Below are 44,986 nucleotides of genomic sequence, written 5' to 3'. Positions count from 1 at the left end.
ATCAGGTCAGAAAATGCTATACTAGCCATGGACGGAACTCCTTCGGATGGTGGGTAAGCACTTCCATCGTGGGACTTCCGTCCTTGTTTGTCAAGCAATGCTTTCATCATAACTCACATCAAGCGTATAGATAGCATTTTCTTAGGGTCATTTGTTCTGAAAAGATTTCCGTTAAAGTAGATTTTTTGATTCTCAAAGTCTTCATGATCAATAAACCCAATCTCTTCGGATTGAGAAAATATTTCATCTGTTATTAAATTTGTTGTTTGATATGTATCGCTTATATATTCTTTTAATAAATTACCTTGATAAGGATACTGAGATGTTCTTTCTGCTATGTCTATTGCAATAAATTCTTCTTTTTGAGGATTTGAAGAAATAAATATATCATGAGTATGTTGCAAGACTGCTGATGTTGTTAAACCAAGTGTTTCTATATCACCAGTATTACTAATACTTATTAATCTTTGACTTTCCAGTTTATTTAATAGAGTGGGTAATTCCAATACTGCACTAATACCTGCACTGCGTGCTAAAGTATCTACTTTTTCCTTCGAAAGTGTGCTTTGGCTTTCTGATTCACATAAAGTAGATAAGAGTAATCCAGCCTTTCCTGCCAATGCTATGGAATCAAAAGATGTAACATTCGATATCTGCTGAAGTTTCGAAGAATGATGGACTAACCATGCACCAACAGTTTTCTTAGGCAAACTCTTCATATTAACCTCTCTTACTGCACAAACAGTAATGTTATTTGATATAGAATCAGCGATATATCATTCTATAGATTAGGATGTAAAGAGGATATAGTAATTGTTAGGCTAAAAATTTACCTTATTCTAGCAGAAAAAAGTTAAAAACCAATAGGTAATTTTATTAACTACCTTGCCTGATACCAGCAGCACCCGACCAAGCTATGGCTGGGCTTGGGCCTCGGTTGCCATGCTCTTGCTCGTGTTGGGCGTAATTGTGCGCCGTAAGTAAGATCAAAAGGCAGAAATCAAAAAGCAAAAGTCGAAAAAGGGGAGAGAGGGATGAAGGATGAAATTTAACCGCGAAGAGCACGAAGTTATTGTTGAGTTGATGCTTGCATAACCAAATTTAATGCAGCGGCGCAGAGCGACCGAAGGATGAAGTATGAATTATGAGGGATGAAAGCAACAGCCCATAGCCCATAAGCCTATAGCCACATCTTCGTGCTCTTCGTGCTCTTCGTGGATCGCCATCCCCTATGCTCTATGCTCTATGTTCTATGCTCTTCTCGGCTACACATCCTCTAGTAGTAGGCGCAGCGAGGCTGCATCGAGATCTTTTTTATCGAGCAGGGCCACTGCGCCAACCGCCAAGCCACGCCGATGAAACTCGCGATCAGGGTAGGCACTGACCAGCAAAACCCGTGTATTTGGTGATTGCTGCTTGATTTGAGCGGCACAGCCGATGCCATCCTCATCGCCCAAGACCACATCGACCAAGGCCAAATCTGGTGAGCGTTGGCTGACTGCTGCCAATGCTTCTGCTTGATGCGCGGCTTCAACCACAGCACAATTGGGCTGCATTTTGCTAATCATGCGGCTAACGTGTTGGCGATAGCGCAAATTATCATCAACAATTAACACATTGAGGGCTTGGCTGGGGCCAAGGTTTTGGCTGCTGGTTGGAATCATTGGCAGTTGCGGGTGTTGGGCTGCATAATGGACAGCTTCAAGCCGACTTTGGACCCCAATTTGGCGATACAAGCGGGTTAGGTGATTTTCAACGGTTTTGACACTCAGGCCGATGCGGCGAGCAATTGCGTGGTTATCGTCGCCTTGCTGCAAACACCAGAGCAATTCGCGTTGGCGCGGGGTGAGGCCTGTATCAACTAAAGGCACGCCGCGCATCAGCTTGGAAAGCAAGGGCGTGCAAACCCAGCGCTCGCCAGCAAGCACCCGTTGCAAGGCTAGCCGTATATCAGCCAAGGGCTGATCCTTGAGTTGGTAGCCATCAACGCCTGCCTGCAACAAACCCTGCACATACACATCGTCGTCGTAGGCGCTGACGACGAGAATTTTGAGCTGCGGATAATACATACGAATTTGGCGAATCGTTTGCAACGGCTCGAATTGCGGCATGCTCACATCGATCACCAAGGCATCTGGTTGTAAATCAAGCGCTGCTAAAACCCCTGGGCCATCGCCAACCTCGGCTACGATCTGCACATTGGGCAAATCGCTTAAGGCCGTTGAAATGCCCGCCCGCACCACGGCATGGTCATCGGCGACCACAATTCGGATCTGACGCTCGCCATTGAGTTGCATGAAATTCCTCGCTTTAGGGGAAATCCCCCCATTGGACTAGGGGAAAGACCCTAGGAAGATTGGGGGATTGGGGGTTTTGTTGACCAACGGCTTTGGCGTACACTTGGGTTACATCAGTCAGCACGGAATATCGTGCCATAAGCGGCGTATTTACGCAACTTAGGCAACCCACCACCAACCAACTACCCAGCATGGCAAAACTACACCTACAGAAAAAAGCAATGGTTCGCTCAACGTAGCTTTGGTGCTGGGATAGGGCAGTGGTGCGCTCCTACAAGGAGCAGGTTCGGTCGATTTAGTTGGCTTTTTGTTCGCACAACTCGGTATCAATGATGATTGTAGGTCTTAACAGACGAAGGAGTCCACTCTATGAACGTGCGGCGTAGCGCATTCACCTCCCTCTTGCTTGTGCTTCTCTCAGGCGTGATTGCAGCCTGTGGCAGCGAAAGCGCAACCACTGCTCCAACCACGGGCACTGGTGGCACCACCAGCGGCGGCAGCAAAGTTGTTGCCTTGTTCTTGCCCGATGCAAAGACAGCTCGCTATGAAACTGCCGACCGCCCCTATTTCGAAGCCAAAATGAAAGAGCTTTGCCCCGATTGCCAAGTGATTTACAACAATGCCAACCAAGATGCTAGCTTGCAATTGCAACAAGCTGAAGCGGCCTTGACCAACGGCGCCCAAGTTTTGGTGCTCGACCCAGTTGATTCAGCTGCTGCTGCCTCGATTGCCGACAAAGCCAAAGCCCAAAATGTGCCAGTCATCGCCTACGACCGCTTGATCCTCAACTCAGATGGCGTGAGCTACTACATTTCATTCGACAACGAATCAGTTGGTAAATTGCAAGCAGAAAGCTTGGTCGCCGAATTGACCAAACAAGGCATTGCCAACCCAACCATCGTGATGATCAACGGCTCGCCAACTGATAACAATGCCAAATTGTTCAAAGCAGGCGCGCACAGTGTGTTTGATCCATTAGTGAGCGCTGGCAAATTGACGATTGCCAACGAATACGACACGCCAGACTGGAGCCCAGACAAAGCCCAAGACCAAATGCAACAAGCCTTGACCAGCCTTGGCAACAAAGTTGACGGCGTGTATGCAGCTAACGACGGGACTGGTGGCGGCGCAATTGCAGCCATGAAGGCCGGTGGTCTCTCGCCATTGCCTCCAGTAACTGGCCAAGATGCAGAATTGGCAGCCATTCAACGGATTTTGGCTGGCGACCAATACATGACCGTCTACAAAGCGATCAAGCCCCAAGCTGAAGCAGCAGCCGAGTTGGCCTTCGCCTTGATCAACGGCAAAACCTCCGACAAGGCAACTGGTAAAGTCAACAACGGCAAAATTGATGTTCCTTCAATCTTGCTGACCCCAATTTCAGTGACCAAAGCCAACGTCAAAGACACCATTATCAAAGACCAATTCCACAAAGTTGATCAGATCTGTGCTGGCGACTTCGCCAAAGCCTGTACTGATGCCGGTATTCAATAAGTAGCCTCCTCGTCGCTGGGTTGGCATGGCTCACAACGCCAGCCCAGCGGCCACTCCACTGACCCACAGCAAAAGGAATAGAGTCATGACAGCAACAGAAGCAGCGATGCCTGTCTTGCAATTGCGCCAAGTTAGCAAACGCTTTGGTGCGGTTCAAGCCCTCTCCAACGTCGATTTCGAAGTTTATTCGAATGAAGTGGTGGCGCTGGTTGGTGATAACGGCGCAGGTAAATCGACGCTGATTAAAACCATCGCCGGAGCCTACAAACCTGACGAGGGCGATTATGTCTTTGAAGGCAAGGTCGTTTCAGTCAATAGCCCACGCGATGCTACCGACCTCGGCGTTGAAACGGTCTACCAAGATTTGGCCTTGTGCGATAATCTCGATGTGGTTTCCAATCTCTATCTTGGCCGCGAAAACGTGCGCCGCAGTGGGCTTAAATACCTCGATCTGCTGAATGAAACCGAGATGGAACGCCGAGCGACTGAAGTGCTGCGCGATCTGAGCGTCAAAATTCCGAGTGTGCGGGTGCAAATTGCCAATCTTTCAGGCGGTCAACGCCAATCGGTGGCGGTTGCCCGTTCGGTTATGTGGAACTCCAAAGTTGTGCTGCTCGATGAGCCAACGGCGGCGCTGGGCGTTGAGCAAACCCGCCAAGTCAAAGATTTAATTATGCGTTTGCGTGATCGTGGTTTGGCTGTGGTGGTAATTAGCCATAATGTTGCCGATGTATTTGAAGTATCCGATCGAATTATTGTGATGCGGCTGGGGCGGCGGGTCGCTACCTTCCACACCGCCCGCAGCACTAACGAACAAGTGATTGGCGCGATTACTGGGGCAATGCTGCCCAGCAATGCCTATGGAGAGGCCGAATGATGAAAACGCAACCGACGAATCTTGCTGCTGCGCCCAACAATTGGCGCGAAGCATTAGCAGAACGCTTTCGCCAAGGCAATTTAGGCTCGCTGCCAGTCATTATTGGCCTGATTATTATTGCAATTGTGTTTCAAAGCATCAACAAAAATTTTCTTACGCCGCTTAATCTGACCAACTTGATGGTCCAAATTGCTGCAATGGGTACAATTTCAACTGGGGTTGTGCTTATTTTGCTGCTTGGCGAGGTTGATTTATCAGCGGGCCAGGTGAGCGGTTTGGCAGCAGCAGTGATGGCGGTGTTGGTTTCGCGGCATAATCTGCCTGCGGGTGTGGCGATTATTGGGGCAATTGTGGTTGGAGCCTTGGTTGGTTTATTGCAAGGCTGGTGGATTTCATCCTTCCGTGTGCCGTCGTTCGTGGTTACGCTTGCAGGGTTGCTAGCCTGGCAAGGCTCACGGCTACGAGTGCTTGGCGACACAGGCACCATCAACATCACCAATAAATTTATTAATGATATTGCCAACTATAAACTGCCAATTTGGCTTGGCTGGGTTTTGGGGATTGTCAGCGTGGTCGTTTATACCTTGATTGTGTTCAACGAATATCGCAGCCGCCGCGCTGCCGAATTGCCAACTGGCTCGTTGAACGGCGTGTTTTGGCGGGTTGGAGTGGTTGGCGCGAGTGTCTTGGCTGGTGTTGCCATGATGAGTGTCAACCGCAATGCCAACGCTGCGGGCAATCCAATCCAAGGCGTGCCTAGCGCAGTCATTATCTTCTTGACCTTCTTGATTATCTTCGATTTTATTACCCAGCGCACCCGTTTTGGCCGCTATGTGTATGCAGTTGGGGGCAATACCGAGGCTGCACGCCGCGCAGGGATCAATGTTAAGCGCATCCGAATTACGATTTTTATGCTGGCTTCGGCCTTAGCTGCCTGTGGCGGGATTTTGGCAGCTTCGCGTTTGAACGCAGCCAATCAATCATCAGGCGACGGCGATGTGCTGTTGAACGCAATTGCGGCAGCAGTCATCGGCGGCACGAGCTTGTTTGGTGGGCGGGGCCGCATTTGGTCGGCCTTGTTGGGCGCGCTGGTAATTGGGGCAATTGCCAATGGCATGGATTTGCTAGCGCTCAAATCATCGATCAAATTTATTGTAACTGGCGCGGTGTTGTTGCTGGCAGTTACGATCGATGCTGCTTCACGGGCACGCCGCGAAAATAGTGGACGTTAGATCCAAAATCATTTATTAGAATTAAAGTCATTTCGCCACCCTTCCGTCCCTCCGCCGGAGGGAAACGCCGGGGGTTTTCATCCCCCGGCACCCCCAAATATTCATGTTCTGGATTGTTATCACGTTTCTATAAACCCAACCTTCGCGGTCTCTCATCTCTATCTCCTAATCCCTAACCCCTGAATACTATCCCCTAATCTGAGCAATCTGTGGCTAAAAAATGTGCTTTGTGTACTTTGCGTTCTTCGCGGTTTTCGTTCTTCGTGCGCTTCGTGCGCTTCGTGGATCAAAACTTCTGTCTGCTTCGTAGTTCCGTGCTAAAGTGCTGATAGGTGATTTAGTAGCGAGTGAATGTATGAGCACAGAATTTTTGAGCGCAATTTATCAAACCCTCAAGCAAGTACCCACAGGCCGAATTGTAAATTATGGGCGCTTGGCTTTGGCGGCGGGCTATCCTGGCTATGCGCGAGCCGTTGGTAAAGCGCTCCACTCGTTGGATGAGCAATATCCTGATGTGGCTTGGTGGCGCGTGGTCAATCGCGAGGGCCGAATTTCGACCAATTGTCCGGTGCATACGGCGATTGAGCAACGCCAGCGCTTAGAGGCCGAGGGCATTGAGTTTGATGATCGCGGCTATATCAGCTGGCAGCGTTATGGCTGGCTTGAAACCAGCGAGCTTGAATTTTAAATGGGCGCTAGCAATTACTAGCGCCCATTATTGTTACTTAACCAATACGACGCCCGATTGGGCTGCAACAGGCACAGTTAATTGGCCGTTGCTAACGGTATAGCTGCCACCATTCAAGCGATCGGTCAAGACTGTGCCATTGGCTAAATGGCTCACGTTGACGGTCGCAGTTTGGTTGGCAGTGCCGTTATTGAGCACAACGACCGCGTCTTGCGTGCCCTTCCAACGCCGATAGCTATACAGTTTGCTGGCATCGTTGACCAGCAAGGTTGCAACATCGCCACTGCTAAGCACTGGATAGCTGCGACGCAGCCCGATTAGTTTTTTGAAATGGGCATACATCGCTGTATCTGGGCTGCCGCCTTTATCAGCCCAAGGATAAGTGCGGCGATTGTCGGGATCGCCGCCGCCAGTTACTCCAACTTCATCGCCATAATACACCGATGGCGCACCTGGTAAGGTCATTTGCAATAACACCATCAATTTCATGCGGGTTTTATCGTCGTTGAGCAAGCGCAAGGCGCGGGTCGAATCGTGCGAGCTGACCAAGTTCATCATGCCAAACCATGGGGTAGCAGGCATTTGCGCACGAAAGGCATTGTAGCTACTGTCGAATGAGCTAGGCGCATTGCCATTGGCAAAGCTCACCGCCCAATCGCGGAAACAATAATTCATCACCGAATCAAGCTCGTTTTGGTTGAGATAGGCGCGATATAAGCCCCAATCACAGCCGCCCGTGACTTCACCAAGCAATAAACTCTCGCTATCGCCATAGCCATTTTTGACGTAGGGCCGCATATCGCTCCACCACGCGTGGGTAATATCTTGGGCTACATCGAAGCGCCAGCCAGCGATGCCACGTTCGAGCCAGAAACGAGTAACCGATTTGCCATTTGGGCTTTGGGCGCTGCCATCGCGATAAAAAAATTGCTTAACTGGGTCGTTTTCGATAAATTCGGGAATGGTTTCATAGCCATACCAACCCTTCCAGCCCCAGCTACCAACACATGGATACGTGCCGCTAGTGCCAGCAGAGCCTTGGGTAAACCAACTGCGGTAGGGCGATGCAGCCGATTCGCAGGCGCCGTTGATGCCTGTCCAGCGGTCGGTTTTGTAGCCTGGATAGCCTTGCAGGTAGATGCTATCCATCCCAGCGTGGTTGAACACGCCATCGAGAATCACTTTGAGGCCTTTGGCATCGGCGGCGGCGATCAGCTCGTCGAATTTTGCCAAATTGCCAAAGCGTGGGTTGATGCCATAATAATCGTTGGTATCGTAGCCATGGTTCGACGAAGCATCAAAAATCGGATTGAGATACAACACATTTACGCCTAGGTCGTTGAAGTAGCCAGCATTGATTTTATCGACGATGCCTTGCAAGTCGCCGCCATAGAAATCGATGCCATAGCCTGGGGTGGTTGGCGTTTCATTCCAATTGCTGTGAATCGATGCCACGCAGTTGGGTGCGCCTGCGCCACTATAGCCGTTGCAGGTGTTGGGACCATACACCCGCACATTGTTGAAATTATTAGTGCTATCGCCATCACGAAAGCGATCGGGAAAAATTTGATAGATGACTGCATCTTGCAGCCACGTTGGCACGGCGTAATCTTGGGGCGGCGCTGGAACCGTGCCCAACTTCCACGAACGATCAAGCGCCGTTGCGCTCCAAACGCCCGGGCCAGTGTTGCTGGTGTTGGCAACTACATAATAGCCAAGCGTCGAGCCATCGTTAAGCTTGAATTGATACCACTGATCGGTTGAAGTGCTGGGCGCTGGCACGCTGGCCTGCCACATAGCGTAGGTTCCATCATTGCTAACCACGCTCAAGGGATAGTTGAATGATGGTTGGCTATAGGGCGCGCCAGTTAACCACACCGACAAACTTACTGCGCTGACATCGTTGCTACAAGTGCGCAAACGAATGCTAGCCGATTGCCCAGCTTGCAGCGAACCAAGCGGGTCGCGATACATGCTGTTGGTGCTATCGTGATAAATCGCGCTGCTGATGATGGCGTTATTGCCGACTGCTGCGCCGCTACACGCCCCCGTTGGCGTGGCTGAAACCGTTGGGATTGGCGGGTTAGTTGCGGTTGGCGTGCGCGATGGCGTTGCAACCACGGTTGGCGTTTTGGTCGCGGTCGCTCCTGGAGTTGGGGTTCTGGTTGCGGTTGGGGCAGTGGTTGGCGTAGCAGTTGGGTTCGTGCCACTTTGGACGGTAAAACTATAATCGTCGGGATCATAGTTTGTGCCGCGTACATGCTGGCCTCGTGGATTAACATAGGTGCCATTTTGGGCTTTGAGCAAGGCCAAAACGCTGCCATCGTAGACCCGAACCCGATAATAAACTGTCGTGCCTGCTGCTTGGGCGGGAATTGTGCCGCGCCACAGATCGTAGCTGGTGTTGGCGGTATTGCGGAAGCTGGCGCTGAGGGTTTTGACTTTGGTCATCGCCACCAACTGCTCGCTGCCGTTCCAATAGCGAATTTGGGCACTGGTCAAATCGCCAGCAAGCGCCAGAATTGAAATTTGGACATTGGTCGTTGACACAATCGTGCCATTGCTCGCCCCTTGTTGAAAGCTGAAACTCTCGCCTGGCACAAGTTCGGTGCGTGGGTTGGCGTTGGGAGCAGCATGATACAGCTCATCCCAATGCACATTATTATCGCCAGCAGCGACCGACTTAGGAGTTGGCAGCAATGCCAAAACCAACAGCACCAACGCGAGCAATCCGCCAAATCGTTTATTGCGCATAAATAACTCCGTTTACAGCGTTGTTAGAGTATTTGTCGTGAAACACCAACGTTTCAATAGGAGCCGTGCGCCAAATTTTAGGCACACCAAACCTAGCGTCGAGCGCTCAGCTTCCTATGCTCCCTGTTGGTGCTCGCAACGATGGCGGCCTAGACCATCCTCACAACAACCAACAGAGCCTCACCATTGAGCGGTGCAAAACGGGGTATCGCGCTGGCTAGGCCAGCGACAATACCCCGACACCATTATCGGTATTCAATTAGCGGGTTGGAATGAGAGTTAGTTGGTTCGTCCAACGATTGGCAGGAAGATTTTGAAGCCTTCGCGACCAACCGTGAAGCGCACAACGTAGCGTTGTTGCATTGGCGATGGATCACCAATGACCCGCCGAACATTGAATGCAGTTAGCGTATAGTTTCCGTTTGGCAGTGGTGCTGCGGGGATGAAGCTGAAGGTTGTAGGGCTGGTAGCGACCACTGTTCCAGCAACGGGCTGATTTTGGGCATTGGTCAAGACCAATACGTTGCTGATCGGCATAGTTGCCGTGACAGCTTGCGACCATGTAATTGAGATGTTGGCGTTTGGCGCAACCTCAACTGCGTTGTTGGCAATTGAGCTGCTGCTGACCAACGGGTCGCGCCAGGCTTGAACAGCCTTGCGGTTGTCGTCGCCAGTGCCCCAATTGGTATTCGTATCGTTCACGATAAAATGGCCGTCGTTGCCATATTCAATTGTCACGCGGCGATTGTTGAAGCCTTCGATCGTGCCCCACGATTCGACCCGTTCCCACGTGCCACGAGTGTATTTGTAATCCAAAACCGTGCCTTCGAGAATTGGCTTGCTAAATTCCCAAGTATCGGTCAGCACGCGTTGCAGAATTTGGCCGTTGGCCGACCAAGCGCCGTTGAACACCGCGCCATCGTTGCCAGCGATATACACGCTTTCGTTGCTTGGCGTTTCGGTGGGCACTTTGACCCGGAAGGTCACATCGACAACCCGTTGTTCGGCGCGAATATCGACGCTATTCGAGAAGCCCGATTGATTGAACGAGCCATCGAGCGCCTTCAATTGATAGGTATAGGTAATGCCTGCGGTTACCTCAGTATCGGTGAAGATCGTGGTTGGGTGCAAGACCGAGGCAATTGCATTGCCATCGCGGTATACATCGTAGCGATAGGTGTCGCTTGAGCTTGACGCATCCCAGCCAATTACAATTTGGGCTGCTGAGCGCCGCACTTCGTGCAAGTTAAGTGGCGCTGTTGGTGCTGTCGTGTCGCTGCTTGCCGCAACAACTAAGCTGGCTGCTTGCGCTGGCGAGTAGCCATTGGCGGAGCCATCGAGGTCGGCGTAAATCCAGCTTATGCCGCCGTCGGTGCTATAACGATAGGCAACATCGAAGGTGCCAACACTGGTGGGCAGAAGATTGCCAACAAATTCATCGTTATTGCCAACTTGAACATTGAAACTGGCATCAAACCACTGCCAGCTAGCAGCGCTTGGTTGCGAGCCATCGGGGCCATAGCCAACTTCGGCCAACAGGCTCGGCGTTGCACCAGCTTCGCTAGTCACACCTTCGATATAGACCTGACCGTAAATGTTGGTCGTTGGGTTGGTAATGCTGATCGTGTGGTTGATCAAACTTGGGAATTGCAGATTCGACCAGTTGATTGTATAGAACGGCAAGCCAGAAGCTTCGTTGCTGGTGGCGCTTTCCAAGCCATTGCGCAGCGCTTTGACGACATAGTAGTAGCGTTGGCTTGGCGTTAGCCCTGCATCGCTAAAGTTGGTATTGGTTGTGTTCCCAATCAACTCGTAGCCACCGCCGCTAACAAGCGAGCGATAGATGTTGTAGCTTTGAGCCGTTGCAACGCTATTCCAGCTAAGATCGATGCTTTGTGACAATTGGTTGGTCACTTGCAAGTTAGTTGGGGCAGCAGGCGCGCTCATATCAACGCTATCAGGAGTCAACCAAATGCCAACGCTTTGGGGCGCAACGCTGAAGGTATAGGTTGTGACATCAGTTGCTGGCAACAAGCCAGTTTGGCTCAATGGCATGGTGCGGGTCAGCACGGTGCCAGTTGGCACATAGCCAGCCAAATTCAACTCGACCGTATGCGCTTGGCTATCGCGGTTGAAGACCACAATTGCTGCACCATTTTCGTCTTTGCGGCCATAGGCCAAGACTTTGTTAGCATCGTCGGCGCTCAGCACATCGAACGAGCCAGTGCGCAAGTAGCTATAATCGCGGCGCAATTGGCCTAGGCGTTTGTAGGTCGCCAACAAATTGGTGTCTGCTTTGCGCCATTCTGGCAAGCTGTTGTAGCCTGCTTGGTCAGTCCATGGGTAGGGTTGGCGGTTGTATGGATCGTCGCGTGGCACATCGAAGCCATAGCCTGTTAGCCCAACTTCATCGCCATAATAGATGGTTGGCGCACCTGGCAAGGTCATTTGCAAAGCTGCAACCAACGATAAGCGATGGCGCGCATCAACAAAATTATCAACTGGTTGGCGATCGTAGCCCTCGCCCGTAAAGCCCAATTCGTTCAGCACATGCACGGCCCGATTGGTATCGTGGCTATCGATCAAGTTCATGGCTGCGTTATAGGCTGGCGCTGGATAATCCTCGCGGATGGTTTCAAAGCTGTTGACAAATTGGCTTGGCAAGAGCGGATCGATCTCTTGGCCACCGTCGCCATCGACCCAGCGGGTATCGCGCAAGAAGCCCAACACCGCGCGGCGATAACGATAGTTCATGGTGCTGTCGAATTCATCGCCAAGCACTCGATCACGTACATCGCCTTCGCTCCAGGTTTCGGAGTAAAGCACGGAATCGGGATTGGCGGCTTTCATCACGTCGCGCCATGTTTCAAAGAAGGTTGGGTTGACCCCAATCACATCGGGCACAACGTCGATGCGCCAGCCGTCGGCCTTGTTTTCGCCATCGACCCAGTAGCTGGCGGTGTTGGTTGGCAAGTTGGGGTTGCCACCAGGCGTGCCAAACCAATAGGCCATTACTTCGGGATGATTGGTGTTGATTTGCGGCAAGGTTGCTACGCCAAACCAACCGCGATAGTTGGTATCGCCTGCGCAAACGCCGGTGCCTGGCTCGGCAGCTGGTTCAAAGAAGAACCACGAGCGATAAGGGCTAGTGACGCTTTCGCATGCGCCAACTTCAGCGTGGCGGCCAAAGCGATCGAAGAATGGGCTATCGCTGCTGACGTGGTTTGGCACGCCGTCGAGCACCACGGTCATGCCCCGATTATGCGCATCGGCTACCAAAGCATCGAATGCAGCTTGGCCACCAAACGCTGGGTCAACCGTGCGATAGTTGCGGCCATCGTATTTGTGGTTCGATGGGCTATCGAAAATTGGGTTGAGATAGAGCGTGGTTACGCCCAACTCTTGCAAATAATCGAGCTTATCTTGGACCCCATTCAAGTCGCCACCATACATTGTGCTGCTGTAAGTCGACCACCATGGGTTGCTCGGGTCGGTAAATGGCTCTGGATCGGGCACAATCGAGTTCCATGGCGTGACTGGGAAGCGGTGGCCGCGCTCGGTTGGGTAGAACCAGCCGCGCCCGGGATAGGTCGTGTCGGTTGCTACGCCAGTTGGGTCGTTGCCTGCATCGCCATTGCGGAAGCGCTCGACGAAAATTTGATAAATCGTGGCGTTTTGTGCCCATTCAGGCGTGGTAAACGCTGGGTCGTAGATGTAGATGTTCCACGAGCGATCAGCGCTAGTATTGACCACCTCGCCTAAGCCACCATCGAACAAGCTATCATCTTCATAGAAGAGGGTTGTGCTGCCATCTTCGATGATAAAACGATAGTAAACCACGCCCAGCACGGTTTGGGCTGGCATGGTGTATTCCCAATAATCGTAGCTTTCATCGCTGGCCACTTTGGTCATGCGTTGAATACTTTGGCCGTTGTTGGCGGTGTAATACAAGCGAATGCGCGCTTGAGTGATGTCGTGAGCAGCGGTGCGCAAGCGCAATTTGACTGCTTGGTTGAGCGGCTCAGCGCCGAATGGTACGCGATAAAGCGATTCGCGGCTGTGGTGCTGAATTGCATCGCGATTGATCACGCCATCGCCAATGACTGAATCGGGAATTTGGCCATCGCGTTGCGGGGTAATCGCTACGCGGCCTGTGCGATTATCTAAATAAAACACGACAGTTTCATTCAATGTGGTTGTCGTAAAACCAATTGGGGCTGGCTCACCAGCATCGAACACCCGACCCTGAGCATTGTATTGCTCTGTCCATGAGCCAGTGCGGGTGAATTTAGCAGCATAATCGCCAGGTGCGGCTACGGTATAGCGTAACACAAATTGATTTGGGGCGATTTGGGTCATTTTGGTAGCAGGATCATCATTATCCCAAATACCTTGAAACGAGCCAACCACCGTGAAATCATTCGATGAATCGAGCGCATTGACGATGTTTTGAGCTGGTTTAAGTTCCCAGCCAGTATCGTTTGCGTGATTGTTGCTATCGAACAACAATTTTACAGTTTGACTTGGCTGCGTTGTGTAGATCCAAGCATCAGCGGCAGGAAATGCTGTTGCCCAGCTACATGCGTTAACCTTCCATGAATATGTTCCTGAAACCGGAACAATCACATCGCGGCTAAAAACCCCATCGCCGCTAACCAAGTCGCCTTGGGTTCCGTTATCAAATAATGGATTCATTGGTGGGTCCCATGTTGGCACTTGATAATTGCCTGGCGCACACCAAGGGCCAGTGTTGCCAGCGGTTTGCGGGCGAATCGTCAAGCGACTGGTGTTGGTATCGAGCAAAAAGGTTACTTTTTGGTTGGCTTCGGTCGTGGTAAAGCTAATGTTGCCATCATCAAAACCAATTACACGGCCAACTGTGGTATAGCGAGTGGTCGCATCACCTGTTCGTTCAACTCTGCCTTGGTAGCTTCCTGCATTAGGCACAGTGTAGACCAACGAATACCAGCCATTGCCGATGTCGGTCATAGCCGTAGCAGGATCGTTGTTTGTCCAAGCAGTGCTTTGGAACGAGCCAACAGCCGTCCAATTGGCAAAGCCTGAATCGTAGGCATGAAGAATATTTTGGCTTGGCAGGCCATGATTGCCAGCATTGGAACTGTAATTGTTGGTATCGAGGGTCAATTTGACTGTTTGATTAGCTTGAGTTGTGTGCATCCAAGAATCGAGTGCTCCAGCAGGTACTGAAGGATTCCAGCTATCACAAACTACAGCCTTCCATCCAGAGATACCAACATTTACACTTGGAACGACAACATCACGTGAATAGATGCCATCGCCAGCGACTAGATCGCCATTGAGACCTTCATCGTTGGCTTGGGTTGAGCCATTGTTCCAGCCTTGGAAAGCACCAGCGAAACACCAATTAACTAAGGCATTGGAAATAGTGGGAGCGTTGCTAGCCAAATCAACCTTAGTGGGTTGGGCGGCAACCACGGGAGTTTGAGGGCTAAGCGTGGGGATCATTAACGCCAATAGCATACTGACCAGCAAGCTTCTACTGATCAGGCTCCGACGATGGGCTGTGTCACGCATGGACGGCTCCTTTGGTAAGGGTTTTTATTTGAACTACATTGTCCTTGATTTGTTGCGTCGTCAAACAAACTTTAGCGGTGCAGCGATCATAGCCTACTGCTAATACTTTGTCAACTGAACGAACGAGGTTTTAAATAAAGTAAAAACACTTACAATCAATATAAAAATATATTGTTGTAAAGGGATAAAAACATACTGATTGGTAGATGTTTTGACTATTTTGAAGGCTCAATTGGTAACTAAAATCTGATCTATTTTGATCGCAGCCATGTTTCACGTGAAACTTTAGCCACGAATTGCACGAAGAGCCATTTTTAGCCACAGATTACACAGATTATGTTGATTATTGCCCTAACCACACACTCAAATGCTAATCCTGTTAGAATTTCATCCCTCGTACTTCATCCTTTAGTTCTTTGCGCCTCTGCGTTAAAAATTAATCCACGAAGCACGATTTTTCGCCACAGATGAGCATTGATTATTGTGATTATCTTCCGATAGTCCAAAGCCAAGAGAGCCATCGGTTCTCTGCGCCTCTGCGTTAAAAATTCGATCGACGCAGGATTGAAACCGCGAAGATCGCGAAGGCTGTTTTTGCCACAGATTATTAGAATTCTATTCTCCCAAAGCCCATAGCCTAATCCCCGACCCCCGATCCCCGATCCCCAACTATAATACTTGCAACGATTGATCACTACCTGAGGTATTTATGGCATATACCCTTGAATCAACAGGCTTATTGGTATTTCAACGCGATGATGAAGAGGTGCTGACGATTCAGCCCTATTTGGCTCAATATGGCTCGCAGTTTGCCGCAATGGGCGTGCAAACCCAGCCCGATACAGTGCAATACACCAGCTTCGATAACCAAAGCTTTGAATTGAATCTGAAAACCACATCAACTGGCTATCGCTTGGTGTTTCACGTGAAACATCAAGTTGCTCAAATTGGCCTTGCAATCGGCATTCAGCCAGCAGGCTCGTGGTATGGCATGGGCGAACGAGTGATCCAAAGCTGGCCGCTTAATTTGGCTGGCGTGCAAAGCCAACCCTTCATTACCTACGATCACGCCGATGATGGCACACTTAATATTGTTACGCCGGTGTGGATTGGCGCAAATGGTGTGGCCTTGATGGTCGCTGAAGATACTGGGCCATTGCACGTTACGATCGATAGCGATCCTGCTGGCGTTATTCGTTTACTTCAATTTCCTTCGCCAACCCCATTCGGCGCAGGCTTAGATGGTAGCGAAATTCATTATGCAGGCACGCGCTTGGTGCTCGATCTCGTGATTGCTGAGAATGTGAGCCTCGCCGCGCAACAAATTATTCAAAAACTTGGTTATCCCAAAGCTGCACCGCCCTTGGCCATGTTCAGCAAGCCAATCTGGACAACTTGGGCACGCTATAAAATGGATATCGATCAAGCCCAAACCTTGGCCTTTGCCCAAGAAATCATCGATCATCAGTATCCTTACTCTGTGCTCGAAATCGATGATCGCTGGCAAACAGCTTACGGCGATCTTGAATTCGATCGGCGCAAGTTTCCCGATCCCAAGGCAATGGTCGATCAATTGCATCAGCTTGGTTATAAAGTAACCTTGTGGATTCCACCATTCTTTGATCCCAAAAGTGCAGCGTTTGCCGAAGCAGCAGCCCATGGCTATTTGGTCAAACATCCTGGCAATGATCAACCCTATTTGACTCGTTGGTGGCAAGGTTGGGGCGGCTTGTTGGATGTTTCAAATCCGGCAGCGTTAGCCTGGTGGCAAGCTGGCTTAGAACGCTTGCAAAGCTTGTATGGTATCGATGGCTTTAAATTCGATGGTGCTGAAGGCAATTTCCTGCCAGCAGAGGCCAAAACCTATCTCCCAATGACGCCCAATCAATATAGCGATCGCTACGTTGCCTTCGTAGCCCAATCGTGGCAATGGACCGAGGTGCGCACTGGTTGGCGCTCACAACAACAGCCAATCTTCTTCCGCGAATGGGATAAATGGAGCCGCTGGGGTATGGATAATGGCTTGCATGCGGTCATAACTCAAGCACTTGCTATGAGCGTGATCGGCTATCCCTACGTGTTGCCCGATATGATTGGCGGCAATGCCTATAATGGCGAATTTCCCGAACGCGAATTGCTGATTCGCTGGACGCAAGTGACTGCGCTCTTGCCTGCCATGCAATTCTCAATTGCGCCTTGGCAATACGATGCTGAAACCAGCCAGATTTGCCAGCGTTATGCCCAATTACACGCCGAGCTAGAGCCATATATTGCTGAATTGTTGCAAGCAACGACGACTGAAGGCACGCCGCTCGTGCGCCCATTGTGGTGGCACTATCCCGACGATGCTAGCACCCGCTTTATTGGCGACCAATGGCTGTTTGGCGAGCAATATTTGGCTGCGCCGATTCTTCAAGCCAAGCGCTACCAACGCGATATTTACTTGCCCGAAGGTGGCTGGCGCGATTATTGGACTGGCGAGAAATTCGATGGCGAAACCTGGCTTTACAATTATCCAGCGCCATTGGAAACCATGCCCTTATTCGAACGGCTGTGGTAGAATTTTAGCGAGTTAGCCGTATTTGGTGTGTAAGGAGATCATTTCATGGCCAACACGACCATCACTTGGCTTGGTCACGCCAGCTTTCTATTCGTCACGCCCGAAGGCAAGCGGATTGTGCTTGATCCTTGGTATGCAGGCAATCCAAGCTTTTCTGAAGCGGCCAAAGCTGAGCTTGAGCAGCTTGATGCGATTTTGCTGACCCACGGTCATATGGATCATACTGGTAACGCGGTTGAGCTTGCCAACCAAACCAAAGCCCCAATTGCTGGGATTGTCGAATTAATCGGTTGGGTGCAAGGCCAAGGTGTTGCTGCGACACAATGTATTGGCTACAACAAAGGTGGTTGCATCGAGATTGCTGGCATCAAAGCAACCTTGACGACAGCGCACCATAGCAGCAGCATTACCAGCGGCAATGTTTCGCTCTATTTGGGCGATCCGTGTGGCTTTATCCTCGAATTTTCCGATGGCTGCGTGGTGTATCACACTGGCGATACCTGTGTCCACAGCGATATGGCTTTGATGGGCGAAATTTACCAGCCCAATGTCACAATCTTGCCAATTGGCGATTTCTACACCATGGGGCCACGTCAAGCAGCCCATGCCCTCAAATTAATCGGCTCGCAATTCGCGATTCCAGAGCATTACGGTACCTTCCCTGCCTTGCAGGGCAACCCTGAAGCCTTGCAAAACGAGTTGAACAAGCTTGAGTTGAAAACAGAAATTGTGGCCTTGCAACCAGGCCAAGCGTGGACGTACTCCGCCTAAATGTTTCACGGGAAACATTTAACCAGTTGGATTAACAGCGTGCTGCCTAAATAACAGCACGTTGTTTTTATAGCTTTGAATATGCTGGATCAATGTGAACATCTGCACGACGATCCACAATTGCTTAATCACGAATTAACCTTAGCGCCTAAATTGGCCGAGTTATACACATTTCCCACAGCTTTTCCACATTAGCAATTAACCAAAGTTATCCACATGCTGTGGATAACTTCTTGATAACTAAGTTGCATTAGATCAACGTTAGATTGTTTCACGGGAAACAATAGAACATATTTGCGACCCATTGGTCAAATTTAAGTAAATTGCCGCTCTGACCAGATTGAGGTATCATGACGAACAAAATCGACACGAGAAGTCGAGAGTTTTTGGCAAAAGAAAAAACATTGATCTTGATGGAGTAAAACGGAAAATGACGTTTAGCGATGAGCAGTTATCTGCGCCTTCCGAGCGATGGATGCGTTTAGATTTACATATCCATACGCCAGCATCTGAAGATTATGCAGAACCAGAGGTAAGTTATCTCGATATTTTACGGGCAGCAGCAGCCCATCAACTTGATATTATTGCCTTTACCGACCACAACACGATTCGCGGCTATGAACAATTTCGCGATGAGCTAGCCTTGCTCGAACGCTTTGTGCAAGCAGATCGCTGTACGCCCGAGGAGCGCGAACGCTACGGCGAATATCAACAATTGTTGGCTCACTTGACTGTGCTGCCAGGCTTTGAATTTACTAGCCACTATGGCTCGCATATTTTGGCCCTTTTTGCCCCAACCACGCCGCTCAGCGTGCTTGAAGCAGTCTTGTTGCAATTGGGGATTCCAGCTCAAGAATTAAAGGCTGGCTCGTGCTCAATCTCCAACACCAAACACGTTACCGAAGCCTATGAAATTATCAATCGGGCTGGGGGCATTGTGATTGCAGCCCACGTTAATGCCCATTCCGGCGTGGTCAGCGAATCAATTCGCTTTGGCAATAGCGGCCAATCACGCGTTGCAGCGACCCAAAGCCCCTATTTACACGCCCTCGAATTTGTCCATTTCTACGCTTCCCACGAAAGCTACCTCAGCCCAACCTTTTATAATGGCCAACATACCTATTACGAACGGCCAATGTTCTGTATTCAAGGCTCCGATGCCCATCGCGTCAATCGCGCCGCTGCCGACGACCAAGAAAGCAAAAAATTCTATGGCGTTGGCGACCGCTATTTCGAGGCGCTCTTGCCCGAAGCTTCATTCGATGCCTTGAAAACCTTGTTGAGTAGCAAGCAAATCGATAAGGTGCGCGTGCCACGCCGCGACCAAAAGCAATGGGAGATTGATAACGTGCGACTGAATGGCGATTCGCGCCACTTAATTGCCCGTCCGGCAACCGAGGAGTATCTGGCGCAAGTTTGGCACGATGTGGCAGCCCTTGCCAATGCTGATGGCGGGGTGATCTTAATTGGCACCGATGGCGAGCAAACTGTCTCAGCAAGCAGCATAAGCGAGCAAATCAAACAGCTTGTGGCTCAATACCTCGACCCGCAACCAAACCTCAGCCTCGAATTAATGCAATATCAAGAACGCGATGTTGTGCGGGTTGAAGTTAAGCCCGATGAATTGCCACCCTATGTTGCAAGCAATGGTGCAGTCTATGTGCGCCGCGATGATCAAACTCAGGTTGCCAACCGCGAAGAATTGTTGCAACTTGCTCGTCGCGCCTTGGTTCGCAGCATGATGTCGCCACTTGATAATGGCGAAGATTTGGAATTGCCACGCTCCGGCGTCGAGATTGTGAGCGAGCAAAAACGCAACGCAGTTTGGACCTATGAAGTGCGTGATTTGCGCACTACCACCGGCGTTGAACGCGATCGCGCCCAAGGCTTGTGGGCTTATGCCATCTCGCGCCACGAAGAATTGCGCGATGCCAAAATTGACCTCAACGAAGATGTACGCTGGTATGGTCGGCTCGGCGTTTGGCGTACCTTCCAACAAGGCAATCGCACCAAATATGATCTGATTCATCGCGATGCCTCAGGCGTAATCGACCATATTTTTTATGGCGTTTCCGAGTGGGGGCTTGGTGAGGGCTGGCGCTCGCTGCTTGGCATCAACGATAGCTTTGCAGTCGATGCCAACGATAACGACGATCATGCCCCAATCAGCGCACCACGCAGCTTTAGCGCCCCAATTGACGATGCAGCATCGGACAATGAAGACAATTGGCTGCCGTGGGGCGACCGCAAATATCGTTGGAAGGGCCGTGGCGGCTTATGGCGCATCTATGGCAACGAAGAAAAAATTCGCTTCGACCTTGCCATGAAAAACAAAGAAGATGAAGAGTTTCAAACCTTCAACGACGTAACCCGCGCCAAATTGACCGAAGCATGGCTCAATCTGATTCGGGTCAAGCCCCCAACCACAGGCATCGAAGTTGTAGCAATGGAAGAAAGCGATTTTGGCCGCTCCTTCCGCTTCCGCAATTTGCGCAGCGGCGAAGTCAGCGACCCATGGCGCGATTTAGATCTTGAGCAAGGCACGGTGCGCGAGTATGCCGCCCGTATGTTCCTCGAAGATCTGCCAATCGATGAGGCCTCAGTACGTTGGTGGGGCAACATCGGCTATATGCGGCCAATGCGCTCACAGGTCGATTTAGTCTATCGCGATGAAGATGGCGTTGACCATATCTACTATGCTGCTCGGCGCGAAGAGCTAGAAAACGAATGGCGCGAATTATTGGAGCTATGGGACGATGAGTAAGCGTTTGCCAGTGGTGGTTGGGGTTAGCGGCGCGAGTGGAGCAGCTCTCGCCGATCGGGTCATCGAGCGCTTGATCGCTTTGGAACATCCGATTGAGTTGATTGCTACTTCATCGGCTCGGATCGTTTGGCGCCAAGAACAAGGCTACCCTTGGGCTGAGGCCGTGGCGCGTTGGCAGGCGTCAGGCCTGATCACCGAGCATAATCCCAATAATCAAGCGGCAACGATTGCTAGCGGTTCGTATCCGGTCTATGGCATGCTGATTGTGCCCTGCTCGATGGGCACGGTTGCCGCCTTGGCTGCTGGCTTTGCCAACAATTTGCTGTTGCGCGTGGCCGATGTGACCCAAAAAGAGGGACGGCGCTTAGTCGTCGTCCCGCGCGAAACCCCGCTTTCGAGCGTGCATTTGGAAAATATGCTACGTTTAGCGCAGCGTGGCGTGCGGCTCGTGCCGCCGATGCCCAATTTCTATGCTCGCCCAACTACGGTTGCCGAAGTCGTCGATTTTGTGGCCGCCCGCGCTTTAGTTGCCTTGGGGCTAAGCCCTGAGCTTGATAGTAACCAGCAATGGGCTGGCTTGGAGCTTGAATAATGTCTGTCTTGCCACAATCTGATGAGAAAGCAGTCTATGTCAACGCCATGTTCACAGCCATTGCCGAGCGCTATGATCTGATGAATCGGCTGATGACCTTTGGGCTAGATCAAGGCTGGCGACGTTGGGCAACCAAACGCATCAAGCAAACCGACGCCACATGGGCCTTGGATGTTGGCTCTGGCACTGGCGATTTTCTACCGATTTTGCAACGCGCCATGCCCAATGTTGGCGTGGTTGGGCTGGATTTTACCTTTGCAATGATGGCAGCGGGTCAAGCCAAACGCGACCAAGACACAACAGATCATAGCTTCGTTAATGGCGATGGTATGCACTTACCATTTGCCGACGAATCGTTTGATATTGTGACTACTGGCTTTGCTATGCGCAACATCGTGGATATTCGCCAAGCCTTTAGCGAAATGGCGCGCGTGACCAAGCCAGGCGGCAAATTGGCATGTTTAGAAGTTGCGCGGCCCAAAAATCCCTTGGTACGCTGGGGTCATCAATTCTATTTCAACAATATTGTGCCAATAATTGGCAGCATCGTTGGCGGCAACAATCGGGCGTATACCTACTTGCCCCAATCTGCATCGATTTTCCCCCAGCCACCTGAGCTAGCCCAAATTATCGCCGAATGCGGCTGGCGCGATGTGACCTGGAAGCAATTGGGCTTGGGCGCAGTTGCCGTGCATATCGCCACCAAATAAACGCGCTGCAAGGAGAGATGTTTAATTACCTATAATGCAAGTTCCATCTGGGTTGAAATAATTAGTTTGATCAATATAATCAAAATAGCAACTGAGTGGGCTCTGGCAATCCTTCGGTGGCAACATCGGAATTTCAGCTACTGGATAGATGTTGTTAAGCTTTTGACATACAGGACATGCTTCTGGGCTAGCCACAATCTCAACCGTGGTATCAATCCAATCCTTCGTATAGAGCTGTATGGTTGCAATATGAAACGTATAGTCATGCAACAACTGGGCTAGCTGGGCAGCGCTAAAACGATTATCTCCAGCCGTAGCATTAGGCAACCAGCGGCTTAGCTCATTGCCCCATAAAAAGCGCATCGCCGTAGCAAGGCGAATAGCGTGTTGATCGGCATCTTCAAGCTGATCGAAATAACTAAATGGATGGGTCATAAATATGCTCAACAAGAGCGCTACGTCAGCATTATAAAAATCTATTGGAAACACACCCGAATGATACTCATGCAATGCAATCTGCTCAGCTCGATAGAATTCACCCTCGTTCAATGCAGCCATACACGCTGCTTCTGCGATGACTCGCTGTTGGGCCTCATACTCAAGAAAGGGTTCAACCAGTGATTCCCCATAGTCGCTTAGGATAAGCAATGGGTTATCTGCTACAATCGCAGCCATTCCCGCCGGATCAGCCTCAATCAAGCGAGCAATAAGATCAGCCTTTTGACCTGATAGGTCCAAATCCCGTTCTTTGGCCAATGTTTTGAGTTGCGGCTCAGTCAATTCGTCAAGCAACCTGTTGATCGAAGGGCGAACCAAGATTCCATCCTGAATCCAACGCTCAATCGTGAAAGTTGGATGCTCATTGAGCACCCAGCGCCAAGGTTTGCCATGATTAATATCGGCAAAGATTTGTGGATTTGTAGCAGATCGAAATTCGTTGAGGAACATAAAGTGAGCAGGGAATTTGCGCCAATCATCAAGGATCGTTGGTTGATTAGGCTCAACGGGAGTTGGTTGAGCTGCTTGATTAGCGCTATTATCAAAAGGTTTTTCGAAAAAGTCCATACTATTCTCACTCAAAAGTAGCATTAAGTATAACAATCTATCGCGTGTTTTGCATCATGCAGCTCTATTTAATCCAACTTTCTGCTTCGGCCATAGCATTTGCAAGGAGCGATGTTTAAGACCTCAGCGCCTGAAATTAAAAAAAGCCCGCTGGATTCGTGAAGAATCCAGCGGGCTTTGGGTTGTCGGCCAAAATAGCTTAAACCTAGGCGGCGCTTGGAGCAAATTGGCGTTCTTGCTCCATTTCGTGCCGCGCCGTCAAAATATTTTGAATCTCATCTTCGGAAATTCGCCAGCCACGCCCAAGTTGATACGCGCCAATCAACTTTTTGCTAACCCAACGCCGCACGGTATCTTCGGAAAGCTGCATTAATCCGGCGGCTTCTTCGATTGAATAATCATGGGAACGCATATGCGCCTCCTCTAGATAGCTCATCGTTAGAATCCACCACATTGGGGTTCGTTGCCACCGTTGGCATAGACCTTACTATAGCATAAAAAGATTAAGCGCCTGTTATGCAAACTACACAAAAAAGCGCTTAATTGCTTGGCACTATTGCACAGTTTGGGCTAAAGTTTTTTTGTAAAACTCCATAATTTGGTCGCCAATCACCTGCCAGCTATAGTTTTTGGCCTGTTGGCGATTCGCTTGGCCAATTTTTTTGCGCGCTGCTGGGCTGGCGATAAAGCTGGCAATTGCTCCAGCCATGGCCCGTGGATCGCGCGGCGGCACCGCTAAGTTGCCTGGATGATTAACCAAAACGCCTGCATAGCCAGCATTGGCTGCCGCCACGACTGGCAAACCAAGCGCCATCGCCTCAACAATCACATAGCCAAAACTTTCTTGGCCAATTGCTGGCGCACAAAAAATATCGGCGCTGGCCATCAAATGCGGCAAGGCCAAATCGGTCACATAGCCAAGCCATTCTACATTGCTCAAATTCAATTGCTTGGCCAAGGTCTGCAATTCTTCGCGCAACGGCCCATCACCAGCAATCACCAGCCGCAATTGGTTGGGATAATCCTTTTGGAGCAAGGCATAAGCGCGCAGCAAATACTCCACACCTTTGCGCTGTTCCAAGCGCCCAAGTGTAAACAGAGTAATTTTATCGTCGTCATATTGGTGTAAGCGTGGCAAATTGGCTGCATCCTCGAAACGCTCAAGATTGATGCCGCTCGCAATTACGGTGTATTCGTCTTGCTTGCCAAAAATCGCCTGCGCCGTCTCCTTTGCTGCCTGCGAACCAGCAATTCGGCCATGCACATGGCGAAAGAAATCGGGCAAAATGTACTTGACCATGCGCAAAGCCTGCAATTTCCACGGCTCATCAACCCGATTATGAAAGGTCGAGATGTGGCAAGCCTTAGAATTGGCCAAAATACGCCCACCCATGGTTGGCGAGTGCAAGGTCTGAATATGCAAAATATCGCAGTTCTCGGCCTCTAACAGCTCGCGCAATCGCCGATTTGATTCAAGGCAGATTGGCAATGAGGTATTCGAGCCGCTACCATAGGTTGGCAACGAAACGCCCAACGGAATAATCCGCTCGGCCAATTTGGCGTTATCAAACTGGCTGCCACCAGCAAAAATCACTACCTCGTGGCCTAGGCTCTCAAAATAATGGTACAAACCACGAATATATACCTGAATGCCGCCGATGCGGTGCATGTGATCATCAAAGACAAAGCCAATTTTCATAGTGCAACCTCAACACAATTCTGGTTCAATCTTCGTCACGATCGCCAAAATGTCAAGCAGTAGGGGCTGGAGATCAGGCTGTAGGTGTCAGGGGTCAGCAACCGAAACCACGAAGAACACGAAGGACACGAAGGGGAAATGACTTTGAGCTATCCGCTATGGGTTTTGGGGCTTCTGCCTTTTGATTTTTGACTTCTGACTTTCATCCCTCATCCTTCATGATTCATCCTTCGGTTACTCTGCGTTAAGCAATTGCTCCACGAATGACACGAAGGGCCACGAAGACTACATTTTTCGTCACTACTTCCATGAATGATTTTTAGGCCAGAGTATTCTTATGCTTCAGTTTGAGCCTGCATGGTTATGGCTTGGGTCACATTACGCCGTTCAATTGGCGTTGACAAGACCATTGCGCTTGTCAACGGCCCATACACGAGCAGCCGATCAATCAGTTTTTCGAGATGCTCAATTGAAGTCGCTCCCACTTTCAGAATAAGCGTATCAGTGCCCATCACTCGCGCACATTCCAACACTTCCTCGATGCTATCCAAGGCTGCAATCGTTGCCGCGCTGCTCTCGGATGCATGTAATCCCATTCGAATAATCGCGCTCACTGGGAGACCCACCAGTCTGCGATTAACTGTTGCATGATAGCCAGTAATAATGCCTGCCTCTTCAAATTTGCGGATGCGTTCGCGTACTGCTGGCGCGATTAGGCCGACGTGCTGCCCTAACTCGCTGTAGGAGATGCGTGCATCGGATTGTAGAGCCACTAGAATCTGCCAACCAGTTGCGTCGAGCAATCTTTCAGTATCGCTAGTCATAGGCCAAATTTCCTTTCGTTTTTAAATATAAAAGGATAAAAGAGCGTGCTATTAGGCTGTATTCTCGCATAACAAAGCCATAGACTATGCTTGATTAAGCTAGCTCTTGAATGCTAACCACGCTAAGGAAGGCTCGCATGCTGATATTTAAACTTACAATCACCCCACTACTGATTGGACTAATTAGTTTGGCTGATAAGCGCTGGGGCGCAACCGTTGGCGGCTGGTTGATCGGCTTGCCATTGACTTCGGCGCCAATTACTGCTTTTGTTGCGTTCGAGGTTGGCCCTGCGTTCGCTGCCCATATGGCTTTGGGTATTCTCATGGGTTTGCTTTCACAGGCACTATTTTGCATAACCTATGCTTGGCTTGCGTCAAGGCTCAATTGGCTTGGCTGTTGGCTGATTGGCTGGGCAGTGTTTGGGCTAAGCACCCTAATCCTGAATCAGCTTACAGTGCCGATTATGCTGGTGTTTTTGATTTTAAGTATGGTTCTTGGCCTAATTTTAGCCTACTGGCCAAGCATTAGTAGCCAAAGTGGCTCGATGGCGCCTCCGGCGTGGGCGTTATGGGGCAGAATGGGTGCTGCAACAAGTATGGTCGTTATTCTGACTAGTAGCGCTCGCTTGCTGGGGCCACAGCTTAGCGGCTTACTGGCGCCATTGCCGATTTTCGCAACCGTGTTTACGATCTTTGCGCACAGCCTGCAGGGTGTTCGTCCAGCGCGCCAAATTCTCCATGGGGTCATTGTAAGTTCTTTTGCCTGTGCAATGTTCTTTATCGTTATTGGAAGTGGCATTGAACACTGGGGAGTGGGTTTGACGTTTGGGATTGCCACATGCGCGGCATTGCTGACCCAAGCTGTTATGCTGGTGCTCGTGAGGTATCTCCGTAAAAAGGCTAGCTAGCTATAAAGCAATTAGCTGCCAATGCGTTAGCCACAGATTCCACAGATTATTGAGATTATGATTGTGCCAGCCCATAGCCAACCTTATGTTCTATGTTCTATGTTCTCTAGTGCCAACCAATTAACATTCTGCTAAATTGGCTGCTAATTCGATTGACAAGCCCTAAACAGCATGTTATGGTTTAGATATACCCCCCCTGGGTGGGGGGGTTATTAATAAGGAGTAAGTAATGAAAACCGAAAGCTTCAACGTTCCAGGCATCTCATGCCAACACTGTGTTAACGCAATTAACACCGAAGTAAGCGCCGTCGCTGGGGTGCAAAATGTTCTGGTCGATTTGGCTAGCAAAACCGTCAAAGTCGAAAGCAACGAGCAAGTGAGCCGCGACCAGTTGGTGACGGCAATCAGCGAAGCTGGCTATGATGTTTCGCCATTCGCCAATTCAATTCCATTAAATTAGGGGCTTGTGGCTGGGTCGGGTTGTACAGTCAGCCCGCCATCCCACTTATTGCGCCAGATCTGAAGGTATAGTTATGGATACGAAGACCCTTACGTTGCCAGTGACCGGTATGACCTGTGCCGCTTGTGTAACTCGCGTCGAACGCAATTTGAAAAAAGTAAGCGGCGTTGCTGAGGCTAGCGTCAATTTAGCTAGCGAATCAGCGACCGTCGCCTTTGATCCTACAGCGGTTACGCCAACCAGCTTAATTGCAGCGGTTGAAAAAGGCGGCTATGGCGTTATTACCGCCGAACGCACCTTGCCAATCACTGGCATGACCTGCGCCGCTTGTGTGACGCGGGTAGAAAAAGCTGCCCGCAAAGTCGATGGCGTATTGGATGCAACGGTCAATTTGGCAACCGAAAGCGCAAGTATCCGCTATCTGCCTGATCAGGCGAGCCTTGAGCAAATTAAAGCAGCAATTAGCAAAGCAGGCTATGGCGTTATCGATACTGGCGAGGATGAGGACGCTGAAGATAGCGAAACCCAAGCTCGCCAAGCTGAACTCAAGCGCAAACGCACCAATCTGGTTGTGGCGCTTGTGCTGGGTGTGCCATTGATGATTCTCTCAATGATGCATGACTTTAGCCTGATTAGCCCAATTTGGCTGGGCAGCGCTCGCGATATGGGCGATATGGGCCACCATATGCCAGCGTTCTACAATCTCTGGCCATGGCTATTTGGCTTGATGGCAACTCCAGTTGTCTTTTACAGTGGCCGCGATTTCCTGCGCGGGGCGTGGGTTAACCTCAAGCATGGCAGCGCCAACATGGATACGCTGATTGCACTTGGCTCGCTCACGGCCTATGGCTTTAGCTTGGCGGTCTTGCTGTTCAAGCTCAGCGGCCATGTCTACTTTGAAACCGCCGCGATGATTGTGGCTTTGATTTTGGTTGGTAAATATCTCGAAGCCAAAGCCAAAAGCGCCACTTCATCAGCAATTCGCGCCTTGATCAATCTGCAACCGCCGACTGCTCGGGTTTTACGTGGCGGGGTTGAGGTTGAGTTGGCAGTAGCCGAGGTACGGGCTGGTGAGATTGTGGTGGTGCGGCCTGGCGAGAAAATTCCAGTTGATGGTGTTGTGACCATGGGCCAATCGGCAGTTGACGAATCGATGCTGACTGGCGAATCGTTGCCAGTTGAAAAGCGGGTTGGCGATAGCGTGTTTGGCGCGACGCTGAACAATGCTGGCAGTTTTCAATTACGCGCGACAGCGGTTGGCAAGGCCAGCGCTTTAGCTCAAATTGTTAACTTAGTCAAAGCTGCCCAAGGCTCCAAAGCGCCAATTCAACGCTTGGCCGACCAAATTTCGGGCGTGTTTGTGCCGATTGTAATTGTGATTGCCTTGCTGACCTTTGGCCTGTGGTATTGGGTTGGCGGCGTTGGCTTCACCCAATCGCTGATCTTTGCTGTCGCCGTGTTGGTGATTGCTTGCCCATGTGCGTTGGGCTTGGCCACGCCAACTGCAATTATGGTTGGCACTGGGGTTGGCGCGCAACATGGTATTTTGATTAAAAATGCTGAGAGCCTAGAGCGTGCTGTGCGTTTGCAAACGATTGTGCTCGATAAAACTGGCACGATTACCGAAGGCAAGCCAACCTTGACCAATATTTTGGCCTTGGCTGATGAAGCCAATTTGCTGAGCCTTGCTGCCACTGCCGAACGTGGCTCTGAGCACCCGCTGGGCAAGGCGATTGTCCAAGGCGCAACTGCTCGTGGCGCAACCCTTGGCCAAGCTACAAACTTCAAGGCAATTGTTGGTGGTGGTATTGAAGCCGAGGTCAATCAACAAAAGGTTGTGATTGGCAGCCCGCGCTTGGTTCGCGAGCAAGGCTACGATTTGAGTGCTCTTCAATCGACAATCGATCAATGGCAATCCGAAGGCAAAACCGCAATGGTCGTAGTGGTTGATCAACAGCTTGCTGGCGTGTTGGCGGTTGCTGATACGATCAAAGCTTCTTCGCCTGCGGCGATCAAACAATTGCGCAATTTGGGCTTGAAAGTTGTGATGTTGACTGGCGACAATCAACGTACCGCCGAAGCGATTGGCCGCGAAGCTGGGGTTGAACATGTAATTGCCGATGTGCTGCCAGCAGACAAAGCCGCCAAAATCAAGCAATTGCAAGCAGAAGGCGGCTTGGTGGCGATGGTTGGCGATGGGGTCAACGATGCGCCAGCCTTGGCTCAAGCAGATGTTGGGGTGGCGATTGGCACTGGCACCGATGTGGCGATTGAAGCCAGCGATATTACCTTGCTGCGTGGCGATTTGGTGGGCGTGGCCCAAGCAATTGAGCTTTCGCGCCGCACCATGACCACGATTCGCTGGAATCTGTTCTGGGCCTTTATCTACAACGTGATTGGGATTCCAATTGCTGCTGGTGTGTTCTACAACCTGACTGGCTGGCAACTTTCGCCGCTCTTGGCCGCTGGCGCGATGGCCTTCTCATCGGTGTTTGTGATTACCAATTCGCTGCGTTTGAAACGAGCAGCCACCTTGCCGAATGCTCAGCCAAGCTCAACCAACGAGCCGCTCCAACCAGCTCGCGCCTAATCAACAACAATGGTGCTGAATTAATTAATCTAGCACCATTGCTTGCTTCTTTGCGTTCGGGTTATTTTTGATAAATTGCTTCTAGTTTTGCTTTTTCAAGTATATCAATTAAAATTAAAGATTGTTTTTCTGAAGGAATCTTTTGAGGTAGTCGCGCTGCGACCTGAAGTATTCCTTGCTCCTTTACTGAGAAGAGTCCTTTTTCTCGACCCTCTGCAAGGATATATGCCCATGTTTCACCAGGAATTCCAACTACTATTTTCTGTGCCTCAATTCCATTCAGCATTTTTTGGGTTTTTGCTGAAGATCTTGCTTCATTTTCCAATTGATCTGTAAAAGCTAAATCTTCAAAAAAAGATTCAGGAAGAAGTTCTTCTAAAGTATATAGTTTTTCCTGTAAAGTTACCCAACAAGCTTCTTTTTTACACCACTCACTAATATTAGAAATAGTACCCGTAGGATGCATAATATGATCATATACAAGTTTTGCAGTGATCTCTATTGCTTGTATCGTGGCTTGACTAATATCTTGATTATGCCATACCTTGAGAAAATCAAAAGATTTTCTCTGACGAGAGCATATTTTAGATATCATTGCAATAGTGTAGGCTACGACATTTGCTCGATAACCACCGTTGTACCAAAACTGAGCTGAAACTATTTTTTCTGTTCTACGAAAAATGATTGCTCGGGCTATTGCACGCTTGAAGAAGAATTCGTTAAATTGATCTGCATTTTTGTCCCATTCTTGTCCAATACGTCCTACATAGTGCCCAAAATTTTTTTGGGCACCTTGATTGACAGAAATTGGATACCCCTCCCATACATTTTCAAACTTAGCAAGATCTGTTTTGGTAAACATCTGTGTTTTAGGATACTCTGCCTCAAAACGTTTTTTCTGAGTAGGGGTGAGTTTTGCTTGAGCATCGGTATATTGTCCACGTGCCCTTTCATAAAACCATTTTGTCTCACGCTGTGAGCCTTGTTGAGCAGGAACCCATATCCGGCGTGAGAATTCTTCCATACGTATATGAAATGGATGATTTGAGAAGAAGTCTGCTGCGTTAACCTTATTTTGAGTGTTAGCATACTCAGAGATTTGAGGAATAATGTCTTCACTTTTTTCTTCATCAATAACTGACAGTTTCATCTGTACAAAAATATTTTCAAGCGGTGCCTTATCTTTACGATTAGTATGAAATAGCGATGCAGTAGTCTGTCCTCCATTAACAATTTGTAAATCCTTAAGTGATGCTATAGCAAATCCATTAGATGTTTTTACTATTTCAATATGTCTAGCTGTTGCAGTAATACCATTATTGTAGGCAAAAAACATTTCAGGATTTTTCATGATAGTAACACGAATACCTTTATTAACATTTCCTCTTACTTGAAGGAAGCTACGAACATTTTGTTCCAATAATCTAGAACCATATTTTCCATATAAATCAGCCAATATTTTGGCTGGCATTACAACTAAATATGATTTATATGTTGCTGAATCCAGATGTGCTGGAAGACATGGTAGTCCTGGATCAATCATTTCAGCAAAGTTTATCTCTAATTCTTCACGAGCGCCTCGTGAAGTTTGTAATCGGTGTAAGCGAGAGATATCCCAAATATTATAAGAGAAATTCCACGAATTATATTGTTTATCTTCAAGTTCTTTCACCTGTGTACTTAGTATACGCTCAGAAAACAGAAAGAAATTTACTTTAGAAAAAGAGCCGCACCTCTCAGCTATATTACGAGCAAGGTCATAACCATGAGAAGTCTCTTCTAGGTTAAGATACAGATTTTTCTCAGCACTTGCAGTAAAAAAGTTTTCTAGGCGTTTGAAAATAAGTGAGATCTCTGCTCGTGCTAGTGACTGTAGCGTTTCTCGATTAGCAAAGTCTGAAATAAATAAGTCAAGGGAGTTATCGTTAAACCAATATCCATCGACTCTCATTCCACCACTTGCTAGGCGATGATGACCTAGTTCAAATCCATCAATAATTCCTGAATCGATAAGCTCATCCGCAATGTTCTGAGTAAATTCAACTTCCAAGAAATCCATATTTGCTTCTGCATTAGCTAGAATTTCTTGGCGGAAATTATGTAAAAATTCTTCCATTGATAAAGATGCCATGATTATTGCTCCATTATGTTTAATTTATTAGTCCTGAATCTCTCAATACTTGATAATACAAGTTCATAAGTAACAGATTCGATTCCTTCAGGTAAAAAATTTCTTGTAATTCTAGGAAAATCATCCTTAATAATATACATATAATGATCTTTTACTTTAAATAAAGGTAAATCATAGTCTGAAATATCAATATAGCCTGCAATTCCTAATTTGAGTTCAAATAAATTTATAATTTCAATCTTACGTAGATTACTAATAATCCTCTTCGTAATTGTATTAAGGCTCTCACCATTATTTTGTGTCTCTGATAAAAAATAAACTTGTAAATACAAATGTTCTAAATGTGTATAGAGTTGATCTTCAGATGTAATGCGTACTTTATCCCGCTGATCTCCTGCCAGTGATTTAATTTCGATTGCACTATCATTAAGAATAAAATCCTGATGCTTTTTTTCTGGACCTTTCCATCCTTGGATCAATATATTTTCATCTAATAGATTATTTTCAAGCATATTAGCAATAAAATATAATTCAGCGTATAATCCTTGCATTTCATTTTTTGAAAGAAGATTTTTTAATCCACTAGAAAATAATGACTGCCATTTCTTTAATCTTTTACAGACAGTATAAAATATATCATATTTATCGTGATAGGTTTTTATATTTTCAATAAGATCAAGACATAATTTCAGAAAAACATCTTGATTTTGTCGATGTTCAAGTTTTACTACTAATGCTCTTATATTATCATCATTGAATTCAAATACATCCACTGAAATATCTCGGATATTTATTTTTGCCTCTTGCAGTGAAATATTAGGAACAAGCTTTGAAATTTCAATTAATAAACCAGGTCGACCTTCATGATCTTGTATCCAGAATAATGCAAAATCAACCTCAATTTTAACACGACGACGAACGAGCTGTCTTTTGGGAGCTGGAGTCATATCAGCCCAAGGGTCAAATATTAATGTCATAGTCATCTTCCTCACTAGAAGAATCATATTGATTCTCTTCGAATTGTTTGAGCCATACTGAGTTTACTACATACCTTATTGTTCGAACATCGTTTGAATTTGGAAAGCTTAGACTAATAGCTGGAACCAATGATTGGATAACTTGATCATCTTTTTTTCTATCAATTAAATTTAGAAGATGTAAAAGTAACAAAGGTTTACCGCGTACATTTGTATAATCACTAAAGATAGGATTTTTCCTTGATGCCTCAGCTGCTAATCCTTGTGCTCTCATAATTTGATTATCATCTAGTCCTATTTTAAACATACTATTACCTGAAAATCTATTTTTATTTCCTGTATACCAACCATTCTCTGAGCTAGGTTTTCTTGGTTGTCCAGAAGTATCATGACCTATATCTCTTTCCTGCGCTGCGATCATATAACCTATTTCAGGTTCTTTTCCTGACAACGATCTGAATGCTACGTCCCAGTAAGGATATATATCCGAAATTTCCTTGATAAATTTCGGAATATTTTCTTGCAAATCAGATAAATCGTTATGAAATCGAAATCTAAAAATGAAATTTTGAATATCTTCCCAATTTATATTCTTAAATAAAAGCGAGTTAGTTGCATCAACATAAGGGGCGCTTGACTGGCTTAATATATCAAAAAAAGATTTAAAAAAGGATCTATTACTTTCATTTTTATCAATAGATGCAGGTAGTATATGGGTCTCCATAAGCTTACCATCATAGCTAATATGGAATGAACGATTTTCCGCATAACGCATTTTATTTAGTGCTGTAACAATTAATGTATCTGGATGCGCTCTGACATATAGTCCGAAATCACTTGGTTTTTTCTGTTCACGACTCATTCGTTTTACTTGCATCCGAAGTTCTTCTGTCGCCTCACTAATATGACAATACCAGCCATACGAAATATCTGACATGTAAATACGACATATATCTTCATATCCATCACGATAGCCAAACCATCTCCCCATTTGCATCAGCGTATCATACATCTTTGAGTTACGATAAATGTAACTGATTGTCAATCCTTCAATTGTAAGGCCACGTGATAGGCTTAAACCACCAATTACAATTACGGTAAGCCCATCCCCCTGAGTTGTATAAGTTGTATAATTGAGTGCTTCATCAGATTTGCTATTAACTAACAAGATTTTGATTAGACTTGCTGCCTCATTCAATTCGTCTAATATATCCATCCATTCTGTTTCGCAATCAATATATTCTTCTTGAAAGGTTTTAAATATTTGTTGTATAAGTTCATCTTTTAAAGCCTTTTCAATTGGTAATTTGTAATTAAAACGTATTGCATTTTTTACTTGTTCAATATATTCTGTAATAAGATACTTGAATTCTCGTTGTATAGATACAAAACGGGAAATATTAACCATCATTGAGCAATGTTTATTTTTATCACCTCTTATATTACGAATTGTTCTACTAAGGATAAAGCAATTTATTGCCTTTTTTAGGCTTTCTGGAAGAGAATGAATTGAATCATCTTTCTTGTGTCCTATAGAGATATGTTTATCTGCATCATCTATTTTTCTAATAAGAATGTTATCGATTGATTCATTACCAGAAAATATCTTTTCAGATCCAAAATAATTTGTTGGTGCATCTAAGCAGTGAATAAAATGTGCTGGAAATAAATCATTACCAAGCATATCATCTTTATTATCCGGACTAATAAATACATTGGCAAATGGAGTAGCTGTATAGCCTATATAACAACGTTTTTTGAATAAATTAAGTATTCTGCGAATCTCTTTATTTGTTCTCGTTGGATCTAGTTCTGGTTTATTAGTATTGATAGAAGCATTATCAGCCTCATCATCAATTAATAACATCGGAATATCAGAGATTTTCTCTATACCTTGACGTACATTCAATTCCTTTAACCAATTGTAGAGACTACCAAGTGTACTTACGTTCTTTTTAATAACGAGTATAAATGTATTATTAAGGGATTTTAATTCCATGCCGAATCTATTTGCAAGAGCTTTATTAAAATCGCTTTCAGTTGTAGTAACAGTTACAGGCATAGAACGATTAGGTCGTAACTGACCTACTCCAATGCGATTATTATTCCTACTATCTCGACCTATAAATCCTACATCAATACGCTCTTGAGTTTGTGTTCTAAGATTATTATGAATTCCAGCAATAACAATTATAAATTTGTAGCCAGCATCAGCAGCCTTTGAAATCAACCCAATGTAATTTGAGGTCTTTCCTGATTGAACATGACCAATCACTAATCCTCTTCGCTCCCAATCTCCATCTTTATGCGGGTCTTGTAGAAGACCAAGAATTCGGTTAGTAACAGAACCCATTGAGCCAATCACTCGAGTTGGCCAACCTTGCGTAATAAGATATTTCTCATAGTCTTCTGCATAATCCCAACTAATTTGACGCTTAAGATACCATTCCTCATCATGAGGTATATCAAGATCGATAAGAGATACACCTGCTCCCATAGTTGTAAAATATTGGGTTTCTAGCGATCTAATAAGTGTATTAAAATCCTCTGATTTAAATTGATAGTAGTTATCTTGAAATACAGGACGAAACTGTTCGACGATTGTAATAATATCTTGACTAGATAGATTACTGCCACGTGAAAGAATAATTTGAGATAAAAACTTTTCGGCCTCTTTAATTTTTACTGAATCTGTCATTATAGTAACTCCTCAATTATCTTTTGTGTCAATTCTCGATTCTCATTAAATTGTTTCATGCTGAAAATTGTTTTTTTGAAATTCTCCTTATCCATTGAGAAATCAGAAGTGAGTAGAATATGGAAATGCATTATTTGGCTTTTCAAATCCTCATATTGAATTGGCTCTTTTTCCTCAAATGATTGTGGAACAGAAGAATAGTCGGCATATATGGCTTCAAGTGGTATAGAACGTTCGATTAAAGAAATAACATCTCTAAGTATTGATGCATTATCTGGATCAATTCTATTGAGAAAAGCATTTATAAGAACATGTTCTTTATTAACTTCATAACGGATTTTATCTCTATCACTAAAGCGAACCCATAACGGCTGTGATTGTTTATCAAATAAACGATTCCCTCTACCAATATGAATCCGTTTGCTTTGATCGGTAATTCGATTAATAATCTGCTTTAGTTTTTCTCGAACCTGAGGTGGAGGATGTGCACGAGATTTCTTAATATCAATTGTCCAATATTCGTCGAGAACATTTGTAAAATCAATTTGAATTCGTGCTAATTTTGTTGCCTCACTTTTCGGGACTAATCTAAACCAATCACCCCAAGCCATTAATCTACCATTTCTATATATATATGCTCCTTGATTAGTTACAAAATCACCACGTGATCGATAAAAATCATACTCTTTTTTTGATAGTTTACTGTGATGTGGTAAAATATAAGGTTGAATCTTAATTTCGTTTCCATTAATTCTTACGATTTCTTCTTGTAATAGTTGAGTTGCTTTGTTAGAAATACAGAATGGATCAAAAGCTATAATAGTATGTCCATTAATTTCAATATTGATCTTATGTCTTTTATAATCACCACTTATATACCTATGAAAAACTAATGCCAAATGTTTCTCAACCACAGATAATTTGTCATAAGAATTGATTTTACTACTCTCATTGATACTATTTTCTAGAAATCGATCTAGTTTTTGCCATAAGATATATGTTCCTTGAAAACCTAAAGTTTTAATATAAGGAGCAATGAGAATATCTTCAATACTTGGGATTGTGACAATCCACTCATTCCGATCCGCGATTAGATCAAGATCCCAGCGAGCGGCAAATGTATTCTGGTCTTTGCGGCTAACTACAGTGAGCGATTTGCATTGAGAGAAAGAAGCTGTTTTGAGGCCAAGACCGAATCGCCCTAGATCATCTTTAGCTCGCTTATCACGCGGATTTCTTGAGCCTGGACGCATAGCTTCAAACAATTCGTTCTCATTCATTCCTGAGCCATCATCAATGATAACTAAACAAGGATCGTTAGTATCATCCATATCTAGGAATATCCGAATATTACTTGCTCCTGCAGTTATACTATTATCAATAAGGTCAGCAATTGCGGTTTCTAGCGAGTATCCTAAATCACGCATTGACTGACTCAAAGATGCGGCATGAGGTGATAATATCTTCTCTTGCATTCAAGAATCCTTTCTAATCGTTCATTGATTAAAAAATATCTGAACCATAACAACAGATCTTTTGGGTTATTAAATTAACTTGCAAAATCACTTCCTTCTTAGGAATCCTAATCTATCCTAAACTATAATATTTACTCCATTCTTTCTAATATATCGAATACGATTGATGCGATCTTATTGGCTAAGAGTGGTGGAACAGCATTTCCAACTTGATGATATTGTGACGTTCGATTTCCTTCAAATTTGTAGTTATCAGGAAATGTTTGCAATCTAGCTGCTTCCCTAACCGTCAAACTACGACACTGACTTGGATCATAATGAATATAGTAATGTCCATCCTTTGATATATGGGATGTAATAGTTGTCGACGGTGTATTGGATAATTGAACACGAAAGCGATCTGAAAATTTTTTTCCAGAAATTCCCTCAGTAATATTTTTATGTGCTGGCAATAGCTCTTTGGGGAAATTAGATAATTTAGGCGATATATCATAAACTTGGGCAAAAATAGATGAAAAAAGATACCTTTGTAAGTCACTTTTCATATGAGATCGCGCTTCATGTGAAAGTAAAATCTTTAACCGTTCATCATGAAACCACTGCATAAAATGATCTGGTTGTAAATAGGTACTAGAATCTTTCTCCAGCATATGTTCTTCAATCGACTCGAGAACTATTTCTATATGCTCTGCTAAACTTGCCAAGCCATTTTCTTTTTCACGTTTGAACCATGATTGTTGTGTCACCTCTTTTAAGGTTTCTAACCATGTAGAATTATTATCTAATCCCTTCGATAATCCGCTACGAATTTTTGGTAAATCACCAATCGCATCACTTACGGTGCTACGTAAATTCACTTTCTCTAATATCTTAGGAACGATATCAATATCGCTGCGAATACCTAGAATGAAAATTCTATGTCGGGCCTGTGGAATACCATATTCTTCAGCTTTAACTACAAAATCACTAGGATCACCAGTTGAATTCATAATACCTGGTTGCGATAAGGAATAAAGTTTATATTCTAGATCAGATGATTTAGAATCAATAATTGATGCAGGATTACTTAGGTCTCGCAAGATATCATTGATAACATATCGGCCTTGGATTTTTGAGGAAATTAGCCCTTTCACATTTTCCATAACAAAGATAGGCGGTTTATGATCGATTAATATGCGTAAATACTCTCTATAAAGAAAATGCCGCGGGTCATTCTCAAAATTTTCTTGACCTTTCATCCGTGAGCGGCCTACCAGTGAATAAGCCTGACATGGTGGACCTCCAACAAGTACCCACTTTTTCTGATTATTAAGTGCTTCAATAATCCTTTTTTTTACATCTTCATGAGGTGTTTCACCTAGTGTACATAACCATGCTGTATGATCTGCATGATCTGATTCTATGGGATGGCGTTTATATAGCTCTTCAAGCGTAATCTTATTTTCAAGGTACCGATAATAATCATCAGGAACAGCATTTGATTGAAACTCTCTGTAAAAATGACGTAATTTGAGTGTTTGATGTGAAGATACATCTTTTTCAATAGAGATTGCTGTTTTAAAAGCATAGTTATTAGGCAGCGTTGGATGATGAAGAGAGGCGAATCCTTCACCTAATCCACCCGGGCCTGCAAATAAATCGATAACAGGATGGATACTATTAGTTTTCACTTTAAGGAATTCCTATGATTTTCTGTTCTACAGCGAAAACAGATGGTACATGTTGAGACCATAATGTCTATACTATGCTGAGCAATACAACAAGAGTTTAGACTGTCATAACATATAGTGGCTATAATCATGGGTAGGGATATCATGTTTTATTTTATCATACCATTAATTTGATACTGAATAAATAATCTAACCAGCGCTCTTAAGACATCTAAATTAGATTATCGTAGCAAGAGTATTTAATACAAACCTTGGTACTTTAGAAGGAGTAATTATATTAACATAGTATGGATTTATGCTATACATTAGCCCCAAGCGCAGGCCAAAATGGCGTAGCGCCACCAAGGCCGCAAGCGTGGATCTGCGCCACCCAACAGTTTTTGGCTTGGCAACAATGTTTCTAAAGCCAGTTTACGCCAAGTCTGTGGTTGCCAATGCCATTCAATTGCTGAATTAAACCACTGCTCAACTAGGCGCAAAACGCCCCAAAGCATATGTGCTAAGCTCCAACGTTGAGCTTCGTGCCAAACCTGTTGCCAATCGAAAGCATAGTTTGCAATCAAGCGATCGATATCCGCCAGCATGCGGCCAATGCCAGCGCCAAATTGATTACCAACGACCAAGTGATGGGCGGTATGCAGCAGTTGGCTGATCGGCTCCAACACAGGCAAATCAAAGGATTGATATTGGATCTGCTCAATCTGCCACGCCGGATAGGCCTGTAATCCAGCCCAGCGCGACCAATGCCCAGCAAATAGCCACCAATGTAGTTCCAACGTCGCGCCGCTCGCAGTTTGTAAGCGCACTTCGCCACCACTGCGCCGCTGTTGTTGCCATGTGTTGATGCTGTAATTGCTGAGGCCGTAGCCAGCAGCAAACAACACCGCGCAAGCCCGTTGCAAATCATCGCGCCGAAGCAACAGATCAATATCGCCCATTTGGCGTTGGCCAAGCGAGCGATAGATCGTTGGAGCGAAGGCCATACCTTTGAGCAACGCCACCTCGATTGATTCAGCCTTGAGCAGTTGTTGAATGCGCTGAAATTCTTCTAAGCGCAAATCGTTGCGCAAAGCAGCGAGATAATAGCGTTCGCGCCAATGCTCAGCCAAGGCAGCTGGCAAGGCTTGTTGGCGTAAGCCAAACCAGAGCAAGCCCTCAACTTCATGATAATCAGCTAATTGCGCCAGCGCTCGCCAATCGTTGGGGTCGCAGGCAGCGCATAGTTTGGCTAAATCTGGCTGTGGTTGGCTTGACCAGACCGCCATCAACAACGCCAATGCTGGTTTGCTCATTGCTTGATTGATTCGCGCTGGTTGACCCACGGCGTTTCCAAGCGCAGCAATGGCGCGTTATCAACGTTGGTCAAGAATTTATGGTTGTTATAGGCTGGGTCGTAATAATCGCCAATTGTGCCTTTGCGCAAAGCTGCTTCGATCTCGCGCACGCCATCTTCAACTGTGTACTGCGGGCTGAAATTAAGCACTTTAGCAATTTTGGCGAATGAAACGCGATAATTACGTTTATCAACATCGCTGCCTTGCAACACCAACTCAGCCTCAGGAATCAATTGGCCAATTAATTCGCCGATTGCGCTGATCGTATAGTTTTGAGCATCCGAGCCAACATTGAAAATCTCGCCGCGCACTGATGCCAGCGGTGCGTTTAAGCTCATTACGACCGCGCGGGCGGCATCATCTGCATGGACAAATGGCCGCCATTGATCGCCGCCAAAGACCGTGATTTTGCCTTCGCGTACAGCTTTGGCGGTGAGCAAATTGACCACTAAATCAAAGCGTGGCCGTGGCGACAAGCCATAAATCGTTGAAAAACGCAGAATCGTTGGCGCAAATTGCTGATCGGCCAAACCTAGCAAAATCGTCTCGGAGTCGATTTTAGTTTGGGCGTAGAGCGAAACCGGATTGAGCGCCGACCGTTCGTCGAGCAATTCATCAGAGGCGCCATAGACGCTACAGGTCGAGGCAAAAATAAAGCGCCGAATGCCATAGCCTTTGCAGGCTTCGGCCAACATGCGGGTGGCAATCAAGTTAATTTCGGTGCTGAAATCTGCATCAATCGCACAGGCTGGGTCGCCAACAATCGCCCCAAGATGAATCACCGCATCCATGCCAACCAGCGAGCGCACCACGGTTTCGATGTGGCGCATATCGCCATGCACAAACTCAAATTGCGGGTGGTTGTACAGCTCGCGAATTGCGCCATCGCCATACATCAGCGAGTCAACCAAGCGCACATGATAGCCTTGATTGAGCAAGCGGCGCAGCACTAACGAGCCAATATAACCCGCCCCGCCAATCACCAGCACATGCTTAATCGGCTGATCAGCTTTGGGCATTTGGCGTTCCAAGGCATCGACGGCAAGCACAACATTGCGCGCAATTCGAATGCCAATTATTAACCCCGAGCTAAAAACCCAACTTAGCACCACCACCCCACGCGGCACAAACGGTAAGAAGCGCAGAAAGAAAAAGCTGAATCCATAGGCAAGGTGGGCTAGGGTGGTGGCTTGCAGCAAGGTGATGATTTTGAAGCGCCGAGCATAGCTGCGCACGTGGTGATAGACCCCAAACATCCACAGCAAGCCCAAACCAAGGCTGGTCAATAGCCAGCTGGTGCTCAAAAATTGGTTGCGATAATCCAAAATCAAGCGTTCGGCTAAATGTGGCTCGTGCAACACAATTGTGATATAGCGCACCACAAAGGCCAAGAGCAAACCACTATTAATCAAGATTGCATCGACCAACAGCCTTGTTGCAATTGCGCGTGAAAATTTCAAGGCAGTGCTCCTTTCCTAGTTGCCACAACGATAGCCTTGAAGCAGGTTTGTTTAACGCAGAGGCGCAGAGTTTTAATGCTAAAAGTTTAAAGACTCTCTGCGCCTCTGCGTTATAACTTCAGCTTTATTGGCTGGCTGCGATTTCCTCGCCATAGGCACAAATCAGCTTGATCGCATTGCAGACGGTTTCGATTGTGTCGAACTCCATTTCTGAGTGCATTGGCAAGCTTAAACTAGCCTTGACCAGCCAATTAGTTTTGGGTAGGCTGCCCTCGACTGGGGCAAATTGGGCATAGGCTGCATGGCGATGAACTGGCGGATCGTAGTAGGCGCGGGTTTCAATCCCTTCGGCAGCCAGCGCTTGGCGCAGCATGTCGCGGCTCAAGCCAAAGTAGGTTTCGTCGATAGTGATTGAATAATCTTTGTAGGCACAGCGGTCGCTTGGGCGCACTGCTTGAAAACCAATCCCAGGTGTGGCAAACAATGCTGCCCAATATAAGGCCGCATATTGGCTGCGCTGGCGGGCTGCTTGCTCTAGTTGATCAAGGCTATGGCGGCCCAAAATGGCGTTATACTCGGCCATGCGAGCATTCAGCCCAGCCCAATCGCTGCCATACTTACCATCGTTACCATACTCACGGCCTGTACGAATTTTGTGGGCCAATTCGTCGTTGTTGGTGGCGACAATCCCGCCCTCGCCAGCAATCAAGAGCTTGGTTGGGCTAAGGCTAAAACATTCAGCGGTGCCAAATCCGCCGACAGGTTGGCCGTTGTATTGCGCCCCAAAGCCATGGGCTGCATCGAAAATTAAGGGAATGCCTGCCTCATTAGCTAGCGCTTCAAGCTCGGCAATTGCCGCAGGATTGCCAAAATTGTGGACTGCAACGATTGCCTGAACTTCTGGCGTGAGCGCTGCCCGCACTGCCTTGACATCGATATTGGTCGTAGCAGGGTCAATGTCGACGAAGCGTGGTGTTGCCCCAGCCCAAATCAAGGCGCTGACTGTTGCCATAAAGGTAAAACTTGGCACGATTACTGGCCCGTTTAAGCCCAAGGCGCGGTAGGTTAAGGCCAAACCAGTTGTACAACTTGAAACCGCAATTGCATGGGCAACCCCAAGGTGGTCGGCAACGGCTTGTTCAAAGGCAGCCAAATGCTGGCCCTTGGTGACCATGCCGCTGATTAAAGTTTGCTCAACTTCAGGGGCTAAGGTTGCAAACTCAGGCAAAACAGGACGAACTAAGCGAATTGGCGACGTTGCCAAAGGCGTACCGCCAAGAATTGCAGGACGTAAATCAGCCATAAACGACACTCTTTCCTAGGTATGATTCACTTAAGGATAGCATAGACGATCAAATGCTGGCTATCCCCTTTGAGTTTCGGGCAACGATTAGTGCTTTCGTTATGGAGGGTTGTCGAATGAAGTTTTTTGTGCGCGTCGCGGCGATTATTATCCGCAATCAACAAGTGCTGGTGCATCGCTCAGAGCAGCAAGGCAGCAGCTATTGTGCCTTACCAGGTGGTCACCTCGAAGTGGGTGAGACGACCGAAGCATGTGTCGTGCGTGAGTTTGCAGAAGAATTTGGCGTGGCAATTCAGCTTGAGCGGCTAGTGTATATTGCCGAGGGCATGTTTATGGCTGGGCGCAAAAAGCCCAAGCCCAAACACGAAATTGTGTTTTATTACCGAGCGCACTTGCAAGATCCCATGGTTGTGGTGCGCTCTCGCGAGGAACCAACAATTTACGCCGATTGGCTCAGCCTCGATAGCGATTTGGCTGAGTTGTATCCCCAATGGCTACGCTCGATGTTGCCGAGCGATTCTCAGCACAATTGGCGGGCATGTCCACGCCAGATTATTGCCAATGAGCTAATTCAGCCACCAACGACCACGATTCGCCAATTTTATTCTGGCGATGGCAGCACAAAATCATCGTCGCTAGGAGCTGGGGTTGATAATTCGTAACGCATCACCATGGCCAACCGATCAATATCGCTAATCAGCACTTCTTGCTGGCCGCGAGCTTCGCTGACCAACATGCCGCTATCGCCAACTTTAATGTCGTAGAGTGCTTGCGATTGCAACACAACCAAGCGATGATTGCCTGCGGAGATGAGCACTGGCACTTTGATTTTGTTGACCAACAAATCGCCATCAAGCAAAACCCGCGCCGTATTCGGAGGAGGAGCATCTACTATTGTCATAACCGGAACCCTCATTGCGTAATTGTGTCGCATCATACCATAAAGCGTTTTGGGCCTCGCAGGCCTGGATCCAAGTATCCATCAAACGGATCATGGGCTTTGTTTGTTCCCAAAGCCCTAAAAGCCTAGCCTTGGTTATAATCAAGGCCAGCAACGCCCTTTAAGATTCCATCAAAAGTCTGAGTATGGGGATTGGGGGTCAGCGGCTGGGGATCGGTATCCCGTGCTACGCCAACCATCTGTTGCCAACTCCAATGATGTTCCGCTAGCCAAACGCCTCTAGCCTAGAGCCTCATTCTCTTCGCGTTCTTCGCGTTCTTCGCGGTTCCTGATCCCCGACGCCCAGCAACCGATCCTCAAACATCGTTTCGCCACCCTTCCGTCCCTCCGCCGGAGGGAGACGCAGGGGTTTTCAGCCCCTGCACCCCAAATATTTGCGCTGTGGATTGTTGTTGTGATAGCTTAACCTTATTTGATTTGCTTGCTAATTGCTGAACCCTGATCCCTGATCCCTCGGTCTTCGTACTCTTCGTGCGCTTCGCGCGCTGAACCCTGAACCCTCGTTATTCGTGCTCTTCGTGGTTTCAGTCGCTGAACCCTGAACCCTATGCTCTATGTTCTTTGCTCTATGTTCTTTGCCCGAATTCCAACAAAAGTCTTATAAAGTATGGCGGTGAATATGCTATAATGCAAAGACCTCGAACGAGGGCCTTACTACCTGGGGATGCTTGGTTTCGACAGGAAGGGCCGATCGTAAGTGGCAAGCCGAGACGCTGAGCCTCGTTAAATCGGCAACGCCATTAACTGGCAAAAACACTTTCCGCGCTCCTGTAGCGCTTGCTGCCTAATTAAGGCAACACGCCTCTACTAGCCTCAGCCCGATGGGCTTGTAGCGGCGACATTTAGTCGGGTCGCTCCCCTAGTTATGTCTGTGGGCTAGGGGCTAAGATTAACAGGCTGGTCGTGGCCCGCTTTGTCTATCGGGTGGTGCTACGATAAGATTTAATCAATAGACTACGCTTGTAGATGCTTGCGGTTTAACTTTTTGGACGCGGGTTCGATTCCCGCCATCTCCACCACTTCGCTGGATCGGCGCTCACAACGCCGATCTGGCATACTATCCGAGACGAGAGTGGCGGCCTATCAATTGATAGTCCAGACGGAGACAATCTATACCATGACTGAGCTACAACAGC

The 44,986-nt window shown here is 47.3% G+C and carries 30 protein-coding genes and 1 other RNA gene; 14 read left to right on the top strand and 17 right to left on the bottom strand.

The window, feature by feature from the left end; all coding sequences use genetic code 11:
• Positions 1 to 113: 113 nt before the first annotated feature.
• Together SE18_RS19800 and SE18_RS19795 are read right to left on the bottom strand one after the other, a co-directional pair.
• Positions 114 to 719 (bottom strand): hypothetical protein, encoded by a 606-nt coding sequence (locus SE18_RS19800; RefSeq protein WP_054536205.1) that lies wholly within the window; start codon positions 717 to 719, stop codon positions 114 to 116.
• 546 nt (positions 720 to 1,265) lie between these two features.
• Positions 1,266 to 2,297: a response regulator transcription factor gene (locus SE18_RS19795; protein WP_054536204.1), complete on the bottom strand. Its 1,032-nt coding sequence runs from the start codon at positions 2,295 to 2,297 to the stop codon at positions 1,266 to 1,268.
• Positions 2,298 to 2,666: 369 nt separating this feature from the next.
• Here SE18_RS19795 and SE18_RS19790 point away from each other — a divergent pair, with 369 nt between their 5' ends.
• The 4 genes from SE18_RS19790 to SE18_RS19775 all read left to right on the top strand — a co-directional run bounded on the left by SE18_RS19790 (position 2,667) and on the right by SE18_RS19775 (position 6,588).
• On the top strand, positions 2,667 to 3,791 hold the full coding sequence (locus tag SE18_RS19790) for a sugar ABC transporter substrate-binding protein (protein WP_054536203.1): 1,125 nt from the start codon (positions 2,667 to 2,669) through the stop codon (positions 3,789 to 3,791).
• A gap of 85 nt (positions 3,792 to 3,876) precedes the next feature.
• Positions 3,877 to 4,668, top strand: coding sequence for an ATP-binding cassette domain-containing protein (locus SE18_RS19785; RefSeq protein WP_054536202.1), 792 nt, complete (start codon positions 3,877 to 3,879; stop codon positions 4,666 to 4,668).
• Positions 4,665 to 5,900, top strand: coding sequence for a sugar ABC transporter permease (locus tag SE18_RS19780; RefSeq protein ID WP_054536201.1), 1,236 nt, complete (start codon positions 4,665 to 4,667; stop codon positions 5,898 to 5,900). Before SE18_RS19785 ends, SE18_RS19780 begins: the two co-directional genes overlap by 4 nt.
• Positions 5,901 to 6,255: 355 nt before the next feature.
• The gene (locus SE18_RS19775; protein ID WP_054536200.1) at positions 6,256 to 6,588 is read left to right on the top strand and encodes an MGMT family protein; all 333 of its coding nucleotides are present in this window, start codon (positions 6,256 to 6,258) and stop codon (positions 6,586 to 6,588) included.
• A 33-nt stretch (positions 6,589 to 6,621) separates the two neighbouring features.
• Here the strand turns inward: SE18_RS19775 and SE18_RS19770 are convergent, their stop codons facing one another.
• Both SE18_RS19770 and SE18_RS19765 read right to left on the bottom strand, forming a co-directional pair.
• Entirely contained in the window at positions 6,622 to 9,342 is a 2,721-nt protein-coding gene (locus tag SE18_RS19770) for a glycoside hydrolase family 13 protein (RefSeq protein WP_054536199.1), read from the bottom strand.
• A gap of 279 nt (positions 9,343 to 9,621) precedes the next feature.
• The gene (locus tag SE18_RS19765; protein WP_054536198.1) at positions 9,622 to 14,898 is read right to left on the bottom strand and encodes an alpha amylase N-terminal ig-like domain-containing protein; all 5,277 of its coding nucleotides are present in this window, start codon (positions 14,896 to 14,898) and stop codon (positions 9,622 to 9,624) included.
• A 709-nt stretch (positions 14,899 to 15,607) separates the two neighbouring features.
• Between SE18_RS19765 and SE18_RS19760 the strand changes: the two genes are divergently transcribed.
• The 5 genes from SE18_RS19760 (at position 15,608) to ubiE (ending at position 22,295) form a co-directional block, all read left to right on the top strand.
• Positions 15,608 to 17,458: a TIM-barrel domain-containing protein gene (locus SE18_RS19760; protein WP_054536197.1), complete on the top strand. Its 1,851-nt coding sequence runs from the start codon at positions 15,608 to 15,610 to the stop codon at positions 17,456 to 17,458.
• A gap of 45 nt (positions 17,459 to 17,503) precedes the next feature.
• On the top strand, positions 17,504 to 18,229 hold the full coding sequence (locus SE18_RS19755) for a metal-dependent hydrolase (protein WP_054536196.1): 726 nt from the start codon (positions 17,504 to 17,506) through the stop codon (positions 18,227 to 18,229).
• Positions 18,230 to 18,659: 430 nt separating this feature from the next.
• A complete protein-coding gene (locus SE18_RS19750) occupies positions 18,660 to 20,993 on the top strand; it encodes an RNA-binding domain-containing protein (RefSeq protein ID WP_054536195.1) in 2,334 nt (777 codons plus the stop codon).
• Complete coding sequence (locus SE18_RS19745) at positions 20,986 to 21,585, top strand: UbiX family flavin prenyltransferase (protein ID WP_054536194.1); 600 nt, start codon at positions 20,986 to 20,988, stop codon at positions 21,583 to 21,585. Before SE18_RS19750 ends, SE18_RS19745 begins: the two co-directional genes overlap by 8 nt.
• Complete coding sequence (gene ubiE / locus SE18_RS19740) at positions 21,585 to 22,295, top strand: bifunctional demethylmenaquinone methyltransferase/2-methoxy-6-polyprenyl-1,4-benzoquinol methylase UbiE (protein WP_054536193.1); 711 nt, start codon at positions 21,585 to 21,587, stop codon at positions 22,293 to 22,295. The genes SE18_RS19745 and ubiE overlap by 1 nt, the downstream gene beginning before the upstream one ends.
• A gap of 21 nt (positions 22,296 to 22,316) precedes the next feature.
• Here ubiE and SE18_RS19735 read toward each other — a convergent pair whose 3' ends face one another.
• The 4 genes from SE18_RS19735 to SE18_RS19720 form a co-directional block, all read right to left on the bottom strand.
• Positions 22,317 to 23,360: an SAP domain-containing protein gene (locus SE18_RS19735; protein ID WP_054536192.1), complete on the bottom strand. Its 1,044-nt coding sequence runs from the start codon at positions 23,358 to 23,360 to the stop codon at positions 22,317 to 22,319.
• A 205-nt stretch (positions 23,361 to 23,565) separates the two neighbouring features.
• Positions 23,566 to 23,772 (bottom strand): helix-turn-helix domain-containing protein, encoded by a 207-nt coding sequence (locus tag SE18_RS19730; RefSeq protein WP_054536191.1) that lies wholly within the window; start codon positions 23,770 to 23,772, stop codon positions 23,566 to 23,568.
• A 141-nt stretch (positions 23,773 to 23,913) separates the two neighbouring features.
• The gene (locus tag SE18_RS19725; protein ID WP_054536190.1) at positions 23,914 to 25,059 is read right to left on the bottom strand and encodes a glycosyltransferase family 4 protein; all 1,146 of its coding nucleotides are present in this window, start codon (positions 25,057 to 25,059) and stop codon (positions 23,914 to 23,916) included.
• 335 nt (positions 25,060 to 25,394) lie between these two features.
• Entirely contained in the window at positions 25,395 to 25,883 is a 489-nt protein-coding gene (locus SE18_RS19720) for an Lrp/AsnC family transcriptional regulator (RefSeq protein ID WP_054536189.1), read from the bottom strand.
• A gap of 137 nt (positions 25,884 to 26,020) precedes the next feature.
• Between SE18_RS19720 and SE18_RS19715 the strand changes: the two genes are divergently transcribed.
• From SE18_RS19715 to SE18_RS19705, 3 genes are all read left to right on the top strand, one after another.
• Entirely contained in the window at positions 26,021 to 26,791 is a 771-nt protein-coding gene (locus SE18_RS19715; protein WP_054536188.1) for a hypothetical protein, read from the top strand.
• Positions 26,792 to 27,020: 229 nt separating this feature from the next.
• A complete protein-coding gene (locus SE18_RS19710; protein WP_054536187.1) occupies positions 27,021 to 27,251 on the top strand; it encodes a heavy-metal-associated domain-containing protein in 231 nt (76 codons plus the stop codon).
• A 73-nt stretch (positions 27,252 to 27,324) separates the two neighbouring features.
• Entirely contained in the window at positions 27,325 to 29,841 is a 2,517-nt protein-coding gene (locus tag SE18_RS19705; RefSeq protein ID WP_054536186.1) for a heavy metal translocating P-type ATPase, read from the top strand.
• Positions 29,842 to 29,902: 61 nt separating this feature from the next.
• Here the strand turns inward: SE18_RS19705 and SE18_RS19700 are convergent, their stop codons facing one another.
• From SE18_RS19700 to SE18_RS19665, 8 genes are all read right to left on the bottom strand, one after another.
• Complete coding sequence (locus SE18_RS19700) at positions 29,903 to 31,972, bottom strand: AIPR family protein (protein WP_054536185.1); 2,070 nt, start codon at positions 31,970 to 31,972, stop codon at positions 29,903 to 29,905.
• A 2-nt stretch (positions 31,973 to 31,974) separates the two neighbouring features.
• The gene (locus SE18_RS19695; RefSeq protein WP_054536184.1) at positions 31,975 to 32,949 is read right to left on the bottom strand and encodes a PD-(D/E)XK motif protein; all 975 of its coding nucleotides are present in this window, start codon (positions 32,947 to 32,949) and stop codon (positions 31,975 to 31,977) included.
• On the bottom strand, positions 32,933 to 35,647 hold the full coding sequence (locus SE18_RS19690; RefSeq protein ID WP_054536183.1) for a Z1 domain-containing protein: 2,715 nt from the start codon (positions 35,645 to 35,647) through the stop codon (positions 32,933 to 32,935). Before SE18_RS19690 ends, SE18_RS19695 begins: the two co-directional genes overlap by 17 nt.
• Complete coding sequence (locus SE18_RS19685; RefSeq protein ID WP_054536182.1) at positions 35,647 to 37,122, bottom strand: ATP-binding protein; 1,476 nt, start codon at positions 37,120 to 37,122, stop codon at positions 35,647 to 35,649. The genes SE18_RS19690 and SE18_RS19685 overlap by 1 nt, the downstream gene beginning before the upstream one ends.
• 131 nt (positions 37,123 to 37,253) lie before the next feature.
• Entirely contained in the window at positions 37,254 to 38,792 is a 1,539-nt protein-coding gene (locus SE18_RS19680) for a DNA cytosine methyltransferase (RefSeq protein WP_054536181.1), read from the bottom strand.
• Positions 38,793 to 39,097: 305 nt separating this feature from the next.
• Positions 39,098 to 40,114, bottom strand: coding sequence for a nucleotidyltransferase domain-containing protein (locus SE18_RS19675; RefSeq protein ID WP_054536180.1), 1,017 nt, complete (start codon positions 40,112 to 40,114; stop codon positions 39,098 to 39,100).
• Positions 40,081 to 41,586: an SDR family oxidoreductase gene (locus tag SE18_RS19670; RefSeq protein WP_152976696.1), complete on the bottom strand. Its 1,506-nt coding sequence runs from the start codon at positions 41,584 to 41,586 to the stop codon at positions 40,081 to 40,083. The genes SE18_RS19675 and SE18_RS19670 overlap by 34 nt, the downstream gene beginning before the upstream one ends.
• A gap of 124 nt (positions 41,587 to 41,710) precedes the next feature.
• Positions 41,711 to 42,889 carry a DegT/DnrJ/EryC1/StrS family aminotransferase gene (locus SE18_RS19665; protein WP_054536179.1) on the bottom strand — a complete coding sequence of 393 codons (1,179 nt, stop codon included), beginning with the start codon at positions 42,887 to 42,889 and terminating at the stop codon, positions 41,711 to 41,713.
• Positions 42,890 to 43,005: 116 nt separating this feature from the next.
• Between SE18_RS19665 and SE18_RS19660 the strand changes: the two genes are divergently transcribed.
• Entirely contained in the window at positions 43,006 to 43,551 is a 546-nt protein-coding gene (locus tag SE18_RS19660) for an NUDIX hydrolase (protein ID WP_054536178.1), read from the top strand.
• On the opposite strand, the gene SE18_RS19655 is transcribed toward SE18_RS19660, so the two are convergent.
• Entirely contained in the window at positions 43,491 to 43,790 is a 300-nt protein-coding gene (locus tag SE18_RS19655) for a hypothetical protein (RefSeq protein ID WP_054536177.1), read from the bottom strand. The two genes, SE18_RS19660 and SE18_RS19655, sit on opposite strands and share 61 nt — an antisense overlap.
• Positions 43,791 to 44,510: 720 nt before the next feature.
• Between SE18_RS19655 and ssrA the strand changes: the two genes are divergently transcribed.
• Positions 44,511 to 44,869, top strand: a transfer-messenger RNA (tmRNA) gene (gene ssrA / locus SE18_RS26930).
• The last annotated feature ends 117 nt before the right edge of the window (positions 44,870 to 44,986 follow it).

The organism is Herpetosiphon geysericola, assembly GCF_001306135.1.
GTDB classification, from domain to species: Bacteria; Chloroflexota; Chloroflexia; order Chloroflexales; family Herpetosiphonaceae; genus Herpetosiphon; species Herpetosiphon geysericola.
This window is presented reverse-complemented; position numbering and strand designations above follow the sequence as displayed.

Bases quoted from the DNA above. Each gene is read 5' to 3' on its own strand.
- SE18_RS19800 (WP_054536205.1), bottom strand. From the start codon at position 719: ATGAAGAGTTTGCCTAAGAAAACTGTTGGTGCATGGTTAGTCCATCAT.
- SE18_RS19795 (WP_054536204.1), bottom strand. From the start codon at position 2,297: ATGCAACTCAATGGCGAGCGTCAGATCCGAATTGTGGTCGCCGATGAC.
- SE18_RS19790 (WP_054536203.1), top strand. From the start codon at position 2,667: ATGAACGTGCGGCGTAGCGCATTCACCTCCCTCTTGCTTGTGCTTCTC.
- SE18_RS19785 (WP_054536202.1), top strand. From the start codon at position 3,877: ATGACAGCAACAGAAGCAGCGATGCCTGTCTTGCAATTGCGCCAAGTT.
- SE18_RS19780 (WP_054536201.1), top strand. From the start codon at position 4,665: ATGATGAAAACGCAACCGACGAATCTTGCTGCTGCGCCCAACAATTGG.
- SE18_RS19775 (WP_054536200.1), top strand. From the start codon at position 6,256: ATGAGCACAGAATTTTTGAGCGCAATTTATCAAACCCTCAAGCAAGTA.
- SE18_RS19770 (WP_054536199.1), bottom strand. From the start codon at position 9,342: ATGCGCAATAAACGATTTGGCGGATTGCTCGCGTTGGTGCTGTTGGTT.
- SE18_RS19765 (WP_054536198.1), bottom strand. From the start codon at position 14,898: ATGCGTGACACAGCCCATCGTCGGAGCCTGATCAGTAGAAGCTTGCTG.
- SE18_RS19760 (WP_054536197.1), top strand. From the start codon at position 15,608: ATGGCATATACCCTTGAATCAACAGGCTTATTGGTATTTCAACGCGAT.
- SE18_RS19755 (WP_054536196.1), top strand. From the start codon at position 17,504: ATGGCCAACACGACCATCACTTGGCTTGGTCACGCCAGCTTTCTATTC.
- SE18_RS19750 (WP_054536195.1), top strand. From the start codon at position 18,660: ATGACGTTTAGCGATGAGCAGTTATCTGCGCCTTCCGAGCGATGGATG.
- SE18_RS19745 (WP_054536194.1), top strand. From the start codon at position 20,986: ATGAGTAAGCGTTTGCCAGTGGTGGTTGGGGTTAGCGGCGCGAGTGGA.
- ubiE (WP_054536193.1), top strand. From the start codon at position 21,585: ATGTCTGTCTTGCCACAATCTGATGAGAAAGCAGTCTATGTCAACGCC.
- SE18_RS19735 (WP_054536192.1), bottom strand. From the start codon at position 23,360: ATGGACTTTTTCGAAAAACCTTTTGATAATAGCGCTAATCAAGCAGCT.
- SE18_RS19730 (WP_054536191.1), bottom strand. From the start codon at position 23,772: ATGCGTTCCCATGATTATTCAATCGAAGAAGCCGCCGGATTAATGCAG.
- SE18_RS19725 (WP_054536190.1), bottom strand. From the start codon at position 25,059: ATGAAAATTGGCTTTGTCTTTGATGATCACATGCACCGCATCGGCGGC.
- SE18_RS19720 (WP_054536189.1), bottom strand. From the start codon at position 25,883: ATGACTAGCGATACTGAAAGATTGCTCGACGCAACTGGTTGGCAGATT.
- SE18_RS19715 (WP_054536188.1), top strand. From the start codon at position 26,021: ATGCTGATATTTAAACTTACAATCACCCCACTACTGATTGGACTAATT.
- SE18_RS19710 (WP_054536187.1), top strand. From the start codon at position 27,021: ATGAAAACCGAAAGCTTCAACGTTCCAGGCATCTCATGCCAACACTGT.
- SE18_RS19705 (WP_054536186.1), top strand. From the start codon at position 27,325: ATGGATACGAAGACCCTTACGTTGCCAGTGACCGGTATGACCTGTGCC.
- SE18_RS19700 (WP_054536185.1), bottom strand. From the start codon at position 31,972: ATGGCATCTTTATCAATGGAAGAATTTTTACATAATTTCCGCCAAGAA.
- SE18_RS19695 (WP_054536184.1), bottom strand. From the start codon at position 32,949: ATGACATTAATATTTGACCCTTGGGCTGATATGACTCCAGCTCCCAAA.
- SE18_RS19690 (WP_054536183.1), bottom strand. From the start codon at position 35,647: ATGACAGATTCAGTAAAAATTAAAGAGGCCGAAAAGTTTTTATCTCAA.
- SE18_RS19685 (WP_054536182.1), bottom strand. From the start codon at position 37,122: ATGCAAGAGAAGATATTATCACCTCATGCCGCATCTTTGAGTCAGTCA.
- SE18_RS19665 (WP_054536179.1), bottom strand. From the start codon at position 42,889: ATGGCTGATTTACGTCCTGCAATTCTTGGCGGTACGCCTTTGGCAACG.
- SE18_RS19660 (WP_054536178.1), top strand. From the start codon at position 43,006: ATGAAGTTTTTTGTGCGCGTCGCGGCGATTATTATCCGCAATCAACAA.
- SE18_RS19655 (WP_054536177.1), bottom strand. From the start codon at position 43,790: ATGACAATAGTAGATGCTCCTCCTCCGAATACGGCGCGGGTTTTGCTT.